Origin of the sequence: Streptomyces sp. NPDC006476, assembly GCF_040612015.1 — a bacterium.
GTDB lineage: Bacteria > Actinomycetota > Actinomycetes > Streptomycetales > Streptomycetaceae > Streptomyces > Streptomyces griseorubiginosus_B.
This window is the reverse complement of sequence record NZ_JBEXPK010000025.1, coordinates 1-52,019: the sequence shown is the minus strand read 5'-3', so window position 1 is coordinate 52,019 and position 52,019 is coordinate 1. Positions and strand designations below refer to the sequence as shown.

52 protein-coding genes, 3 tRNA genes and 3 pseudogenes are annotated in these 52,019 nt (G+C 70.5%); 30 read left to right on the top strand and 28 right to left on the bottom strand.

The genetic code is table 11. The features are described from left to right. A partial coding sequence (locus ABZZ74_RS27130) for a PAS domain-containing protein (RefSeq protein ID WP_356769166.1) occupies positions 1 to 3,064 on the bottom strand: 3,064 nt, incomplete at its 3' end. A 322-nt stretch (positions 3,065 to 3,386) separates the two neighbouring features. Further along, positions 3,387 to 3,875: an SSI family serine proteinase inhibitor gene (locus ABZZ74_RS27125; RefSeq protein WP_356769164.1), complete on the bottom strand. Its 489-nt coding sequence runs from the start codon at positions 3,873 to 3,875 to the stop codon at positions 3,387 to 3,389. Between the two features lie 169 nt (positions 3,876 to 4,044). On the opposite strand from ABZZ74_RS27125, the gene ABZZ74_RS27120 reads away from it, so the two are divergent. The 3 genes from ABZZ74_RS27120 to ABZZ74_RS27110 all read left to right on the top strand — a co-directional run bounded on the left by ABZZ74_RS27120 (position 4,045) and on the right by ABZZ74_RS27110 (position 5,226). Beyond that, positions 4,045 to 4,138: transfer RNA gene (locus tag ABZZ74_RS27120), tRNA-Ser, on the top strand. Positions 4,139 to 4,373: 235 nt separating this feature from the next. Next, complete coding sequence (locus ABZZ74_RS27115) at positions 4,374 to 5,015, top strand: hypothetical protein (RefSeq protein WP_356769162.1); 642 nt, start codon at positions 4,374 to 4,376, stop codon at positions 5,013 to 5,015. A gap of 138 nt (positions 5,016 to 5,153) precedes the next feature. Continuing rightward, positions 5,154 to 5,226: transfer RNA gene (locus ABZZ74_RS27110), tRNA-Arg, on the top strand. Positions 5,227 to 5,308: 82 nt separating this feature from the next. Here the strand turns inward: ABZZ74_RS27110 and ABZZ74_RS27105 are convergent. Further along, a pseudogene (locus ABZZ74_RS27105) lies at positions 5,309 to 5,893 on the bottom strand (site-specific integrase); the annotation flags it as partial. Between the two features lie 152 nt (positions 5,894 to 6,045). Between ABZZ74_RS27105 and ABZZ74_RS27100 the strand changes: the two are divergent. Then, a complete protein-coding gene (locus ABZZ74_RS27100; protein ID WP_356769160.1) occupies positions 6,046 to 6,369 on the top strand; it encodes a hypothetical protein in 324 nt (107 codons plus the stop codon). Further along, the gene (locus tag ABZZ74_RS27095; RefSeq protein WP_356769158.1) at positions 6,366 to 6,857 is read left to right on the top strand and encodes a hypothetical protein; all 492 of its coding nucleotides are present in this window, start codon (positions 6,366 to 6,368) and stop codon (positions 6,855 to 6,857) included. Before ABZZ74_RS27100 ends, ABZZ74_RS27095 begins: the two co-directional genes overlap by 4 nt. Positions 6,858 to 7,705: 848 nt before the next feature. On the opposite strand, the gene ABZZ74_RS27090 is transcribed toward ABZZ74_RS27095, so the two are convergent. After that, the gene (locus tag ABZZ74_RS27090) at positions 7,706 to 8,167 is read right to left on the bottom strand and encodes a MarR family transcriptional regulator (RefSeq protein ID WP_356769156.1); all 462 of its coding nucleotides are present in this window, start codon (positions 8,165 to 8,167) and stop codon (positions 7,706 to 7,708) included. Between the two features lie 63 nt (positions 8,168 to 8,230). Between ABZZ74_RS27090 and ABZZ74_RS27085 the strand changes: the two genes are divergently transcribed. After that, complete coding sequence (locus ABZZ74_RS27085) at positions 8,231 to 8,599, top strand: VOC family protein (RefSeq protein ID WP_356769154.1); 369 nt, start codon at positions 8,231 to 8,233, stop codon at positions 8,597 to 8,599. Between the two features lie 190 nt (positions 8,600 to 8,789). Here the strand turns inward: ABZZ74_RS27085 and ABZZ74_RS27080 are convergent, their stop codons facing one another. After that, positions 8,790 to 9,431 (bottom strand): NAD(P)H-dependent oxidoreductase, encoded by a 642-nt coding sequence (locus ABZZ74_RS27080; protein WP_356769152.1) that lies wholly within the window; start codon positions 9,429 to 9,431, stop codon positions 8,790 to 8,792. Positions 9,432 to 9,461: 30 nt separating this feature from the next. On the opposite strand from ABZZ74_RS27080, the gene ABZZ74_RS27075 reads away from it, so the two are divergent. Then, a complete protein-coding gene (locus ABZZ74_RS27075) occupies positions 9,462 to 9,986 on the top strand; it encodes a MarR family winged helix-turn-helix transcriptional regulator (RefSeq protein ID WP_356769150.1) in 525 nt (174 codons plus the stop codon). Positions 9,987 to 10,076: 90 nt separating this feature from the next. Here ABZZ74_RS27075 and ABZZ74_RS27070 read toward each other — a convergent pair whose 3' ends face one another. Further along, positions 10,077 to 10,907, bottom strand: coding sequence for an alpha/beta hydrolase (locus tag ABZZ74_RS27070; protein ID WP_356769148.1), 831 nt, complete (start codon positions 10,905 to 10,907; stop codon positions 10,077 to 10,079). A gap of 249 nt (positions 10,908 to 11,156) precedes the next feature. Next, positions 11,157 to 11,444 carry a hypothetical protein gene (locus ABZZ74_RS27065; RefSeq protein ID WP_356769314.1) on the bottom strand — a complete coding sequence of 96 codons (288 nt, stop codon included), beginning with the start codon at positions 11,442 to 11,444 and terminating at the stop codon, positions 11,157 to 11,159. A gap of 192 nt (positions 11,445 to 11,636) precedes the next feature. Here ABZZ74_RS27065 and ABZZ74_RS27060 point away from each other — a divergent pair, with 192 nt between their 5' ends. Beyond that, entirely contained in the window at positions 11,637 to 12,377 is a 741-nt protein-coding gene (locus ABZZ74_RS27060) for an aminoglycoside phosphotransferase family protein (protein WP_356769146.1), read from the top strand. An 85-nt stretch (positions 12,378 to 12,462) separates the two neighbouring features. On the opposite strand, the gene ABZZ74_RS27055 is transcribed toward ABZZ74_RS27060, so the two are convergent. Further along, positions 12,463 to 12,939 (bottom strand): MarR family transcriptional regulator, encoded by a 477-nt coding sequence (locus tag ABZZ74_RS27055; RefSeq protein WP_356769144.1) that lies wholly within the window; start codon positions 12,937 to 12,939, stop codon positions 12,463 to 12,465. A 99-nt stretch (positions 12,940 to 13,038) separates the two neighbouring features. Here ABZZ74_RS27055 and ABZZ74_RS27050 point away from each other — a divergent pair, with 99 nt between their 5' ends. The 9 genes from ABZZ74_RS27050 to ABZZ74_RS27010 all read left to right on the top strand — a co-directional run bounded on the left by ABZZ74_RS27050 (position 13,039) and on the right by ABZZ74_RS27010 (position 24,281). Then, entirely contained in the window at positions 13,039 to 13,464 is a 426-nt protein-coding gene (locus tag ABZZ74_RS27050; RefSeq protein ID WP_356769142.1) for an HGxxPAAW family protein, read from the top strand. Positions 13,465 to 13,523: 59 nt separating this feature from the next. Next, the gene (locus ABZZ74_RS27045; RefSeq protein ID WP_356769140.1) at positions 13,524 to 14,408 is read left to right on the top strand and encodes a DUF2797 domain-containing protein; all 885 of its coding nucleotides are present in this window, start codon (positions 13,524 to 13,526) and stop codon (positions 14,406 to 14,408) included. A gap of 304 nt (positions 14,409 to 14,712) precedes the next feature. Continuing rightward, complete coding sequence (locus ABZZ74_RS27040) at positions 14,713 to 15,597, top strand: amidohydrolase family protein (protein WP_356769138.1); 885 nt, start codon at positions 14,713 to 14,715, stop codon at positions 15,595 to 15,597. A gap of 277 nt (positions 15,598 to 15,874) precedes the next feature. Then, entirely contained in the window at positions 15,875 to 16,615 is a 741-nt protein-coding gene (locus tag ABZZ74_RS27035) for a response regulator transcription factor (protein ID WP_234491525.1), read from the top strand. After that, the gene (locus ABZZ74_RS27030; RefSeq protein ID WP_356769136.1) at positions 16,612 to 18,258 is read left to right on the top strand and encodes a HAMP domain-containing sensor histidine kinase; all 1,647 of its coding nucleotides are present in this window, start codon (positions 16,612 to 16,614) and stop codon (positions 18,256 to 18,258) included. The genes ABZZ74_RS27035 and ABZZ74_RS27030 overlap by 4 nt, the downstream gene beginning before the upstream one ends. Positions 18,259 to 18,272: 14 nt before the next feature. After that, the gene (locus ABZZ74_RS27025) at positions 18,273 to 19,757 is read left to right on the top strand and encodes a bifunctional glycosyltransferase family 2/GtrA family protein (protein ID WP_356769134.1); all 1,485 of its coding nucleotides are present in this window, start codon (positions 18,273 to 18,275) and stop codon (positions 19,755 to 19,757) included. Continuing rightward, positions 19,754 to 21,985: a glycosyltransferase family 39 protein gene (locus tag ABZZ74_RS27020; protein WP_356769132.1), complete on the top strand. Its 2,232-nt coding sequence runs from the start codon at positions 19,754 to 19,756 to the stop codon at positions 21,983 to 21,985. The genes ABZZ74_RS27025 and ABZZ74_RS27020 overlap by 4 nt, the downstream gene beginning before the upstream one ends. A gap of 68 nt (positions 21,986 to 22,053) precedes the next feature. Continuing rightward, positions 22,054 to 23,463 (top strand): MFS transporter, encoded by a 1,410-nt coding sequence (locus tag ABZZ74_RS27015; protein ID WP_356769130.1) that lies wholly within the window; start codon positions 22,054 to 22,056, stop codon positions 23,461 to 23,463. Positions 23,464 to 23,519: 56 nt separating this feature from the next. After that, positions 23,520 to 24,281 carry a TetR/AcrR family transcriptional regulator gene (locus ABZZ74_RS27010; protein WP_356769128.1) on the top strand — a complete coding sequence of 254 codons (762 nt, stop codon included), beginning with the start codon at positions 23,520 to 23,522 and terminating at the stop codon, positions 24,279 to 24,281. A gap of 3 nt (positions 24,282 to 24,284) precedes the next feature. Here ABZZ74_RS27010 and ABZZ74_RS27005 read toward each other — a convergent pair. The 5 genes and pseudogenes from ABZZ74_RS27005 to ABZZ74_RS26985 form a co-directional block, all read right to left on the bottom strand. After that, positions 24,285 to 24,395: pseudogene (locus ABZZ74_RS27005) on the bottom strand (PPOX class F420-dependent oxidoreductase); the annotation flags it as partial. A gap of 91 nt (positions 24,396 to 24,486) precedes the next feature. Continuing rightward, on the bottom strand, positions 24,487 to 24,957 hold the full coding sequence (locus ABZZ74_RS27000) for a PPOX class F420-dependent oxidoreductase (RefSeq protein ID WP_356769126.1): 471 nt from the start codon (positions 24,955 to 24,957) through the stop codon (positions 24,487 to 24,489). Positions 24,958 to 25,005: 48 nt separating this feature from the next. Beyond that, on the bottom strand, positions 25,006 to 25,827 hold the full coding sequence (locus ABZZ74_RS26995; protein ID WP_356769124.1) for a YceI family protein: 822 nt from the start codon (positions 25,825 to 25,827) through the stop codon (positions 25,006 to 25,008). 102 nt (positions 25,828 to 25,929) lie between these two features. After that, positions 25,930 to 28,476 (bottom strand): MFS transporter, encoded by a 2,547-nt coding sequence (locus ABZZ74_RS26990; RefSeq protein ID WP_356769122.1) that lies wholly within the window; start codon positions 28,474 to 28,476, stop codon positions 25,930 to 25,932. 13 nt (positions 28,477 to 28,489) lie between these two features. Beyond that, positions 28,490 to 28,996 (bottom strand): MarR family transcriptional regulator, encoded by a 507-nt coding sequence (locus ABZZ74_RS26985; protein WP_356769120.1) that lies wholly within the window; start codon positions 28,994 to 28,996, stop codon positions 28,490 to 28,492. 194 nt (positions 28,997 to 29,190) lie between these two features. Between ABZZ74_RS26985 and ABZZ74_RS26980 the strand changes: the two genes are divergently transcribed. Continuing rightward, the gene (locus ABZZ74_RS26980) at positions 29,191 to 29,388 is read left to right on the top strand and encodes a hypothetical protein (RefSeq protein ID WP_208780814.1); all 198 of its coding nucleotides are present in this window, start codon (positions 29,191 to 29,193) and stop codon (positions 29,386 to 29,388) included. A 10-nt stretch (positions 29,389 to 29,398) separates the two neighbouring features. Here ABZZ74_RS26980 and ABZZ74_RS26975 read toward each other — a convergent pair whose 3' ends face one another. The 9 genes from ABZZ74_RS26975 to ABZZ74_RS26935 all read right to left on the bottom strand — a co-directional run bounded on the left by ABZZ74_RS26975 (position 29,399) and on the right by ABZZ74_RS26935 (position 34,581). Beyond that, complete coding sequence (locus ABZZ74_RS26975) at positions 29,399 to 30,136, bottom strand: hypothetical protein (protein ID WP_356769118.1); 738 nt, start codon at positions 30,134 to 30,136, stop codon at positions 29,399 to 29,401. Positions 30,137 to 30,192: 56 nt separating this feature from the next. After that, a complete protein-coding gene (locus ABZZ74_RS26970) occupies positions 30,193 to 31,083 on the bottom strand; it encodes an RNA polymerase sigma factor SigF (protein ID WP_133049741.1) in 891 nt (296 codons plus the stop codon). 314 nt (positions 31,084 to 31,397) lie between these two features. After that, complete coding sequence (locus ABZZ74_RS26965; protein WP_356769306.1) at positions 31,398 to 32,294, bottom strand: RNA polymerase sigma factor SigF; 897 nt, start codon at positions 32,292 to 32,294, stop codon at positions 31,398 to 31,400. Positions 32,295 to 32,458: 164 nt separating this feature from the next. Continuing rightward, a complete protein-coding gene (locus tag ABZZ74_RS26960; RefSeq protein ID WP_356769116.1) occupies positions 32,459 to 32,752 on the bottom strand; it encodes a Dabb family protein in 294 nt (97 codons plus the stop codon). Between the two features lie 12 nt (positions 32,753 to 32,764). Further along, positions 32,765 to 32,941, bottom strand: a complete 177-nt coding sequence (locus ABZZ74_RS26955) for a hypothetical protein (protein ID WP_165955203.1) — start codon at positions 32,939 to 32,941, stop codon at positions 32,765 to 32,767. An 85-nt stretch (positions 32,942 to 33,026) separates the two neighbouring features. After that, a tRNA-Ser gene (locus ABZZ74_RS26950) sits at positions 33,027 to 33,111 on the bottom strand. Between the two features lie 45 nt (positions 33,112 to 33,156). Next, entirely contained in the window at positions 33,157 to 33,582 is a 426-nt protein-coding gene (tadA, locus tag ABZZ74_RS26945) for a tRNA adenosine(34) deaminase TadA (protein WP_356769114.1), read from the bottom strand. Between the two features lie 38 nt (positions 33,583 to 33,620). Further along, on the bottom strand, positions 33,621 to 34,154 hold the full coding sequence (locus ABZZ74_RS26940; protein WP_356769304.1) for a hypothetical protein: 534 nt from the start codon (positions 34,152 to 34,154) through the stop codon (positions 33,621 to 33,623). Between the two features lie 241 nt (positions 34,155 to 34,395). Beyond that, positions 34,396 to 34,581, bottom strand: coding sequence for a hypothetical protein (locus ABZZ74_RS26935; RefSeq protein ID WP_133049738.1), 186 nt, complete (start codon positions 34,579 to 34,581; stop codon positions 34,396 to 34,398). 96 nt (positions 34,582 to 34,677) lie between these two features. Between ABZZ74_RS26935 and upp the strand changes: the two genes are divergently transcribed. Further along, the gene (gene upp / locus ABZZ74_RS26930) at positions 34,678 to 35,313 is read left to right on the top strand and encodes a uracil phosphoribosyltransferase (RefSeq protein ID WP_356769112.1); all 636 of its coding nucleotides are present in this window, start codon (positions 34,678 to 34,680) and stop codon (positions 35,311 to 35,313) included. Positions 35,314 to 35,444: 131 nt separating this feature from the next. Here the strand turns inward: upp and ABZZ74_RS26925 are convergent, their stop codons facing one another. Together ABZZ74_RS26925 and ABZZ74_RS26920 are read right to left on the bottom strand one after the other, a co-directional pair. After that, positions 35,445 to 36,083, bottom strand: coding sequence for a LytR C-terminal domain-containing protein (locus ABZZ74_RS26925; protein WP_356769110.1), 639 nt, complete (start codon positions 36,081 to 36,083; stop codon positions 35,445 to 35,447). A 112-nt stretch (positions 36,084 to 36,195) separates the two neighbouring features. Continuing rightward, on the bottom strand, positions 36,196 to 36,492 hold the full coding sequence (locus ABZZ74_RS26920; protein ID WP_003999914.1) for a type II toxin-antitoxin system VapB family antitoxin: 297 nt from the start codon (positions 36,490 to 36,492) through the stop codon (positions 36,196 to 36,198). A gap of 104 nt (positions 36,493 to 36,596) precedes the next feature. Here ABZZ74_RS26920 and ABZZ74_RS26915 point away from each other — a divergent pair, with 104 nt between their 5' ends. Continuing rightward, a complete protein-coding gene (locus ABZZ74_RS26915; RefSeq protein ID WP_356769108.1) occupies positions 36,597 to 38,186 on the top strand; it encodes a helicase HerA-like domain-containing protein in 1,590 nt (529 codons plus the stop codon). Positions 38,187 to 38,204: 18 nt separating this feature from the next. On the opposite strand, the gene ABZZ74_RS26910 is transcribed toward ABZZ74_RS26915, so the two are convergent. From ABZZ74_RS26910 to ABZZ74_RS26895, 4 genes and pseudogenes are all read right to left on the bottom strand, one after another. Then, positions 38,205 to 38,327: a hypothetical protein gene (locus ABZZ74_RS26910; RefSeq protein WP_356769106.1), complete on the bottom strand. Its 123-nt coding sequence runs from the start codon at positions 38,325 to 38,327 to the stop codon at positions 38,205 to 38,207. A gap of 47 nt (positions 38,328 to 38,374) precedes the next feature. Continuing rightward, positions 38,375 to 38,677, bottom strand: coding sequence for a hypothetical protein (locus ABZZ74_RS26905; protein WP_356769104.1), 303 nt, complete (start codon positions 38,675 to 38,677; stop codon positions 38,375 to 38,377). A 158-nt stretch (positions 38,678 to 38,835) separates the two neighbouring features. Further along, positions 38,836 to 39,131 (bottom strand): annotated as a pseudogene (locus tag ABZZ74_RS26900) (DUF308 domain-containing protein); the annotation flags it as partial. Between the two features lie 60 nt (positions 39,132 to 39,191). After that, positions 39,192 to 39,794, bottom strand: coding sequence for an HhH-GPD-type base excision DNA repair protein (locus ABZZ74_RS26895; RefSeq protein ID WP_356769102.1), 603 nt, complete (start codon positions 39,792 to 39,794; stop codon positions 39,192 to 39,194). 139 nt (positions 39,795 to 39,933) lie between these two features. Here ABZZ74_RS26895 and ABZZ74_RS26890 point away from each other — a divergent pair, with 139 nt between their 5' ends. The 10 genes from ABZZ74_RS26890 to ABZZ74_RS26845 all read left to right on the top strand — a co-directional run. Beyond that, positions 39,934 to 42,012: a penicillin acylase family protein gene (locus tag ABZZ74_RS26890; RefSeq protein ID WP_356769100.1), complete on the top strand. Its 2,079-nt coding sequence runs from the start codon at positions 39,934 to 39,936 to the stop codon at positions 42,010 to 42,012. Further along, the gene (locus ABZZ74_RS26885; RefSeq protein WP_356769098.1) at positions 42,005 to 42,613 is read left to right on the top strand and encodes a GNAT family N-acetyltransferase; all 609 of its coding nucleotides are present in this window, start codon (positions 42,005 to 42,007) and stop codon (positions 42,611 to 42,613) included. Before ABZZ74_RS26890 ends, ABZZ74_RS26885 begins: the two co-directional genes overlap by 8 nt. After that, a complete protein-coding gene (locus tag ABZZ74_RS26880; RefSeq protein ID WP_356769096.1) occupies positions 42,610 to 43,086 on the top strand; it encodes a cupin domain-containing protein in 477 nt (158 codons plus the stop codon). Before ABZZ74_RS26885 ends, ABZZ74_RS26880 begins: the two co-directional genes overlap by 4 nt. Next, on the top strand, positions 43,083 to 43,841 hold the full coding sequence (locus ABZZ74_RS26875) for an SDR family NAD(P)-dependent oxidoreductase (RefSeq protein ID WP_356769094.1): 759 nt from the start codon (positions 43,083 to 43,085) through the stop codon (positions 43,839 to 43,841). Before ABZZ74_RS26880 ends, ABZZ74_RS26875 begins: the two co-directional genes overlap by 4 nt. Positions 43,842 to 43,970: 129 nt before the next feature. After that, entirely contained in the window at positions 43,971 to 45,938 is a 1,968-nt protein-coding gene (locus ABZZ74_RS26870) for a copper resistance protein CopC (RefSeq protein WP_356769302.1), read from the top strand. 214 nt (positions 45,939 to 46,152) lie between these two features. After that, entirely contained in the window at positions 46,153 to 47,469 is a 1,317-nt protein-coding gene (locus ABZZ74_RS26865; protein ID WP_356769092.1) for an ABC transporter substrate-binding protein, read from the top strand. Between the two features lie 14 nt (positions 47,470 to 47,483). Next, positions 47,484 to 48,461 (top strand): sugar ABC transporter permease, encoded by a 978-nt coding sequence (locus tag ABZZ74_RS26860; RefSeq protein ID WP_356769090.1) that lies wholly within the window; start codon positions 47,484 to 47,486, stop codon positions 48,459 to 48,461. Beyond that, entirely contained in the window at positions 48,458 to 49,342 is an 885-nt protein-coding gene (locus ABZZ74_RS26855; protein ID WP_356769088.1) for a carbohydrate ABC transporter permease, read from the top strand. The genes ABZZ74_RS26860 and ABZZ74_RS26855 overlap by 4 nt, the downstream gene beginning before the upstream one ends. A 39-nt stretch (positions 49,343 to 49,381) precedes the next feature. Next, a complete protein-coding gene (locus ABZZ74_RS26850) occupies positions 49,382 to 50,695 on the top strand; it encodes a glycoside hydrolase family 36 protein (protein ID WP_356769300.1) in 1,314 nt (437 codons plus the stop codon). Positions 50,696 to 50,703: 8 nt separating this feature from the next. Beyond that, positions 50,704 to 52,019 (top strand): beta-galactosidase (locus tag ABZZ74_RS26845; RefSeq protein WP_356769298.1); only part of this gene is annotated, 1,316 nt, incomplete at its 3' end.

Genomic DNA, 52,019 nt, shown 5'->3' with positions numbered 1-52,019 from the left:
GTCCAGGAACCTGCGGTTGCCCGGTGACTGCGGCCTGCCCGCCCACCTGCGCCTGACCGACGACTTGCGGTTGCCCCGGAAGCTGCGGCTGCGTAACACCCGGAACCTGGCCAGGAACCTGCGCCTGCCCGGCGCCCGCACCTTGGACCTGCCCAGGAACCGGCAGTTGGCCGGCACCCGGCACCTGCCCGGGAACCGGCACCTGGCCGGCACCCTGCGCCGCGCCGGGAACCTGCGGCTGCGCACCGACTTGCGTGGGCCCGGGGAGCTGCGGCTGTCCGGCGTTCTGCGGCTGCCCGGGAAGCGGCGGCTGTCCAACACCGGGCGCCTGCCCACCGGCAGGCACCTGCCCGGGAAGCGGCGACTGTCCAACCCCCGGCACCTGTCCGGCACCCGGCATCTGCCCCGGCACCTGCACCAGCCCCGCACCCGGTGTCTGCCCGGGAAGCTGAGGCTGTGCGACCCCCGGAGCCTGCCCGACAACGGGCATCTGCCCCGGCACCTGCACCAGTCCCGCACCCGGCGTCTGCCCCGGAGCCGTCACTTGTCCAGCACCAGGCACCTGCGTCGCACCCGGCACCTGTCCGGTCCCCTGTGGCTGCACCGGCGTGAGCCCCTGCCCACCCGTAGCGCCCACCGAGCCCGCAGTTCCCTCGGCCCCGGTGACGCCGGCGACACCCGGACCTCCGGCACCCGAGCCAGCGGCACTGGCACCCGAAGCACCCCCCGGCGCCCGGTCCGCCTCCGCCGGAGGCAGGGCGAACACCGCGCGAGGTCCCGCCTCCTGCGCCGCCGCACGCTCGTTCGCGGCGGCCAGCGCACGGCGCCGGCGACCGGTCGGCTGGCCCCCCTCGGCTGCCTGGTCCGCCGGGACGGCCTGTCCGTCCCCGGCCCCGGGCTGCCCCGCCGACGACCCGGCCGGCGGAAGCGCGGCGGGCAACGCATGCTGTTCTCCCCCGTCACGCCGGGCGCGCCGTCCCGACGGTACGGGTACGCCCTGGGGCGGTACCGTCCCGCCCAGCCCGCTCCCGACGGCAGCGGTCCCCGCGGCGTGCTCCGCGGCCGTGACCACAGCGCCCTCGGAGACCCCGGCACCCACACCCTCGGCCCCCTCGGCCGATCGCCCGCGCCGGCGCCCGGTACCGCCGGCCACCTCGACCGCACTCCCGGCACCCGTGGCGGCCGCCGCTGCCGCCGACTCCTCCACGGCACGCCTGCGGCGCCGGCCCGTCGGCGTGCCCGGCTCCGCCTCCGCCGCCGTACCGGATTCGGCGTCGACGGAGTCCTCCGAGCCCTCGCCGTCCAGGAACGCGTCGACGGAGGAGCGCCGGGCCCGGCGCCGGGCGCCGGAGGTGTCCTCGGCGGCCGGGAGCTCGGCGGGGGCCGCGGCCGGTACGGCTCCGGCGCCGCCGCCGATGGGTACCTCCAGGACGTACGCGCTGCCGCTCATCCCCGGCACTTCATGGGTCTGCAGCACACCGCCGTGGGCGCGCACGATCCCGCGCACGATCGGCTCGTGCACCGGGTCTCCCCCGGCGTACGGCCCGCGCACCTCGATACGGACGACCTCGCCGCGCTGCGCCGCCGCGACGACGACCGTGTTGTCCATGTAACCGCCCGCCGACACGGGCGCGTTGCCGGTCGCGTCGACGCCGGCGACGTCCGCGACCAGATGCGCGAGCGCACCGGCGAGGCGCTGCGGGTCGACCTCGGCCTCGATGGGTGGCGCGTGCACGGCGAACTGCACCCGACCGGGCCCGATGAGTTCCACGGCCCCGTCCACACCGGCGGCGACCACCGCGTCGAGCATGACCTTGGTGCGGGTGATCTGCTCGGCCCCGGCGTCGAGCCGCTGGTAGCCGAGGACGTTGTCGATGAGGGTGGTGATCCGCGAGTAGCCGGCGGACAGATGGTGCAGCACCTGGTTGGCCTCGGGCCACAGCTGTCCCGCGTCGTCGGCCGCCAGCGCCGCCAGCTCGCGGCGCAGTTCGTCCAGGGGCCCGCGCAGGGACCGCCCCAGCAGCGTCAGCAACTGCTCGTGCCGACCGGCGAGGGCCTCGTACCGGTCCTTCTCGCGCTCGCCCAGCGCCGCGTACCGCTCCTCGCCGGCGGCGAGGTCCTCGTCGTGCCGCTCCTGCAGCTCCTCGAGCTCGGTGATGTGCTTCTGGCGCAGCGCGGTGAGCTCGGAGGCGTGCTCCTCCTCGAGCCGGTCCAGCTCCTCGGCGTGCCGTTTCTCCTGCGCGGCCTTCTCGTCGGCGAGGGCGTCGTAGGGCCGCCGGTCGGTGAAGGTCATCACGGCGCCGACGAGCTGGTCGCCGTCGCGCACCGGCGCGGTCGTCAGGTCGACCGAAACCCGGTCGCCGTTCTTGGCGAAGAGCACCTGCCCGCGCACCCGGTGCTTGCGCCCGGACCGCAGGGTGTCGGCGAGCGCCGACTCGTCGTACGGGAAGGGGGAGCCGTCGGCGCGCGAGTGCAGGACGAGGGTGTGCAGCTCCTTGCCGCCGAGGTCGCTGGCCCGGTAGCCCAGTATCTGGGCGGCGGCCGGGTTGACCAGGACGATCCGTCCGTCGGTGTCGGTGCCGACCACGCCCTCGGCCGCGGCCCGCAGGATCATCTCGGTCTGCCGCTGCGAGCGCGCCAGCTCGGCCTCGGTGTCCACGGTCCCGGTCAGATCGCGCACGACGAGCATCAGCAGCTCGTCGCCGCTGTAGCCGTAACCGTCGTACGCCTGCTGGCCGTTCTCCAGGTTGGCGCTGGTGACTTCGACCGGGAACTCGGTGCCGTCGGTGCGGCGGGCGACCATCCGGGTCGGCTTGGTCCGCCCGCGCGGGTCCATGTGGTCGGGCCGCCGCATGGACCCGGGAATGAGCTTGGAGTCGAACTGGGGCAGCAGGTCGAGCAGCCCGCGCCCGACCAGCGCGGTCCCGGGCGCCTCGAAGGCCTCCAGCGCGATGGTGTTGGCGTTGACGACGGTCCCGTTGGCGTTGACCAGCACCAACGCGTCGGGCAGCGCGTCCAGTATGGCTGCGAGGCGAGCAGCGCCTCGGGATGGCCTGCTGCTCACGAGACGCTTCCTCCCTGTTACCGCACCTTGCCGACCGCTCGGGCCATCTTGCCAACCTGCCCGCGACGTGTCACGCGAGGGAGTCTAAAGGCACGGGTTGCGCCGACGACGCCGGATGAGAGGGAGGTCGCACGACGAAGTGAAGTAGAACGTGTGACCGCCTCTCCTGGCCTGCGCGACTTTACGGACCCCGGGTTTCCGCCATGGAAAGCCTGTGAGCACATTCATCGGTACGACGGTCCTCCCGGACGACGCGACGGTCCTCCCGGACGAGGCAACCATGCTTCCGGACGATATGACCGACCGTCCTTGCTTTCGGAGGCTACGACCGCCCTTGCGGACGCAGATCGGGCAGCAACGGCACCATCCGGTCCCAGCGCGCGATCTCGCACCCGTCGCCACGGCTGTACGAGGCGTCGACGGGCCGCCCGGCCCAGGTCCCCGTGACATGGGCGGTGGCGGGGCCGCCGTACTGCATGGTGCACATGCTGCCGTCGGGGACCGGTGCGAAGGTCTCCCGGCCCCAGTGGGTCCCGCGGTCGAGGGCCGCGCACGCACCGGCCACGTCCGGGTGGTCGCCGCTGCCGGGGTGACAGGACAGGTGGTACGTGCCGTCCCGGCCGACACCCGCGTCCCGAACGGTGACGGTGAGGTGGTCGGGGCGGTCCTCGTCGCGGGCGGGAGGAGGAGCGAGGGCCCGGGACGCGCTCTCGGCGTGCGCGACGGCGGGCAGGGCACAGGACGCGACGGTGGCCGCCGTGGCCGCGCCGGCGGCGAGGAGCCGGGCGAGCCGGAGGCCGCTGCGGTTCATGGGGGACATGACCTGACCAACGCGGGGCGCCCCCGGAGGTTGCGAAAGGGCATTAAGGGCTTTGCTCTGCGGGCGGGCTGCCTAGTACCGTGGAGGCCGATTGGTGACAGCACGCTCGACTGTGTCATCATCTGCACGCACCACTCGCGCTGGCGCGGGAGGTTGTGCTGGAGGCGTCGCCTAGTCCGGTCTATGGCGCCGCACTGCTAATGCGGTTTGGGCCTTAAAGCCCATCGAGGGTTCAAATCCCTCCGCCTCCGCCATCTCACTCAGGGAGTCCATGCCGACGGCACGGACTCCCTGAGTGGTTTCCGCGGCAGTTACGCACCGTTACTCGACGTATGCGCATGCCGGGTGGAGTGTGCCATGCCGAGAGCTCCCTGCTGGGTTCCCTCGAACATCGTTCTTCGACGCGCTGACGGAGCTGGTCTTTGCCCTCTCCAGTGTGCGCCTGATGGCCGTGGTCACCGGCGTCAGCACCCAGTCCCGGGAGCGGCCGTGCAGCGCGACGAGGCGGAGGCACTGCTGACGCGGGCCAAGACGTCGTACCGCCACGCTCCTGAGGCTGCTACTGGAGTGCAGGGCCGCCGGGACCACGCCGATCTGCTGCTCGTCATGGCCGCCGCCCGCCCCCGCCCGGAGAGGCGGGCCCGTGTACGCCGTACTAGACCACCGTGCTGGACACCGCACCGGCAACGCCTGCCCAGTACCGCCGCCGCCTTCACCCCCGACCAGGCCGAGGCCGCTGCTCGCTCTCATGGACGGCGAGGTGCAGTACGCCTCCGACACACCGGACGCGATCTTCTTCGCGGGCCGGATAGCGAACCTCCGCGGTTTCGTCATCGCGATGTCGGCGGCGGGCCGCCGCTGCCTCTGGCCCATCCCCAACTCCCCAACAGGCTCTACAAGAAGCCCGAGAAGCCCTACATCGGCTTCCTCGACCTCCACCACCCGACCTTCGGCGGCACGGGGGACGCCCAGTTGCAGGACGGCCAGGCGACGCTGGGCCACGACGCGGTGTGGACCCTGGACATCGCCGTCCACCAGGCGGCTGGCGGCGACGGCTCCGCCACCGTCAACGCCGAGATCCGACTGACCCCGCAGGGGCGCTACACCTTCGAACAGGTACTCATGCCCTAGCCCCGCCCCGGACACCGTTTCCGCAGGTCACAAGGGGTACAGCTAACGGATTTCACATGTCAGCGGCAGTCATGTAATGTTCTTCCTGTCGCCGCGAAGGGCCCGGAAGGGCAGGAAACGGCGACAAAAACAGAACAAGCACTCGTAGCTTAACGGATAGAGCATCTGACTACGGATCAGAAGGTTGCAGGTTCGAATCCTGCCGAGTGCACACAGCTCAAAGCCCCCTCGGGATCATCCCGGAGGGGGCTTTGTCGTGCCGTACAGCAGCGAAGTACAGCAACGGGTCGAGATCAACCGGTGTTGTCGTCGGTGTCGGTGCCGCCCATCGCGGCGGAAAGCTTGCCGAGGGCGGCCCGTACCTCTTCCTCGCTCGCCTCCGCGTAGACCTCCATCGTCATGGCGATCTGCGAGTGCCGGCGGATGCGCTGTGCGACCTTCGGGTGGACCTTCAGGGCGACGAGCAGCGAGCTGCACGTGTGCCGGGTGTTCCGCAGCGGGATGACCCGGAGGCCGGCGCGGCGGGCACGCAGAGCGTGGCGCATGGGAGCGCCTTGAGGCAGAACTCAGGGAGGGGAAGGAAGTCGTCCGACTCCTCGGTCTTGGTCTGCCGATGGAGGATCTGACTGCCCGCGCGCTGGATCTGGTGATCGACGTACAGCTCACCGCTTTCGAAGTCGATGGACTTCCAGGTGAGTCCGAGGACTTCACCCCGGCGGAGCCCGAGGCAGAGCACCAGGACCCAGGCTGCGACCAGTGGATCTTCGCGCGCCACGGAATCGGCGAGGAAAGCGCCCTGCCTCGACGACGGACCACGGCTTGATCCGACGGCGACGAGGCTTCGGGACCTTGACCAGAGAGGCGACGTTCTTGGTGATCCGAGGGCCCGGGTCCGTCGACAGCCGCGCCGCCCAGTGGAAGCCTCAAGTCCTCCTCAGAACATCAACCTTGTCATTGTCGCGTGCATGATCATCACCTACTGTCCAAGAGCTCGATCGCCACGGGGGCGGTCCACCAGAACAGGTGTCACATGGGCATCAGCTCACGGCGCGCACGGACCAGCGCTGCCACTGCACTGCTTCTTTGCTTCATGACTGCGGGCACTGCCGCCGCAGAGGAAGTGCCCGCTGGCGGAACGGCGTCTGAAACCGCAGCGAGCACGGCGATTTCTGCCGATCAAACGACGGATATCAACGACAGACAGGGTTGGGTAGACGTCGACGAGCAGCCAACCGGCGAGAAGGCGCCGACCATGTGCGACAGGGCCAGCTGCAACACCATCGAAATCGGTCATGGATCAGCGACCTTGCCCACGTCCGAAACCGGTTGGAACTACTGGGAAACCTCCTCATGACCAATGTGAGCCTGCGGGCCTGGTTCACCGGATGCGTTGTGACAGCGTCGGCCTTGCTGCTGACCTCGTGCACCTCCGATAGCGGCAGTGCGAACGCCCATAAGACGTCGTCACCGCCCACGGCGAGCGCGTCTCAGACGACAACCACGACGCAGGAGAAGAAGCTCACCGACCAGGCCCAAGCGGCCCTTGCGGCTGTTCAGGCAGGGTCGATGGTCGAGGCCGGCGCGGAGCGCGTGACTGACGGCATCCACACAGAGCCCACCCTGAGCCAGGGCAAGACGTACAAGCTCAACCTGATGTGCATCGGCAGCGGCAACGCACGCTTGACGTTCACGCCGGCGAGTACCGGGCCGAAGGCCGATGTGCCATGCGATCAGTCAGTGGTGCAGCAACGGATCACCGCGCACAAGATGCCGGTACACATCGATGTCGACGGCGTCAAAGGATCGACAGGTGTGATCGCCTGGCAGATCGACACCATCTGAGCAAAGCACCGAGCGCGTACAGCAGCGATTACAGCAACTCCAGCAGCCCGACCGCGGCCAACAGCCACTCCAAGAGAGCGAACAGCGACCTGTACGACCGTTGTTGACCGATCTCTGTAGAGCTACGGATCAGAAGGTCGCAGGTTCGAATCCTGCCGAGTGCACATAGGTGAGAAGCCCCGGAATCTTCCGGGGCTTCTCACATCTCGGGGGTGTGCAGCAACGGTCCTCGACCCGTCGGCGTGGTTGCCGCCCATCGCTAGGGACAGCCTGGCCGGGTTCTCCCGCCGCCTTACTGGCGAAGCGCGCCTCGGTGCTCTACCTGTCGCCGGCCAACCGTCGATCTCGACCACCCGGGTTGTGTCGCGGAGGGCCGGTCGGGGACTGTCCCGTGCGGCCGGCGCGAAGGACGTCGCCGGGATCGAGTGAATCGTGGGCCACCCGGTGCCCGTACTGCTGCGGCGGGCGTATCTCGAAGTCGGCAACGGCGGCTTCGGTCCGACTGGTTCAGCGACTGCGCGGACATCGCGATGTCGTAGCACGACCTCGCCGAGGCTTCCGATCACCGGCTTCCGTGGGGGACACCGTTCCGCTCACGGACCGCGGCTGTGCGACGTGGGCGATGATCGACCTCCGTACGGCGGAAGGGCGGATGTGGGACGGGCATCCCAACCTCTGCCGTTTCCGGCATGCCCTTGCCCCGCTCGAACAGTCACTGGCCAAGTCGCTCACGGATTGGCTGCACGGCGTGACGCCCGACGGGCCTTATGTACACCGCGAGTTGGCGAGCCGGGATAGCCCGCAAGGGTGACAGCGCATGGCAGAGTCCCAACGTAGTTCCGGAGCGGTTATGTCGCCGATGCGGGCGGTTCGGTGAGTGAAGCGATGCAGGTCCGGAGCAGGCGCCGCATCTGATCCTGTTCGTCGGCATCCAGGTCGGCCAGCATGTTCTGCTCGACGCGGCGAACCGCGGCGCTGGCCACCTCCAGCTGACGGCGCCCGAGATCGGTCAGCTCGGTCGGCAGGGCCCTGCCGACGGGTGCCCGTGCCGGGCGGATGACGAGTCCCTGGCGTTCGAGGGACTGCAGAAGCACGTTCATCGACTGCCGGGTGACGAAGGCGCCGCGGGCCAGCTCGGAATTGGACAGACCCGGTCGCTGGGCAAGCAGCTCCAGGCAGGAGTAGTGGGTGATCGTCATGCCCAGCGGACTCAGTACGGCCTCCAGTGCGGAGTGCAGGGCGCTCGCGGCCGCCTTGAGCATGTACCCCAGCGATGTGTCCAGCTCGATTCCGGGCTCACCTTGACTCATGTCAGTAGTCTGACATACGGTCTCGGATGTCAGAAGACTGACATGTCTTAGGAGGTAAGGATCGTGGCCGTCACCGGACCCGACTTCGTTTCACTGCAGGTGCGCGACCTGGAGCGCTCCGCCGCTTTCTACGAGGAGTACCTGGGGCTGAAGCGCTCCGCCGCAGGACCGCCGCACGCTGTCGTGTTCGACACCAAGCCGATCGCGTTCGCCGTCCGCGACGTCGTCCCGGGCGTCGACCTGGACGCGATCGCCCAACCGGGCCAGGGGATGGCGCTGTGGCTACACGCCCCCGACGCGCAGGACATCCACGACGCCCTCGCCGCCGCCGGCGCGACGATCGTCTCGGCGCCCGTCGACGGGCCGTTCGGCCGCACTTTCACCTTCGCGGATCCCGACGGCTACCAGGTGACCCTGCACGACCGCAGCTGAGCCGGGCGGCCTGGTCTCCGGTGTGGCGGGCGTCCTGAGCAGACTCTTCAGGGTGGCAGGTTGGACGCTGTTGGTGGGCCGCGCGTCGAGGTCCGGGCATGGAGAGAGCCTGGCGCCGTCTTGAGGCGTCGGTACGGAGAGACCCCGGCGCCTCGAATCTTCGGCATGCAGGCGCGTCACCCGAGGTCTGCTAGGTCGTCACCGTCGCCGTCACCCCTCGTACCGTGCGCAGTGCGTTCGACCAGTTGGTCAGCTGGTCGAGCATCGTGGTGACCGAGGCCGCCAGGCCGTCGCCGGGGGTGAAAGTGCCGGAGGCGAAGGCGGGGAGCAGGGGGATGGCCGGCTGGGTGCGGACCGTGGCGATCTGGAGTTCGGCCAGGACGAGCCGCAGTGCCTCGGCGGCCCGGACCCCGGCCGCCCATCCGCCGTAGCTCACGATGCCGGCGGCCTTGTCGTTCCACTCCCGGTAGACGTAGTCCAGGGCGTTCTTGAGGGCCCCGGGGAAGGAGTGGTTGTACTCGGGGACGAGGAAGACGTAACCGTCGAAACCGTCGATCAGCTCGGCCCATGTGCGGGTGTGGGCGTGCTGGTACTGCTGGTGGTTCGGATTGCCGGGCTCGTCCAGGTTGCCGAGGCCGTGGTGGGCGAGGTCGATGAGTTCGTAGTCGGCGCCGCCGTGGGTGCGGGCGGTGTCGAGGAGCCAGGAGGCGATCTGGTCGCCGCGGCGGCCGGGTCTGGTGCTGCCGAGGATGATGCCGATACGGAGGGTCATGGCGCCCTTTCGGGGGAGGGAGAGTTGACGTGACAACTCTAGGAGGGTGTGAGTTGTCACGTCAACTCCTCCCCCGTTAGTCTTGCCGTCATGGTGGAACGCGACGCGCTCGAGCCGGAGGAGTGGGATCTCTGGGACCGGTGGATGCACGCACAGCGCCTGCTCGTTCAGGAGATCGACCGGCGCCTGCAGGCCGAATTCGGTATCTCCAAGGCGGAGTTCAGCGTCCTCGTCACCCTGCTGAGGGCGCCGGGCCGTGAAGTGCGCGTCGTGGACATGGCGGAGTCGCTCGGCTGGGAGAAGAGTCGGGTCTCCCATCAGCTCACGCGCATGGAGAGTCGGGGGTTCGTGGTCCGTACCGAGAGCGGGGCCAGCGGGCGACGGACCGGGATCGGGCTGACACCGGACGGGCGCCGCCTGGCGGAGAGCGCCGTCGTCGCGCATGGCGGCAATGTCCGCCGCTACTTCATCGATCAGCTCGCGCCCGAGCAGGCCGCGGCCATCAGCGCGTGGAGTGACCACATGATCCAGCGGCTCGAGCGGCTCGAGCGGCTCGAGCAGCGGGGCGAACGGGGCGGCGCCGGTGCCGCGGGTGGCAGTGCCTCTCGCGCGTGAGAGGGTCCCCCTCACGCGCGGGTGCCGTCAGGTCCAGAAGCCCCGGAGCGATGATCCGGGGCCTCCGATGGCCTTTCAGGGGACGGGCCGTCAGGACTCGAGGAAGGCGAGGATGTCCGGGTTGAGGACGTCCGGATGGGTCGACAGCATGCCGTGCGGGAAGCCCTCGTAACTCTTGAGGGTGCCGTTCTTCAGGAGCTTCACGGTCAGCGGGGCCGAGTCGTCGTACGGGACGATCTGGTCGTCGGTGCCGTGGCAGACCAGGACCGGTACGTCGATCTGCTTGAGGTCCTCGGTGAAGTCGGTCTCCGAGAACGCCTTGATGCATTCGTAGTGGGCGTTGGCCGCGCCCATCATGCCCTGCCGCCACCAGTTGTCGATCAGCCCCTGCGACACCTGCGCGCCGGGGCGGTTGAAGCCGTAGAACGGGCCCGAGGGCACGTCGATGTAGAACTGTGCGCGGTTGGCGACGAGGGCCGTACGGAAACCGTCGAAGATCTCGATGGGCAGGCCGCCCGGGTTGCTCTCCGACTTGACCATGACGGGCGGTACGGCGCCCACCAGCACCGCCTTCGCGACACGGCCGGGCTTGGCGCGTGCGACGTAGCGGGCGACCTCGCCGCCGCCGGTGGAGTGGCCGACGTGGGTCGCGTCCCGCAGGTCGAGCGCGTCGGTGAGGGCGATCACGTCGGCGGCGTAGGTGTCCATGTCGTGGCCCGTGGCGGTCTGGCTCGAGCGTCCGTGCCCACGGCGGTCGTGGGCGATGACCCGGTAGCCGTGCGCCAGGAAGAACAACATCTGGTTGTCCCAATCGTCGGCGCTCAGTGGCCATCCGTGGTGGAAGACGACCGGTCGGCCGTCTCGTGGCCCCCAGTCCTTGTAGAAGATGGTGGTGCCGTCGTCGGTGGTGACTGTACCCATCGCTGATCCTCCGCTCGCCCGGGCGTGCTCCGGTGGCACAGAGGTGTGGGGGGCACGCCGGGATCGACGAATTCACGCCCTGGGGCGCGGTCTGGACGTACCCGGACCACAGTACGCGCGGGCTGTGAACGCCACATCCTCAAACGGACTTCCGGCCGTCGGGGAAGCCGGCGAGTACGGCGGCCGCGCCGGCCACCGTGTGTTCGGGGAGATGAAGAGGGCGAGGTAGGCGGTGCCCGTCCTGGTGGGTCAGGCCTTCGTGTCTGCCAGGCGTTGGAAGGCGCGCGTGGTGCGGGGGTGGGCGAGTTCGTCCAGGAGGTGCCGCCATTCGGGGTCCGAGAGGTCCGGGTGGGCCAGGTCCCAGGCGGTGAGGAGCGGGGTCAGTGCTCCCTCGTCAGGGGGCTGGGCGGGGGCCGCCGCCTGTTCCGTTGTCTTTCCGGTTGCCCAGGCCGTTGCCTTCGCGGTGGGCTTCGGGGTTGCTTCTGCGCTGGGCCTCGCGGTTGTCTTCCCGGTGGTGATGGGCTCGAGCGGGTTCATCGGATGTCCCTTCGGCGCGTCTTTGGTTTCGGTTCCACGATGCCGCTGTGGTGGCGCCCTCGCCATGAAGCCTCCCACCGGACGGGAGGTGTAGGTGGCCGTACTTCCGGGGGGCTGCCCGCACCCCGAGGATCCGTCGGTGGAAGGAGTGCGAGGCCGCGTGGGCACGAGGCGGTACCGGGCGTTGATGCGGTGAGCGAGGGAGGCCGTACGGAGGCGGAGGTGCCGTTGTCCGGCGGGCGGATCACCCCGGGAGTGGTCCGGGTGGGGGACACGGTACGGCGGCCCGTCGGCGCCTCGTCCGCCTTCGTCGCCGAACTGCTCGGGCATCTCGCCGAGGCGGGTTTCGCCGGCGCACCGCGGCACCTAGGACTCGACGCCGCCGGACGGGACGTCCTCAGCTACCTCCCCGGCTGGGTCCCCGCCCGCTTCCAGCACTGGACCGACGCCCAGGTCACCGCCGCCGGCGCCCTGTTGCGCGCGCTGCACGACGCCACGCGCACGTGCAGCCTCGCAGGTCGGCACCCGGTCGTCTGCCACAACGACCCCGGCCCGAACAACACCGTCTTCACGGACGGCCCGGACGGTGTGCCGGTCGCCTTCATCGACTTCGACATGGCCGCATCCGGCGATCCGCTGGAGGATCTCGGCTACATGGCGTGGACCTGGTGCGTGTCTTCCAGGCGCGAGGCGACGCCGGTCGCTGCGCAGGCCGCACAGGTCCGGGTCCTCGCCGATGCCTACGGACTCGGCGCGGACGCGCGTCCCCGTCTTGTCGACGCCATCCTCGAACGTCAGTCCCGTAACGCCCGCTGGTGGGCGGGCAGCCGGCTCGCCCCGCCCGCGGTCATCGCCGAGCGTGTCAGCTGGTCCGAGAGGGAACACGCCTTCACGGCCGCCCATCACGCGTCCTTCGCCGCAGCCCTGCGCTGAGTCCGGCGAGGCCGGGCCGACCCTGGCGGAGGTGTGGCACGTCCAGTCGGATCCAGTCGGATCCAGTCGGATCCGGTCGGACGGTTCAGTGCGTCCGGCAGTGTTCCTCCATATACCCCGCCGCCAGCGCGCTCGCGCGCGTGAACCAGTCGGTCAGGACCGCGATCTCGTCGGGGGAGTAGTCCGCGAAGAGCTCCGCAAGACGGGCGTAGTACGGCTCGTAGATCTCCCGTACGCGGGCCTCCGCCTCCGGCAGTGCGGCGACCCGGACACGGCGGCGGTCGTTCGGGTCGGGGCGGCGCGTGACGTAGCCGGCGCGTTCGAGACGGTTGAGGATGCCCGTCACCGCGCCCGTCGTGACATGGGCGCGAGCCGCCAGGTCGCCGGCGGTGAGGAGGTTCTCGCCGGCCTCGATGACGTAGGCGAAGCAGGTCAGGTCGGTGACGTTCAGGCCGATCCGCTGGGCCATCTCCTGCTGGCCGATCATGCTCGTCGCGATCAGGTGGTCCATCGCGGACAGCGCCTGGGCCGGGCTGGCGTTCGGACGCGGCTTCGCTTGCATTACGGGTTTCCCGATTCCCTTAGTTTGTGAGATGTTTCTGTTGGAAATCTCTTAGTGCGTGAGAGATGTGGTCCTTCGGTGACGGGGAGAGGCGGGCAAGTGAGCGCACATCAGTATGACGAGGGGCACACGGTGGCGGGCTGGACCGGTTTTGCGGTCGTCACCCTCGGGACGGTGGTGCTGGGACTCGGCGTGTGTACGGCCTCGCTGGCGATCCTGGTCGGTGGGCTCGCCATCGTGGTGGTGAGTGTCCTGGTCACCTGGACCCTGCATCTCACCGGATGGGGCAAGCCACCGGGCCTGCGGCCCAGGGAGCAGTGGGGGTGGCGGACCCGGGATCTGACGGCCCGGGCGGGTCATCCGGGGTGCGTCGGCTGCCGGTTGGCGGGACGGGGGCGGAAGGCGATGCCCGCGGCTGAGGCGTACGGCGCGTCGCCGGAGCCCGTCGCCGTCCCTGAATCTGCCGCTGGACCTGACTTCGCCGAGGTGCCCGAGTCTGCTGCGGTACCCCCATCTGGGCCCTGAACTGCACGGATGCCGCCGCCGGGGCCCGTTGTCAGTGGTGCCCTCTACTCTCGGAGGCGATGGCACAGGCATGGAAGTGCTCGGGGCTGCGGTGGGCGGGCGGCGGTCCCGTGCTGGCGTGGGACGGTGGTCGGCGCAGCGCGCTGACCTGGGGGAAACGGGTGGCCTTCAGGGTCGCGGACGGGGGTGTGCGGACATGTGTGGGAGCGCGGGGGCATACATGCCCGATGCGGGCGGCGGTGCCGGGACGGAGTACGGGAGCGCGGTGCGAGGAGTGCGCGCGGCTGGACCGGGCGCACTCCGTGGCCGCCGACACGATCGCGGACGATCCGCGCCCGTACCACGTGTATCTGGCGTGGTTCGGGCCCGGCATGGTCAAGGTCGGGATCACCGCCGAAGAGCGGGGCTCGGCGCGGCTGCTCGAGCAGGGCGCGGTCTGCTTCAGCTGGCTGGGGCTGGGGCCGTTGATGGCGGCCCGGCGCACGGAGGAGCTGCTGCGCGCCGCGCTCCGGGTGCCGGACCGGATCCCGTACGGCGAGAAGCGGGCCGTCCGTTCCCGGTTGCCGGCGTCGGCGGCTGAGCGGGCGGCCGAGGTGGAGGCGCTGCACGGCCGGGCTTGCGCGCTGACCGCCTGGCCGGAGTCGCTGCGGCGGGAGCCGTGCCAAGTCGTCGACCACGTGGGGGTGTTCGGGCTCACCGACCTTCCGGCCGCCGCCGGGGAGGTGACAGAGCTGGCCGCGGGCAGCGGGGTGAACGGGAAGCTGCTCGCGGCCGCGGGGCCCGATCTGCACCTCGCGACGGGACGCGGGGTCGTCGTGCTCGACACGCGGCTGATGACGGGGTGGGACATCGTGCCGAGTGGGGACGGGGAGGGCGTCACCGTTCCGGTCAGAGAGGTGAGGGGGGTGAGGGAGGCGGCCGGGGTGCAAGACGGACTCTTCTGACGGCTCGCTCCGCTGGGTCTGGTGGGCTTCTTCGGCGGGTCGGACGGGCTGCTTCGTCGGGTTTCTTCGATGGGTCGGACGGGCTGCATCGCCGGACCTGCGGGCCTCGTCGCCGGTGTGGCTACCTGCTTCGCCGGGTCCGACGGCCTGTTTTCGCCAGGTCTGGCCGACTGTTTCGCTGGGGCTGACGGCCTGCTCCGCCGGGCTGAGGAATTGCTTCGTCGGGCTGTTCCGAACATCCGGGTGTGGGTGAGGGTGAGGATGAGAGGCAGGGGAAGACCGGCGAGCGGGTTCGAGAGGGCATATGGCTGAGATGGCGGAGGCCGGGCAGGTCCGGCGGTTCTGGGAGCGGCTGGGGCTGCCGGGGCTGGTCGACGTGCACACGCACTTCATGCCCGAGCGCGTGCTGCGCAAGGTGTGGGGCTACTTCGACTCGCTCGGGCCGCTGACCGGCGGGGTGGAGTGGCCGATCACGTACCGGGCGGAGGAGGAGGAACGGGTCGCGCTGATACGGGAGTTCGGGGTGCGGGCCTTCACCGCCATGCTCTACCCGCACAAGCCCGGCATGGCACGGTGGCTCAACAACTGGGCCGTCGAGTTCGCCGCCCGCACTCCCGACTGTCTGCACACCTCGACGCTCTTCCCGGAGGACGGGGTCGAGGCCTACGTCCAGGAGGCTGTCGACGCCGGGGCGCGGGTCTTCAAGGCGCATGTGCAGGTGGGCGCGTACGACCCGGCGAGTGAACTCCTGGAGCCCGCTTGGGGGTTGCTCGCGGAGGCGGGCGTGCCGGTGGTGATCCACTGCGGTTCAGGACCCGCGCCGGGCAAGCACACCGGGCCCGAGCCGATCGCCCGCGTGCTGGCACGCCATCCCCGGCTGCGGCTGGTCGTCGCGCACATGGGGATGCACGAGTACGAGGACTTCCTCGACCTGGCCGAGCGGTACGGGGAGGTTCGGCTGGACACGACGATGGCGTTCACGGACTTCAGCGAACGGTTCGCGCCGTTCCCCGGGCGGGCCCTGCCGCGGCTCGCGGACCTCGGCGACCGCGTTCTGCTGGGCAGCGACTTCCCCAACATCCCGTATCCCTACCTCCACCAACTCCACGCCCTGGAGCGCCTCGACCTCGGCGACGACTGGCTGCGGGCCGTGTGCCACGACAACGGGGCGCGGCTGTTCGGACTCTGAGGCCCCGGGCTCCCTTCCCCTCCCCGGGCTTCGAGCCCCGGGAACCCCTCTCACCCAGGTCCCCCACAGACAACCTTTACGTTCCGAACACCCCGGCCCACGGATGATGGACCCGCCCCGTACCCGTTGGGCACCCGCCCGGCACCCGCGCCGACCGGCGCGGACACGGCTGGGCAAGAACTTCCCAGGGGTTCCCTGAGAGGCGCCTGTGCGTTTCTCAGGGAAATCACAGGTTGTCGAAAGGGTGCTCTCAGAGGATCCAGACAGTGTGTCCACCATGACCACGACCTCGCCCCAGGGGCGCACCGAACTGCTGAGGCCGGACGGGAGCCCCGTCCGAGTGCTTGTGGTGGACGACGAGCTGTCGATCACCGAACTGCTGTCCATGGCCCTCCGTTACGAGGGCTGGCAGATACGGTCGGCCGGAGACGGCACGGGAGCCATCCAGACCGCGCGGGAGTTCCGTCCCGACGCCGTCGTACTCGACATGATGCTGCCGGACATGGACGGGCTGACCGTCCTGGGGCGGCTGCGCCGGGAGCTGCCGGACGTGCCGGTGCTGTTCCTGACGGCCAAGGACGCGGTCGAGGACCGTATCGCCGGGCTCACCGCCGGCGGCGACGACTACGTCACCAAGCCGTTCTCCCTGGAGGAGGTCGTGGCGCGGCTGCGGGGTCTCATCCGCCGCTCCGGTGCCGCCGACCGGCGCTCGGACTCCGTGCTGGTGGTCGGTGACCTCACCCTGGACGAGGACAGCCACGAGGTGTCGCGGGCCGGGGACTCCATCCACCTCACCGCGACCGAGTTCGAGCTGCTGCGTTTCCTGATGCGGAATCCGCGGCGCGTGCTCAGCAAGGCGCAGATCCTCGACCGGGTGTGGTCGTACGACTTCGGTGGGCAGGCCAACGTGGTCGAGCTGTACATCTCGTATCTGCGGCGCAAGATCGACGCCGGGCGGGAGCCGATGATCCACACGCGGCGTGGGGCCGGTTATCTGATCAAGCCCGCCGCTTCATGAGCGGGCGACGACGAACGCGTCCGCAGCAGCGACGAGCGGGACAGCCGCGCACCCTGCGGGCGCGGCTCGTCGTCGCTTCCGTGGTGCTGATCGCGGTGGTGTGCGCGGTGATCGGCACGGTGACGACAGTGGTGCTCAGGTCGCATCTGTACCAGCAGTTGGACGAGCAGCTGACCCAGGTCTCCGGGCGGGCGGCCGGTTTCGGCGGACCGCCCGGCGCAAACCTGGGCAAGAACAACCCGGCCCCCGGGACGAACAACTCGGCGGGCAGGAACGGCAACGGGCAGAGCTTCACCCTGAGCGACTTCGTCACGCACGGCCCGCAGCCGGAGCGCACGGTCATCGCCAAGGTCCAGAACGGCCGGATCACCGACGCCAAGTACGGTGAGCACTCGGACGACAGCACTGACCTCAGCGGCATGGCCGCCAACACGCTCAGCGAGGCGGCCCGCAAGTCGCTGAACACCGTCCCCCAGGACCACCACATCCACACCGTGGAGATCAGCGGGCTGGGCAAGTACCGCGTCAAGTACGTCAGCAGCGAGAACGGCAACTACTACGTCGCCGTTCCGACCAAGGTCCCCGACAACACGATCAACACCCTCATCCTCGTCGAGGTCAGCGTCACCGCCGCCGGGCTGGGGGCCGCCGTCATCGCCGGCTACGTGCTCGTCGGTGTCGCCACCCGGCCGCTGCGGCGCGTCGCCGCCACCGCCACCCGGGTGTCCGAACTGCCGCTGCACACCGGTGAGGTGAATCTCAGTGAGCGGGTGCCCGAGTCGGAGACCGATCCGCACACCGAGGTCGGCCAGGTCGGCGCCGCGCTCAACCGGATGCTGGACCACGTCCACGGCGCCCTGCACGCGCGTCAGCAGAGCGAGATGCGGGTACGGCAGTTCGTCGCGGACGCCAGTCATGAGCTCAGGACGCCCCTCGCCTCCATCCGCGGGTACGCCGAGCTGACCCGGCGCGGAAGGGAGCAGGTCGGGCCCGACACCCGGCACGCCCTGGGCCGGATCGAGTCCGAGGCCGGACGGATGACCCTCCTGGTCGAGGATCTGCTGCTGCTCGCCCGGCTCGACGCGGGGCGCCCGTTGCAGGTCGAGCAGACCGATCTGATCCCGCTGGTCGTGGACACCGTCAGCGACTCCCGCGCGGCCGGCATGGACCACAACTGGCGGCTGGACCTGCCCGACGAACCGGCGCTGGTGTCGGCGGACGCGGCCCGCATCCAGCAGGTGCTGGTCAATCTGCTGGGCAACGCCCGCAAGCACACTCCGCCCGGCACCACCGTCACCGCACGGATCCAGCGGCGCGGCCCATGGATGTGCGTGGACGTCGAGGACAACGGCCAGGGCATCCCGCCCGACCTGCTGCCGCACGTCTTCGAGCGGTTCGCCCGCGGCGACTCGGCGCGTTCGCGTGCCACCGGGTCCACCGGGCTCGGGCTCGCCATCGTGCAGGCCGTGGCGACCGCGCACGGCGGTGCCGTGACCGTGGACAGCGTCCCGGGTCGTACGGTCTTCACCGTCCATCTGCCGGCGCTCGCCCCGGCGTTCCCCCACCCGGCTCCCGAGACGAACTGGCAGTCGCACTCACAGGTGCAGCACAGTGCCAGCACATGGGTGCAACAGGGCACTTGACCAGAGTCGTTTCCATGCGAACCGACTCTTCTCCCGGCACCCTGCCGGCGCGGGAGCACCTCCCGGCCGGCGACGCCGGTACGCCTGTCCTGGACGTAGTGATCCCCGTCTACAACGAGGAGAAGGACCTCCAGCCGTGTGTGCTGAGACTGCACGAGCACCTCAAGCGCACGTTCCCGTACGCGTTCCGCATCACCATCGCGGACAACGCGTCGACCGACACCACCCCGACGGTGGCGTCCCGGCTGGAGTCGGAGATCGCCGAGGTCAGGAACTTCCGCCTGGAGCAGAAGGGCCGCGGACGCGCCCTGCGCACCGTGTGGTCCGCCTCGGACGCCCCGATCCTCGCCTACATGGACGTGGACCTGTCCACCGACCTCAACGCCCTGCTCCCGCTGGTGGCCCCGCTGATCTCGGGCCACTCGGACCTCGCCATCGGCTCGCGGCTCTCCCGCAGTTCCCGGGTGGTGCGCGGTCCCAAGCGGGAGTTCATCTCACGGACGTACAACCTGATCCTGCGCGGCTCGCTGCAGGCCCGCTTCTCGGACGCGCAGTGCGGATTCAAGGCGATCCGGCGTGATGTCGCCCAGGTGCTGCTGCCGCTGGTGGAGGACACCGGCTGGTTCTTCGACACCGAGATGCTGGTCATCGCCGAACGCGCGGGCCTTCGTATCCACGAGGTGCCCGTCGACTGGGTCGACGACCCCGACTCCACCGTCCACATCGTGAAGACGGCGACCGAGGACCTCAAGGGCGTGTGGCGGGTGGGCAAGGCGCTCGCGAGCGGTTCGCTGCCGCTGGACCGGATCACCCGCCCATTCGGCGACGACCCGCGTGACCGCGAGATCCAGGACGTGCCGAAGGGACTGGCCCGCCAGCTCGTCGGGTTCTGTGTCGTGGGCGGTCTGTCGACCCTCTTCTACCTCGTCCTCTACAGCCTCTTCCGGCAGTTCGGCGGCTCGCAGCTCGCCAACGCGCTCGCGCTGCTGGTCTCCGCGGTCGCCAACACGGCCGCCAACCGGCGTCTGACCTTCGGGGTGCGCGGCCGCGGGGGCGCCGTCCGCCACCAGGCGCAGGGTCTCGTCGTCTTCGGCATCGGCCTCGCCCTGACCAGCGGCTCGCTCGCCGCCCTGAACGCGGCGACGTCCGACCCGGCGCACTCCACCGAGCTGGCGGTGCTGATCGCCGCCAACCTCGCGGCGACCGTGCTGCGCTTCCTGCTCTTCCGCGCCTGGGTCTTCCCCGACCGGGACGACAGCCGGCCGTCCACGGTGGTGGCCGCGCACACCCCGTCCTCGCCGACGTACGTGACGACCCCGACGACCCCGTTCCCGCAGTACCAGCCGCAGTACCCGCTGCCACAGCGCCCGGCCGCGTACCGCGGCCACGACACCACCCAGTTCCGCGCCGGTGAAGTCGCGGACCGCACCTGGGAGGACGCCACCCTGCATCTGCAGCCGGTGCGTCCGACCGACACCGATCCGAGGGACGCCCGATGACCACCCACTACGACCGGACGACGTACGAGGGGGGACCCGGTCCCTCCTCCTGGGGACCGCCCCCCGGCCCCACGGTCACCACGGCCGTGCAGGAGCCGGTGGCCCCCACCGAGCCCCGGGCCGGCAAGCCGCGACAGCCCTTCGTACGGAGACTGTGGCGCGGCCGCCCCGAGGACCCCCGCTGGGCGCGCCCGGCCTTCCTCGGACTGCTGGCCGCCACCCTGCTCCTCTACCTCTACAACCTGAGCGCCTCCGGCTACGCCAACTCCTTCTACTCGGCGGCCGTGCAGGCCGGCAGCACGTCCTGGAAGGCGTTCTTCTTCGGCTCGCTGGACGCGGGCAACGCGATCACCGTCGACAAGCCCCCGGCGTCCCTGTGGCCGATGGAGCTGTCGGTCCGGATCCTCGGCCTCAACTCCTGGGCGATCCTTCTCCCCGAGGTCCTGATGGGCGTCGGCGCGGTGGCCGTGGTCTACGCGGGCGTCCGGCGCCGCTTCAGTCCCGGGGCCGGTCTGGTCGCGGGTGCGGTGCTCGCGCTCACTCCCGTCGCGGCGCTGATGTTCCGGTTCAACAACCCGGACGCCATGCTGGCCCTGCTGATGGCGCTGGCCTGCTACTTCGTGGTGCGTGCCGTCGAGGACGGCAGGACGAGGTGGCTGGTGTGGGCCGGGGGCGCGATCGGCTTCGCGTTCCTCGCCAAGACGCTGCAGGCCTTCCTGATCCTGCCGCCGCTGGCGATCGTGTACGCGGTCTGCGCGCCGGTGTCGGTGCGGAAGCGGTTCGGACAGCTGGCCGCGGCGACGCTCGCGCTGGTCATCTCCGGCGGCTGGTGGGTCGCGATCGTCGAGCTGTGGCCCGCGTCCTCCCGCCCCTACATCGGCGGTTCGCAGAACAACAGCTTCCTCGAGCTGACCTTCGGCTACAACGGCTTCGGCCGCCTCAGCGGCGACGAGACCGGCAGCGTCGGCGGCGGTGGCGGAGGCGGCGGCACCGGTATGTGGGGGGCCACCGGCTGGAACCGGATGTTCAACTCCGAGGTCGGCGGCCAGATCTCCTGGCTGCTCCCGGCCGCGCTGGTCCTCTTCGTCGCCGGCCTGGTCGCCACCCGCAAGCTGAAGCGGACCTCGGTCACTCGTGCCTCGTTCCTGGTCTGGGGCGGCTCGCTGCTGATGACCATGGTCGTCTTCAGCTACATGGCGGGCATCTTCCACCAGTACTACACGGTCGCCCTCGCCCCCTACATGGCCGCGGTCATCGGCATGGGCTCGGCGATCCTGTGGGAGAAGCGCAGGGAGACCTGGGCCTCGATCACCCTCGCGGGCGCGGTCGTGGCGAGCGCGGTGTGGAGTTACGTCCTGCTCAACCGCACCTCCAGCTATCTGCCCTGGCTGAAGTACCTCGTCCTGATCGGCGGTCTGACCGCCGCGCTCGGCCTGATCTTCGCGGGCCGGATCAACCGGCAGCTGGCCCTCGGGGCGGCGGCCGTGGGTCTGGTCGCCTCCCTGGCCGGCCCGACCGCGTACACCCTCAGCACCCTGCAGACGGGCCACACGGGATCCATCGTCACGGCTGGTCCGGCGGGCGCGAGCATGATGGGCGGTCCCGGTGGCGGCGGTATGCGGGGCGGCTTCGGCGGCGGCATGCGGGGCGGGCAGAACGGCAACGGCAACACCCAGGGCCAGAACCAGCAGGGCAACGGCTTCCCGGGCGGCGGCACGACGGGCAACGGCAACGGCGGCTTCGGCGGAACGCCCGGCCAGAACGGCAACGGCAATGGCAGCACGCAAGGCCAGAACGGCTTCGCCGGCCGGGGCGGCGGTGGCATGGGCGGCGGCGGTGGCGTCGGCGGTCTGCTGAACGGCGCCAGCGTCTCCTCCGCGGCCAAGAAGCTGCTGGAGACCGACTCGTCCAAGTACACCTGGGTCGCCGCGGCCATCGGCGCCCAGAACGCGGCGAGCTACCAGCTCTCCACCGGCGACCCGGTCATGGCGATCGGCGGCTTCAACGGCACCGATCCGGCGCCGACGCTGGCCCAGTTCCAGAAGTACGTGGCGGACGGCAAGATCCACTACTTCATCTCCTCCGGCACCGGAGGCGGCATGGGAGGCATGGGCGGCAGCAGCAGCGGTACGTCCTCGCAGATCACCTCCTGGGTCGAGAAGAACTTCAAGAAGGTGACCGTGGGTTCGTCGACCTTCTACGACCTGACGCAGAAGGCGAGCAGCTGACCCTCAGCCCGACGATCCGACGAAAACGCGTTGTACACCGTATAGCAGCCAGCTATACGGTGTATGGCATGTCTCCGTCCCCCCACGTCCCGGCTCAGGGCCAGGGCCACGCCCGCCGCTGGCTGATCCTCGGTGTCATCTGCCTCGCCCAGCTCACCGTGCTGCTCGACAACACCGTCCTGAACGTGGCGATCCCGTCCCTCACCCGGGAGCTGCACGCCGAGACCTCCGACATCCAGTGGATGATCAACGCGTATTCGCTGGTGCAGTCCGGCCTGTTGCTGAGCGCCGGCAGCGCAGCCGACCGCTACGGCCGCAAGAAGATGCTGATCTCGGGGCTCGCCCTGTTCGGCATCGGTTCGCTGGCGGCCGGACTCGCGGGCTCCACGGGACAGTTGATCGCCGCGCGGGCCGGTATGGGGGTCGGCGGTGCGCTCCTGCTGACCACCACCCTGGCGGTGGCGATGCAGATCTTCACCCCCGAGGAGCAGCCGAAGGCGATCGGCGTCTGGGCCGCGGTCAACGCGCTGGGCTTCGCGGCCGGCCCGCTGATCGGCGGGTTCCTGCTGAATCACTTCTGGTGGGGCGCGATCTTCCTGATCAACCTGCCGGTCGCGGCGCTGGGCCTGGTGGCCGTGGTGGCGCTCGTACCGGAGTCGAAGAGCCCGAGCGGCGACCGCCCCGACCTGCCGGGCGCTGTGCTGTCCACCGTCGGAATGGCCTCGCTGGTGTTCGCGATCATCTCCGGGCCGGAGCACGGATGGCTCTCGGGCCGGGTGCTGGCCCCGGCGGGCGTGGCCGTCGCCGTACTGGCCCTGTTCGCGTACTGGGAGAGCCGCATCCCGCATCCCATGCTGGACCTGCACTTCTTCCGGGACCGCCGGTTCACGGGGGCGGTCACCGGGACGGTGCTGATCACCTTCGGCATGGGCGGCGCGCTGTTCCTGCTCACCCAGCATCTGCAGTTCGTGCTCGGTTACGGACCGCTCGAGGCCGGTCTCCGCACGGCGCCGCTCGCTCTCACGGTCGTCGCCCTGAACTTCTCAGGACTGTCGGCGACATGGGCGGCGCGGCTGGGGACACCGGTGTCCATCGCGCTCGGGATGGTGCTGATGGCGGGCGGGCTGGTGTCGATCGCCCTGCTGGACGTCCGGGGCTATGCCGGGACGCTGGTGGGGTTGCTGCTGATCGGGGGTGGGTGCGCGATCGCCAACCCTGCGATGGCGCATGCGATCATGAGCGCGATTCCCCCGGAGAAGGCGGGGGTCGGGGCCGGTGTCAACGGCACCCTGGCCGAGTTCGGCAACGGCCTGGGCGTCGCCGTGCTCGGGGCCGTGCTCAGTTCCTCCGGAGGGCTGGCCGAGGGGCTGAAGGCCGGTCAGCTGGTGGGTGCCGTGGCCGTGTTGCTGGGCGGGTTCGTGGCGGCGGCGTTGCTGCGACGTGCGCAGCGGGCAGACTCGGAGATGGTGGCGGCCTGAGGGCCGGCCGCCGACCGGCACCTCGATGTGTGAACGGAAGTCTAGGAAGGTACGCCATGGTGAGGGCAGCCGAGCGGGCCGTGCGGACCAGTGTGTGGCTGGAGGGCAAGGTCCGTCGGGGCGGGCGCGGCGGCGGGCAGCCGTCGGGTCTCGACCGGGACCGGATCACCGAGGTGACCGTACGGCTCCTGGACGCCGAGGGGCTGGCGAAGTTCTCCATGCGCAGGCTGGCCGCCGAGCTGAACGTCACCGCGATGTCCGTCTACTGGTACGTCGACACCAAGGACGACCTGCTCGAACTCGCCCTGGACGCGGCCTACGGCGAACTCTCCCTGCCCGACCCGGACGCCGACGAGGACTGGCGCGAGCAGCTGCGCACGCTGGCGACGGAGTACCGCGCCCTGCTGGTCCGCCATCCCTGGCTGTCCCCGCTGGCGGGCACGTTCCTGAACATCGGCCCGAACTCGCTGGCCTTCTCCCGCGTCGTTCAGCGGGTCATCCGCAAGACCGGCCTGCCGGTGCACGGCCTGACCGGCGCCATCTCGCTCGTCTTCCAGTTCGTGTACGGCTACGGCACCATCGAGGGCCACTTCATCGCCCGCTGCGCCGAGGCGGGGATGACCCAGGACGAGTACTTCCAGCACGCGATGACGGCGGTGACCCGGTCACCGGAGGCCGCCGAGATCGTCAAGGAGAACGAGGAGATCATGGCGGCCCGGGGCGGTGACACGGTGGAGGAGATGAGGGCGAGGGACTTCACCTTCGCCCTGGACCTCCTGATCGCGGGCATCGAGGCGATGACCGACAAGCCCCACTAGCCCTCAGGCATCCGGCGAGGTCAGCCGTGCCGGGAAGCCGCCGGTGGCGACCGGGCCCCAGCGCTCGGGGGTGAGGCGGATGATGGTCTTGCCCTGCTTGACCATTGCCTCCCGGGCCCCTTCCTTCTGCGCCGCTCGCGCTGCTTCGCAGGCTTCGGAGCGCTGTGCCGGACTCCGTCCGTCGGGTGGTGGTGGTCGGCGTCGACTAGTCCTGGGAGGTCAGCCGTGCCGGGAAGCCGCCGGTGGCGACCGGGCCCCAGCGCTCGGGGGTGACCCGGATGATGGACTTGCCCTGCTTGACCATTGCCTCCCGGTACTCGTCCCAGTCGGGGTGTTCGCCGGCGATGTTGCGGTAGTACTCCACCAGCGGCTCCACGGAGTCGGGCGAGTCGATGACCTCCGCGGTGCCGTCGATTTGGACCCAGGGCCCGTTCCAGTCGTCGCTCAGGATCACCAGGCTGACCCGGTCGTCCCGCTTCGCGTTCCGCGTCTTCGCCCGCTCGGGGTACGTGGAGACCACGATCCGCCCCGAGTCGTCGACCCCGCAGGTCAGCGGCGAGGCCTGCGGGCTTCCGTCGGCCCGTCGCGTGAGCAGGATCGCGCGGTGCCGCGGCCGTACGAAGTCCAGCAACTCGTCCAGCGAGACGGTCGTGTTCGTAGCGATGTTCGGTGCCATGCCGTCAGCCTAGGCGCACCGCCCCCGCTCAGCCTGCTCCTGCCAGGCCTACGCCTGCGGCAGGGACTCCCCCTGCACCGCCTGGATGTCCAGCTCCACCCGCAGGGTCGTGCCGATGGCGGCGATCCCGGCCTGGATCACCTGGTTGTAGTTCATGGCGAACTCCTCGCGCCGCAGCTCGGTCGTCGCGCGGAAGGCGGCCCGGGTGCCGCCCCAGGGGTCGGCGCCCGTACCCAGGTAGGCGAGGTCCAGGTCCACCGGCCGGACGACCCCGCGCAGGGTCAGCTCCCCGTGCACGGTCCAGCGGTCGGAGCCCGCCGCCGTGAGCCCGGAGGACCGGTAGGTGATCTCCGGGTACTTCTCGGCGTCCAGGAAGTCCGGCGAGCGCAGATGGTCGTCGCGCATGCCGTTGCCCGTGTCGATCGAGGCCGCCCGGATCACTGCCTCCACCCGCGACTTCTCCACCTCGTCCGGCGCGATCTCGATCCGCCCGGCGAAGTCGGTGAAGCGGCCGTGGACGCTGGAGATGCCCAGGTGCTGGGCGACCGCGCCCACCGAGGAGTGCGCGGGGTCGATGGTCCACGGCCCCGGCGGCGGCAGCTCGGTGCCACCCTGCCGGGCCAGCGTCACGTTCCCGAGCTCGGCCCGCCCGCTCGCGGTGACGATCGCCGTGGAGGCGGCGGGCGCGTACCCGACGGCGGTGACGATGACGACGTACGGCCCCGGGGTCAGCGCGGTCGTGTCCCGTACGACCCCCTCGGCGTCCGCCTCGGCCCGCAGCACCTGCGCGCCCGTCAGGTCGGTCACCGTGACGACCGCGTGCGACACGGCCCATCCGTCCCGCGTACGGATCCTCGCGGTCAGTCCCATCCCGTTTCTCCCTGCGAAAGCTGTCGGTCTCAAGCGAACCGGCCCGTGGCGGGGACGCGTCCGAGCGATCGGAGCGCGTGACCGCCACGGGCCGGGTTCGAACTACTCGGCCGGGTGGGCCAGTTCGATGTCGTGGTCGTCGACCCCGCGGCCGTTCACCGTCAGGGCCGTCGCCACCGGCGGGTAGCCGGTCGCGATGACCGTGTAGTCGCCGCTGTTCAGGTCGGTGAAGGCGTACGCCCCGTCCGCCCCGGTGGTCGCGGTCCCCACGACGTTGCCGGCCACGTCGACCAGCGTGACCCGCGCGTCGGCCAGCGGCCCGTGCGGCGCCCGTACGACACCCTGCAGCTGCGCCCCCGAGTCCAGGTCGACCTCGATCCGGGTCACCCCGGCCCCGCCGACCTCGACGGGCAGCGCCCGCGGCCGGAACCCGGCGGCGTTCACGGCGACGGTGACCTGCCCCGGCACCAGCTCGGCGAAGGAGAACTCGCCCTGCTCACCGGTGTTTCCGGTGGCCAGCAGATCCCCGCGCACATCGGTCACGATGACCATCGCGTCCTTGACCGGCAGCCCGTTCTCCGCGGCCCGCACCAGCCCGTTCAGCCCGCTGGTGCCGCTGAGCAGGATGTCGTACGACACCGGCTCACCGTTCACCACGACCGTGGACGCCTGCGGCTGGAACCCGTCCGCGGAGGCGATCAGGACGTACGACCCGACGCTCGGCGCGTCCACCGCGTACGAACCGTCCCCCTGCGTCACCGAGCGGCCCAGCTGCCGTCCGGCCAGCGAGATCAGCGTGACGGCCGCCTGCGGCACCGGCGCGCTCTCGGCGCCGCGCACGAAGCCGCGCACCGGGATCCCGCCGGAGCCCTCGGTCGCCTCGGGCCGGGCGATGGTGGCCACGGCGGCGAGCTTCTGCGTGCCGTCGGCGGCGGCCTCCGTGGCCTCCGTGTCGGACACGGCCCAGCTCGGGACGTGCTCGGCGGCGGGAGCCTGCACGGCGACCGGAGCCGCCGAAGGGGTCTCCACCTCGGCCGGCGTCCGCTCCGCGTCCGCGGCCTGCGCAAGGGCGCCCTTGGTCCTCAGCGGGACCTCCTTGATGAACAGGGTGATCAGGAACGCGAGGGCCGCGAGGCAGCCGGCGATCAGGAAGACGTCGGCGATGCCGTGGCCGTACGCGCTCTCCATGAGCGTGCGGATCGGGGCCGGCAGCTTGTTCAGGTCCGGGATGCCGTCCGCGGAGGAGCTGGAACCGGACAGGGCAGCCCGGTACTTGGGGTCGAGGGCGGCGACGCCGTCCGTGACGTAGTGGGTGATCCGGCGGGCCATCACCGCGCCCAGCGCCGAGACGCCCACCGCACCGCCGAGCGAGCGGAAGAAGGTGACCGTGGAGCTCGCCGAGCCGAGGTCGGACGGGGCGACCTGGTTCTGTGTGCACAGCACCAGGTTCTGCATCATCATGCCGATGCCGAGCCCCATCAGGGCCATGAAGATCGCCATCTTCCAGTACGCCGTGTCGTACCGGATCGTGCCGAGCAGGCCGAGGCCGGCCGTGACCAGGACGCCACCGCTGACCAGCCAGGCCTTCCAGCGGCCGGTGCGGGTGATGAACTGCCCGGAGACGGTGGAGGAGACGAACAGTCCGCCGATCATCGGGATGGTCATCACACCCGACATCGTCGGGGACTTGTCGCGGGCCAGCTGGAAGTACTGGCTGAAGAACACCGTGCCGGTGAACATCGCGACACCGACGAACAGCGAGGCCAGCGAGGCCAGCGTGATGGTGCGGTTGCGGAACAGCCGCAGCGGGATGATCGGCTCCCGGGCCTTCGACTCGACGAGCACGAAGACCAGACCGAGGACGATCGAACCGCCGACCATGGCGAAGGTCTGCCAGGAGATCCAGTCGTACTTGTCACCGGCGAATGTGACCCAGACCAGGAGCAGCGAGACGGCCGCGGCGACGAAGAACGCGCCGGCCCAGTCGACCTTCACGTCCCGCTTCATGACGGGCAGGTGCAGGGTCTTCTGCAGCACGATCAGCGCGATGACGGCGAAGGGGACGCCGACGTAGAAGCACCAGCGCCAGCCCAGCCACGAGGTGTCGGTGATGACACCGCCGAGCAGCGGGCCGCCGACGGTGGCGACGGCGAAGGTCGCGCCGAGGTAGCCGGAGTAACGGCCGCGCTCACGCGGGGAGATCATCGCGGCCATGACGATCTGCGCGAGCGCGCTCAGACCACCGACGCCGATGCCCTGTACGACACGGCAGGCGATCAGCATGCCCGGGTTCTGCGAGAGGCCGGCGGCCATCGACCCCAGTACGTAGATGACCAGGGCTATCTGGACGAGCGCCTTCTTGCTGTACAGGTCGGCGAGCTTGCCCCACAGGGGCGTGGTCGCGGTCATCGCCAGCAGCGAGGCGGTGACGACCCAGGTGTAGGCGGACTGGCCGCCGCCGAGGTCGCCGATGATGTGCGGGAGGGCGTTGGTGACGATCGTGGAGGACAGGATCGCCACGAACATGCCGAGCAGCAGCCCGGAGAGCGCCTCCATGATCTGCCGGTGCGTCATCGGGGCGCTGCCGGCGGAGGCACCTCCCCCGTGCTTGGCATGAGCCCGCACACCGGCTGGTGTGGTCGTTGCCATGGGTTTCCTTTTCTTAGGTGCTCGCGGGTGTACGGGTGGTCGGGTCGAGTGCGGGGGCGGGCGGCGGGAGCCGGGGCGGCAGCGCGGCGACGCGGCTGTCGTCGAAGCTGGCGCGCAGCCGGGCCATGAGGCCGGTGAGCTGGGCGAGCTCCTCGTCGCTCCAGTCGGCGAGCCGTTCGGCGAGCAGCTGTGTGGTCCGCTCGGACAGCGCCTCCAGACGGGCGAGGCCCGCGGGGGTGAGGTGCAGGATCCGGGACCGCTTGTCCGCCGGGTCGGGGGAGCGGTCGATCCAGCCGCGCTCCGCGAGGTGCGCGACATGGCGGCTGGTGACCGACATGTCCACGGCGAGGAGGTCGGCCAGCTTGCTCATGCGCATGTCGCCGAAGCGGCCCAGCAGGGTCAGCACGGCGGCGCTGCCGCTCGGGCAGTCGGACGGCATGATCCGCCCGATCTCCCGCTTCACGGCACCGAAGGCGCTGAACTGGCGCAACAACTCCTCGTACTGCACCCGCTCGGCCATCACACCTCCCGCATTCGTTGCTTGGGGCAACCATAGAAGTTGTTGGTTGCTGCAGGCAAACAAATAAGGTGTGATCGGCATAAAAACTTGGCAAAGACAAGTATTGCGAAAGTAAACACGCAGGTGGGGCGGGACGCGGGGGCCGGAGGGCCCCCACTTGGGTCCCCCTCGGCTATTCGCTAGGGTCTCGGGCTATGGCTAACCCCCAGAACCCCCAGGGCAACTACGACCCCGCCGGCAGCACGCAGATGTTCCGTGCGTTCGTGGACGAGGGACCGCAGGGCCGGCAGCAGCAGGCCCCCGCCCCCGCGGGCCCCCGCATCGGCCTGATCGTCGGCGTCGTCGTGGCCGTCGCGGTCGTCGCCGCCGTGGCCTGGCTCGCCCTGATGTAACTCGGGCGCGCTACTTCCACTGGACGGTGACGTCCCGCGTCTCGACGTGCATGCCCAGCGGCACGCGCCAGGCGTCGACGCACACCGTCCAGGTCTTCTCCTTGCGCGCCCCGGCCCCGATCGGCACCGGAAGCGGCTCGGCCGACTCGACCGTGCCCCAGTCGATGCCGAGCAGCCCGATGATGTGCGTCCCGAACGTCACCGTGCCCGAACGCACCGCGGTCCCGCCCGAGTTGGCGAAGGTCAGCTCGACGTCCTCGCACCACCGCTGGTCGGTGGCCGTGCGGACCGGCTCGCCCCAGCTCAGCGCGGCGGGCCCGACGGGGGCCGTCGGACCGGGAGTTGTCGTCGAGGGCGGTGAAGCGGGCGTCGTACGACCGGGCTTGGTGCCGCCGGTCGAGGAGCCCCCTTGCGCGCCGGGCGTCCCCGCGGCCGCAGTGCCGCCCGGCGCGTCCACACTCCCCGCGCCCGCGTCCCGTTCACCCGTCGCCGTCGCCGTCGTCGGCGCCCCGCTCCCGCCCGGTGTGGCCCGGGGCCGCTCCAGCGGCACCAGCGTCACCCCGCCCGTCGGGGCCGCCGCACCGGAGACCTGCGGACCGCCGACCGCGCCCGTGGCGACATAGCCCTCGCGCCCGCCGCCCCCGCACGCCGCCAGTGCGGCGCCCAGACAGACGACGGCCGCCGACGCGCCGATCAGGGCGCCTCGACGGCCACGTGTCCATGTCGTCCCGGGAGTCGCTCGCAGCATCGCGCCATGGTGGCTGACGCTCTGTCAAAAAGGAACCCCCGGGTTCCGTTCCGCTCTCAGTCCGAGATCAGGCCTTCGCGCAGCTGGGCCAGCGTGCGGGTCAGCAGGCGGGAGACGTGCATCTGCGAGATGCCGACCTCCTCGCCGATCTGCGACTGGGTCATGTTCGCGAAGAAGCGGAGCATGATGATCTGCCGCTCCCGGGGCGGGAGTTTGGCCAGCAGGGGCTTCAGGGACTCGCGGTACTCGACGCCCTCCAGGGCCGTGTCCTCGTAGCCCAGCCGGTCCGCCAGCGAGCCCTCGCCGCCGTCGTCCTCCGGGGCCGGCGAGTCCAGCGAGGACGCGGTGTACGCGTTGCCGACCGCGAGGCCGTCGACCACGTCCTCCTCGGACACGCCGAGCACGGCGGCGAGTTCGGGGACGGTCGGGGAGCGGTCCAGCTTCTGCGAGAGCTCGTCGCTGGCCTTGGTGAGGGCCAGGCGCAGCTCCTGCAGTCGGCGCGGCACCCGCACCGACCACGAGGTGTCGCGGAAGAACCGCTTGATCTCCCCGACGACCGTCGGCATCGCGAAGGTGGGGAACTCCACGCCCCGCTCGCAGTCGAACCGGTCGATCGCCTTGATCAGCCCGATCGTGCCGACCTGGACGATGTCCTCCATCGGCTCGTTGCGCGAGCGGAACCGGGCCGCCGCGTACCGCACGAGCGGCAGGTTGAGCTCGATCAGGGTGTCCCGGACGTACATGCGCTCGGGGCTGTTCTCGTCCAGCGTGGCAAGCCGCAGGAAGAGGGAGCGGGACAGGGTGCGGGTGTCGATGGCCTCCGAGGAGGCCGGAAGGGCCGGGGCCGGCACGGCCTCCAGGACCGTGACGTCGTCGAGAACGGCGTCGGGCGCGGTCTCGCTCTTCGTGAGCGTGAGCACCTTCGAGCTGCCCTGATCTGCGGACATGCCACCCCCTTTGGGTCGCGGGACGGTCGCGGCCGAGCCTCCCCTGGTGAGGAGTTCAGCCTTCACCTGAATACCGGAGCCGAAGCCGCGGCAAACGCACTGGCGGAAGAATGTCACATGTCGGCAACACGCTGTAGTGACATGTCGACATGCGAGATACGAAACGGCCCTGGAAAGAGGGGGTCTGAGCGTTTTTCGGCAGAGAACGGTCGGGAACATCCCTGGTGAGCGATTCGCTCGTACCGGTTACGACTCGATCCTGCTTGCGAACTGGGGCGTTCCGGTGTGTTCCGGAGCGTGCGCCCGTGCGCCTCTTATGCCTCGATCCGATTCGCGGATCGCAGCCGCTGGAAGCTACGCGCGAGTAGGCGGGATACGTGCATCTGCGAGACCCCGAGTTCCGCGCTGATTTGCGACTGGGTGAGATTGCTGTAGTAGCGCAGCAGAAGGATTCGCTGTTCGCGCTCCGGGAGTTGGACGAGCAGATGCCGGACCAGATCGCGGTGCTCGACGCCGTCCAGGGCCGGGTCCTCGTAGCCGAGCCGGTCCAGCAGTCCCGGCAGCCCGTCGCCCTCCTGCGCGGCCTCCAGCGAGGTGGCGTGGTAGGAGCGGCCGGCCTCGATGCAGGACAGCACCTCCTCCTCGGTGATGCGCAGCCGCTCGGCGATCTCTGCGGTGGTGGGGGAGCGCCCGAACGCCGTGGTCAGGTCCTCCGTCGCGCTGTTGACCTGTACCCACAGCTCGTGCAGCCGACGCGGTACGTGGACCGTGCGGACGTTGTCCCGGAAGTACCGCTTGATCTCCCCGACGACGGTCGGCATGGCGAAGGTCGGGAACTGCACGCCCCGGTCCGGGTCGAAGCGGTCGATGGCGTTGATGAGCCCGATGGTGCCGACCTGGATGACGTCCTCCATCGGCTCGTTGCGGGAGCGGAAGCGGGCGGCGGCGTAGCGCACCAGCGGGAGGTTGGCCTCGATGAGCGCGCAGCGCACCCGGTCGTGCTCCGGGGTGCCGGGCCGCAGCTCCTTGAGCTCGGCGAAGAGCACCTGGGTGAGGGCCCTGGTGTCGGCGCCGCGGCTGCGCGGCGCGGCGGCGGGGGCCACCGGGGGCTCCGTGACGGCTTCCACGACGGTTTCCACGACGGCTTCGGCGACGGCTTCCTGGGGAGGCGCAGTACTGGCCGACACGGTCAACGCCACCTCTTCATCGATCAACTCATCCGTCAAAAGCGGTCATAGCATCACAAGACATGTGCACTGTGTGCAAGCACCGCATAACGATGTGTTACGCCGTGTTGAGGGGCAAGTTGGTGCAAAAGATCCACGAAAGCCTCCCGCCGTCGCGGCGGGAGGCTCGGTTCATGGAGCATCCGGGCTCAGTACTCGTAGTCGGCGATCACCCAGGTGGAGAACTCCTTCCACAGGGTCACACCGGCCTGGTGCTCCGGGTGCTCCACGTAGGCGCGCAGCGCGGCCGTGTCCTCGAACCCGGAGTTGATGGCGAAGTCGTAGGCGATGGGGCGGTCGCTGAGGTTCCAGCCCAGCTCCCAGAAGCGGATCTCGGGGATCTTGCCGTCCAGTGAGCGGAAGGCCTCGACGCCCTCCACGACCCGCGGGTCGTCGCGCTCGACGCCCTCGTTGAGCTTGAACAGGACGAGGTGGCGGATCATCTGCGCTCCTGGCTAGTGGGCCCCGTCGGCGATCCAGGTGAAGAAGTCACCGATGGCCTTCGCGGCGTCCGAGATGCCCTCGAACCCTATCTGGACGTAGTCGGCCGCCTTGGCCGGGTCCGTGATGATCACGTACAGGGCGAAGACCACGAGCACATAGACGGCGATCTTCTTCGCGTTCACCGCCATCGCGGCCTCCCCAGGTCACTTCCTTGCCCAACGACCGCACATGATCGCACGAAGGGCCCCGTCTTTCGACGGGGCCCTTCAGGAGCGGTAGCGGAGGGATTTGAACCCTCGGTGACTTGCGCCACACTCGCTTTCGAGGCGAGCTCCTTCGGCCGCTCGGACACGCTACCGAGGGAGACCTTACAGCACCGCGAGGCGTGCTCAGAAATCGGTATTCAGCGGCCGCGGAAGAACTCGGTGAGAAGCCGGGCGCAGTCGTCGGCGAGCACGCCCTCGATCACCTCGGGACGGTGGTTGAGCCGCCGGTCGCGTATGACGTCCCAGAGGGATCCGGCCGCGCCGGCCTTCTCGTCGCGGGCGCCGTAGACCACCCGGTCGAGCCGGGACTGCACGATCGCGCCCGCGCACATGGTGCAGGGTTCGAGGGTGACCACGAGCGTGCAGCCCGCGAGCCGCCACTCGCCGAGGTCGGCGGCGGCCCGGCGGATCGCGAGGACCTCGGCGTGCGCCGTCGGATCGCCGCTCGCCTCACGCTCGTTGTGCCCGGCGCCCAGCACGGTCGTACCGTCCGAGGCCAGGACGACGGCGCCCACGGGCACATCGGTGCCCGCCCGTCCGGCCTCGGTCAGGGCGAGCCGCATCGCGGCCCGCCAGCGGTCACGTACGGGGTCCGTCGCCGTCAGCGGACGGTCTCCAGGACCTCCGAGGCGCCGAGGGACTCGGCGATCGCGGTCAGCGCGTCCTCGTCCAGGGAGCGCAGCTCCTTGGCGCTGACGCCGAGGTCGTCGAGGATCTCGGCGTCGCCGACGGGGCTGTGCGGCACCGTCTCGGCGGACGGGGCGTCGTCGTCCTCGCCGTCGTCCTCGTCCTCCCCGTCCTCGGTGCCGTCGAGGTCGAGGGCGTCCAGGTCGGGGCCGTCGTCGCCGGGCTCCCTTCCGAGCAGTTCGTCGGTGAGCAGGATCTCGCCGTAACTGCTGCGGGCAGCGGCGGCGGCGTCCGAGACGTAGATACGAGGGTCGTCCTCGCCGTCGATGCGGACGACGCCGAACCAGGCGTCCTCCTGCTCGATCAGAACGAGCACCGTGTCGTCCTCGGCCGCGGCCTCCCGTGCGAGGTCGGCCAGATCCGACAGCGTCTCCACATTGTCGAGGAGCTCTGTGTCGCTCGCTTCCCACCCGTCTTCGGTGCGCGCGAGCAGTGCGGCGAAGTACACCGTGACTCTCCCACTGGTCATAGGTGTGCCGGTTGGGGGTCCCCCCGGCGGAGGCTTGGGCGGGGAAAGCCAGGGCCGAGCCCCACCCACTCGGAATCGTGGCAGAAACAAGGCGTTCAGGGGACGTCTTCGGCTCCCTGTGTCCGCCCGTTTTGATCGACCACCAGCGGGATCGTACGCGGCGAATCCCGTGCGCACGCACCCGGTGGCCCCTTACCGCGGGTTGCCGGGGCCGCCGCGGCTACCAGCGGAAGGTGCGCATGCGCATGGCGTGGCGCAGCCGGGCGACCTTGGCCCGCCGCGGCTGCACGCGGTCCCGCAACTCACGTGCCTCGGCGCGTTCCCGCAGGAACTGGGCCCTGCGGCGCCTGCGCTCGGCGTCGGTCTGCTGCTGTGACGCGTCCTGTTGGGACTCAGGCTCAGGCATAGGCTCACCACCCCGACGTGCGTCTCTCCCACTTTCCCCCTGATGGGCGGTTTGATGCCAGCGCGAGGGCGCCCCGAGCGCGGTTACTGTTAGGTCATGCGTCTCCACGTCGTCGACCACCCCCTGGTCGCCCACAAGCTCACCACGCTGCGCGACCAGCGCACGGACTCCGCGACCTTCCGCCGTCTCGCCGACGAGCTGGTCACCCTGCTCGCCTACGAGGCCACGCGCGACGTGCGCACGGAGGCCATCGACATCGAGACCCCGGTCGCCCGGACCACCGGTGTGAAGCTGTCCCGGCCGCGCCCGCTGGTCGTGCCGATCCTGCGGGCCGGCCTCGGCATGCTGGACGGCATGGTCCGGCTGCTGCCGACCGCCGAGGTGGGCTTCCTGGGCATGATCCGCAACGAGGAGACGCTGCAGGCGTCCACGTACGCCTCCCGCATGCCCGAGGATCTCTCCGGCCGCCAGGTCTACGTCCTGGACCCCATGCTGGCCACGGGCGGCACCCTGGTGGCCGCGATCCAGGAGCTGATCAAGCGCGGCGCGGACGACGTGACGGCCGTGGTCCTGCTGGCCGCCCCCGAGGGCGTCGAACTCATGGAACGCGAACTGGCCGGCACGCCGGTCACGGTCGTCACCGCGGCGGTGGACGAGCGCCTGAACGAGCACGGCTACATCGTGCCGGGCCTGGGAGATGCCGGGGATCGTCTGTACGGAGCGGCTGAATAGGCGGCACCTGTCGCGCCCCTGCAGGGGCGCGGGGCTGTGTCGAATGTGCGGCTACCGCCGCGTGGGCGCGATCAGCCACAACGGACCAGCACCCGCCGAACGGCCGCACCCCTACGGCGCGAAGGCGAAGCTCAGCAGCCCTTCTTCGAGGACGCCGGCACAGGTGAGGCACCGGACAGCGCGGCCAGCGCCTTGTCGGCGTCCGCCTTGGCCGTGAGGTTCTTGAACGCGTCCCCGATGATCAGGTCGACGTCGGTGCCCTTGCGGGTGTCGGTGCGCTTCTCGGCGGAGACCAGCTGCGTGCCGAGCACGGGCAGCGAGGTGTTCACCGCGGACGCGGGGCCGAGCAGTATCCCGGCGCCCTTGACCTTCTTGTCGTAGTCCTTGCTCGCGTTGCCCACGTCGCCGATCTTGAAGCCGCGCTTCCGCAGCTCGTCGGCCGTGCTCTTGGCCAGCCCGCTGCGGGTGGTGGCGTTGTAGACGTTCACGGTGATCTGCGCGGGCTTCGGCAGAGAGCCGGAAGCCTTCGCCGACGCGCTCACCCGCGTGGAGCAGTCCGACTTGGGTCCCGCGGCGGACGCCTTCTTGCCGCCGCCGGTGAAGACGTCGATGAGCTGCAGCGTGCCCCAGCCGATCACCCCGAGCGCGACGACGGAGGCCACCACGGCGAGCACCAGCCGACCGCGCCTGCGGCGCTGTCGCATCCGTGGGTACTTGTCCCCCGTGATCCGGTACTTCCCGCCCATGCCCGGGGGAGTCAGCATGCTCATGAGCGCAGCGTAGTGCGCCTGAGCGACGATGCCTACTAGATGATCATTCGACGCCGCACAGGTGAACCCGAAAGGGCCAAGCCTTTACCGAACCGCCTCACCGCGGTGCGCGTCAGTCCAGCTCGAGCACGCGCGCGTGCAGTACCTGGCGCTGCTGGAGCGCCGCCCGCACCGCGCGGTGGAGGCCGTCCTCCAGGTACAGATCGCCCTGCCACTTGACGACATGGGCGAACAGATCGCCGTAGAAGGTCGAGTCCTCGGCCAGGAGGGTTTCCAGGTCGAGCTGCCCCTTGGTCGTCACGAGCTGATCGAGGCGGACCGGGCGCGGCGCGACGTCCGCCCACTGCCGGGTGCTTTCCCGGCCGTGGTCGGGGTACGGCCGGCCGTTTCCGATGCGCTTGAAGATCACACGGAAAGCCTACCGGTCCAGACGTTCCGGGCGCAGCCATGGAGCCGGAGTGCGACGCTGGAAAAGACGTCGCAAAGCCGGGCATAAGGGAACTGGGGTCCGAGATGAGTGACAGCGAGACCATGCCTGAGGCCACCGCTCCCGAGGCACCCGGAAGCGCGCCCGCCCTGCCCCGCGAGGCCCTGGAGATCGCCTCCGGCTACGCCTTCTCGGGACCGGCCCTCGACCTGGGCGCCCTGCTCTGGGACGGCACCTGTCTGCCGGACGCGCAGGTCCGCATCCCGCTGCCGATGCTCAACCGCCACGGCCTGGTCGCGGGCGCCACCGGCACCGGCAAGACCAAGACCCTCCAGCTGATCGCCGAGCAGCTCTCGGCGCAGGGCGTGCCGGTGTTCCTGGCCGACGTCAAGGGCGACCTGTCCGGGATCTCCGCGCCGGGGCAGCCGAACGACCGGGTGACGGGACGCGCCGCCGAGGTCCATCAGCACTGGACGCCGGCCGGTTTCCCGGCCGAGTTCTACGCCCTCGGCGGACTCGGTCACGGCATCCCCGTACGGGCCACGATCACCAGCTTCGGCCCGGTGCTGCTGTCGAAGGTGCTCCAGCTCAACCAGACCCAGGAGCAGTCCCTCGGGCTGATCTTCCACTACGCCGACCAGAAAGGGCTGGAACTGATCGATCTGAAGGACCTGAGGGCGGTCGTCGCCTTCCTCACCTCCGACGAGGGCAAGGCGGAGCTGAAGACCATCGGCGGGCTGTCCACCGCCACGGCCGGCGTCATCCTCCGCTCCCTGACCGCCTTCGAGGCGCAGGGCATGGCGGACTTCTTCGGGGAACCGGAGTTCGACACGGCCGACCTGCTGCGGAGGGCGCCGGACGGGCGGGGCGTGGTCTCGGTCCTGGAACTGCCCGCCGTGCAGGACAGGCCGCAGCTGTTCTCCACCTTCCTGATGTGGCTGCTGGCCGATCTCTTCCACGACCTGCCCGAGGTCGGCGATGCCGACAAACCGAAGCTGGTCTTCTTCTTCGACGAGGCGCATCTGCTCTTCGACGACGCCTCGAAGGCCTTCCTGGACTCGATCACCCAGACCGTCCGGCTGATTCGCTCGAAAGGGGTCGGCGTCTTCTTCGTCACCCAGACTCCGAAGGATGTACCGTCCGACGTCCTCGGCCAGCTCGGCAACCGCGTCCAGCACGCGCTCAGGGCCTTCACGCCCGACGACCAGAAGGCCCTGAAGGCCACGGTGAAGACCTTCCCCAACTCCGCCTACGACCTGGAGGAGCTGCTCACCGGGCTCGGCACGGGCGAGGCCGTCGTGACCGTCCTCAGCGAGAAGGGCGCCCCGACCCCGGTCGCGGCGACACGGCTGCGCGCCCCCGGGTCCCTGATGGGCCCCGTCGACGCGGGCGCCCTCGACCAGGCGGTGAGGTCCTCGCAGCTGTACGGACGTTACGCACAGGCTGTGGACAGGGAGTCGGCGTACGAGAAGCTGACGTCCGGCAAGCCCGCTGGTGCCAAGGGGCCGGACGAGATGAGGGAGGCGGCCCGGGCGCCGAAGTCCCAACCCCAGCCGTCCGTTGTCGAACAGGTCGTCGACAGCGGCATGTTCAAGTCGCTGGCCCGTTCCGTCGGCACGCAGATCGGGCGCGAGATCACCCGCTCCCTGTTCGGGACGGCCCGGCGGAGGCGCTGACCCCGCCGGGCCGTCGGGTCAGCGGTCCCGTTCCTGCGGGGACCGCTCGGGCTCCGGTCGCTTCACTTCCGGTTTCGGTGCGCTGCGCGCGGCCTCGGCGCGCAGCAGGGCGCGCAGGACCGCGTACGGGTCGGTGGGCATGGCTGTGTTCCTCGCGTAGCTGCTGACTCTTCCCGGAGCGGGGTCTGTCAGCAGCGCAGGACCACGGTGCGCAGGGCGTGCGGTGCCCGGGGCAGGACGGTCGTCGCGGGCACCCCGGGCTCGTCGGGAGCCGGGTCCGGCAGCGGCGCGGGCCGCAGGGGTACGACCGCCCGGGCTGCGGCGCGGACCACGGGAGGCAGGGCCGCCTCGGCCGCGTCGCACTGGACGCACTCGGCCGACACCGGGACCGCAGCGGCCGTGTGCGTCTCGCCGGGCACCAGGAGGGCGAGCAGCAGCACGAGGACCCGCAGCCAGGTGCGGCTGCGGCGGAGGTGTCGTGCGGCGCTCACGCCAGGTGTCTGCCCCGACACGCCCAGTGATCGACCTGTCGGGCACCGGATCCGCCCGTACGGGCTACACCGCGCGCAGGACCCGTTCCGCCAGGCGCGGGGTGCGGAACGCGGTGACGATGTCGGCCACACCGCCCGCGACCGGTCGGATGGGGGCGGGTGCCGAAGGCCGCGACGAGCTGGAAAACGCCGCCGGATCAGGAGGTAGAGGCCGAACAGAGCGCCGGTCTTGAGGAGGGAGCGCCCGGGCGGACGAGGACCAGGACACCGAGGGGCAGGGAGGCGGCGCCGATGACCAGGACGACCTGCCAGGCGGCCTGGGAGAGGGCGTGCAGGGGGTCCTCGAAGAGCGGTTCCGGTGCGTGCGTGCCCGGGGCGGGGCAGGGCGCGGTGGCGTGGGCTTGCGGTCGTCGTGCTGCGCCCCTCAAGGGGCAGTGGTCGGCGGGTCGGTCATGTTTCACGCATGGACCGCCGCGGGATGCCGCGCCACCTCTGGGGGCCGGTCGACCGGCCCCTATGTCCCGGCCGACTTCGCCGACTTCGCGGCCTTGGCGGCCGCCTTCATCTCCTGTTTGTGTGCCCGCACCCTCCCCAGCGACTCGGGTCCGGTGATGTCGGCGACGGACCGGAAGGACTCCGCCTCGCCGTAGGCCCCGGCGGCCTCCCGCCACCCCTCGGGCGTCACGCCCAGCTGCTTGCCGAGCAGGGCGAGGAAGATCTGCGCCTTCTGCCTGCCGAAGCCGGGCAGCTCCTCCAGGCGCCGCAGCAGCTCACGCCCGTCGGCCACGCCCTTCCACACCAGCTCGGCGTTGCCGTCGTAGTGCTCCACCAGGTACTGGCACAGCTGCTGGATCCGCTTGGCCATCGAACCGGGGTAGCGGTGCACGGCCGGCTTCTCGGAGAGGACCGCGGCGAAGGCCTCCGGGTCCTGCGCGGCGATCTCGTGCGCGTCCAGGTCGTCGGCGCCGAGCCGGTCCGCGATGGTGCGGGGTCCCTTGAACGCCCACTCCATCGGGACCTGCTGGTCCAGCAGCATCCCGACCAGCGCGGCGAGCGGGGACCGCCCGAGGAGCGCGTCGGCCGCGGGGTCCTGGGCGAGGTGAAGGGTGACGTCCATGCCACCGATCATGCCTCGGTACGGGGCGGAGCTCCACGTGAGCGCGGGGCCCGGCCCCCTGCCTCATCGACCCCGCACGGCTCCCGTACGATTCGGGCACAGAATATTAGGCAAGCCTTACCTAAGAGTTGGGGGCAGGGTGGCGACCGAGATCCACCGGGACGCATGGGGCATTCCGCATCTGCGGGCCGGCGGCGTCCGTGAACTCGCCCGCGCGCAGGGGGTGGTGACCGCCCGGGACCGGGCCTGGCAGCTGGAGGTCGAACGGCACCGTGCCCAGGGCACCTCGGCCTCCTTCTTGGGGCCTGAGGCGCTGTCCTGGGACGTGTTCGCCCGTCGCGCCCGCCTCGACGACACCGCCCGGCGCTGCTGGACGGCCCTGGAGGAACGGGACCCGGAGACCGCGGAGTGGGTGGCCGCGTACGTCGACGGCGTCAACCGGGAACTGACCGCCACCACCGCCCCCGAGTTCGCCCGGACCGGCCTCGCCCCCGGCCGCTGGGAGCCCTGGACCCCGCTCGGCGTCTGGCTCGCGACGCACATCCTGTTCGCTGGGTTCCCGGCGAAACTCTGGCGCGAGCAGGCGGTACGGCACCTGGGGCCGGCGTCGGTGGCCCTGTTCGCCACGGACGGGCCCGCCACCGCCGGCAGCAACGGCTGGCTGGTCGGCGGGGCGCGGACCACTACCGGGCACGCGGTGATCGCCGGCGACCCGCACCGCTTCATCGAGGACCCCGGCGTCTACCAGCAGATCCATCTCTCCTGTCCCGACTTCGACGTCGTCGGCCTCGCCGTCCCCGGCGTCCCGGGCATCGCCCACTTCGGCCACACCGGCACGGTCGCCTGGGCCATCACCAACGCCATGGCCGACTACCAGGACCTCTACCGGGAGCGGCTCCGGCGGACGGGCGCGGGTGTGGAGGCCCTGGGCCCGGACGGGGAGTGGCGGCGGGCGTCGAGGCAGGTGGAGACCGTGGCGGTGGCGGGGGAGGCGCCCGTCGAGGTCGAGGTGCTCGAGACGGAACGGGGGCCGGTGATCGCCGGGGGCCCGGAGGGGCTCGAGGGCGGGGTGCCGGACGACGAACCCCTGGCGCTCGCCCTGCGCTATCCGCCCCGGGTGACCCAGGACCTCGGTTTCGGCGCCCTCCTCCCCCTCCTCAGGGCCCGCCGGGTCGCCGATGTCGACCAGGCCCTGGACCTGTGGGCCGAGCCCGTCAACGTCGTCCTGGCCGCCGACACCGAGGGCGGAGTCCTGCACCGGGTCGCCGGCCACGTCCCCCTGCGCTCCGAGGCCAACCGCACCCGCCTCGTCCCCGCCTGGGAGCCCGGCCACGAGTGGCGCGGCCGGCACGGGACACCCTGCGCCGAACTCACCGGCGCTATCGCGGTGATGGCCAACCAGCGCGGTCTCGCCACCCCCCTCGGTGTCGAGTTCGCCCCGCCCCACCGCGCCGACCGCATCGCCGCCCTGCTCGCGGGGAAGGACCGCTGGTCGGCCGCCGACATGCCCGCCATCCACCGGGACACCCATCTCGCCTCCGCCGCACCCCTGTTGGACCACCTCGCGGCCCTGACGGACCTGTCCCCCGCGGCCGCCGCCCTCCGCGACCGTCTCCTGGCCTGGAACCGCCGGATGGACGCGGACAGCACCGACGCGGCCCGCTACGCGGCCGTGCGCGGAGCGGTCGTACGGCATCTCGCCGCACACCCCGCCTTCGCCGCACTGGCGGTCCCGCCCGCCTACCCGGAGGTCCTCCTCCCCTGGCTCGCCCTGCTCCCCCGCATCGCCTTCGCCCTCGAACACCTGCTGCGCGCCGAGGAGTTGTACGGCGTCGACCGGCCCGCTGCGGTGGCGGCGGCCCTGGAGGAGGTGGCCGCCCGGCCGCCCGCCGCTCCCTGGGGCGCGAGCCATCGGCTCGCCCCGTGGCGGGCGCTCACCACCTCCTCGTACGACGAACCCGGTCTCTCCGGCGACCACGACTGTGTGCTGTGCACCTCGGCCGTTCCCGGGCTGACCGACCTGAGCGCGCGAGGCCCCGCCGCCCGCTACGTGTGGGACCTGGCGCGGCGGGAGGACAGCCGGTGGGTGGTGCCCTTCGGGGCCTCCGGGGTGCCCGGCTCGCCCCACCACCGCGATCAACTCCCCCGGTGGGTCGAGGGGGATCTCCTCCCGGTCGTCACCGACTTCGAGCAGCTCACCAAGGAGAGCGATGTCTGATCCGTACGAGGCCCGAGCCGCCGTCCACGAGCAGCGGCTGGACGGTTTCGGCACCGTCCGGGTCCTGCCGCTGGACCCGCAGGCGGACGCGGAGGTCGTCCATCGCTGGGTCAGCGAGGAGCGGGCCGTGTTCTGGGGGATGAACGGGCTCGGCCGGGAGCAGGTCGCCGAGATCTACGCGCACATGGCCCCTCTCGCCACCCATCACGCCTTCCTGGTCGTCAGGGACGGCGACCCGGTGGCGCTGCTGCAGACCTACGAGCCGGAGGCCGACCGTGTCAGCGAGTGCTACGAGGTGCGGGACGGGGACATCGGGGTCCATCTGCTGCTCGCGCCGGCGGGGGAGGGCGGTGCCCGGTCCGGGTGGTCGGGTTCGCTGCTCACGGCCGTGACGGCGTACGTCCTGCCGGGGCTCGGCCGGCGCCGGATCGTCGTCGACCCCGATGTGCGCAACGAGAAGGCGATCGCCCGTTTCCTGCGGCAGGGCTTCGAGGCGGGCCCGGTGGTCGTGCTGCCGGAGATCGACCTCCCCGACGTGCACCTGCCCGAGAAGACGGCTCAACTGGCATTTCTCGACCGGACGGTAGCCTTCCCCGGGTGACTCCCGAAGAGCTCATCACCCATTACGGCCTGGAGCCGATCCCGCGCGAGGGCGGCCTGTTCCGCCAGACCTGGGCGGGACCCGAGCGACCCGACGGACGGCCCGAGGGGACGGCGATCGTCGCGCTGCTCACGGCGGACGACTTCTCCGCCCTCCACCGCCTGCCGACCGACGAGATCTGGCACTTCTACCTCGGCGACCCGCTCGAACTCCTCCTCCTCGCCCCCGACGGCACCTCCCGGACGACGGTCCTCGGACCGGACGTACTGGGGGGCCAGCAGATCCAGTTCACCGTGCCGGCCGGCACCTGGATGGGCGGGCGGGTCCTCGCGGGTGGGGCGTCGTGGACCCTGTTCGGGTGCACGATGGCGCCCGGATTCACCTTCGAGGGCTACGAGCACGGGGACGCGGCCGCTCTCACGGCGCGTTATCCCGACCGGGCGGCCCAGATCGCGGGACTGTGCCGTCCATGAGCTTGCTCGAAGGACAGGTCGCCCTGGTCACCGGCGCGGGCGGCGGCATCGGACGAGGTATCGCGCTGCGGTTCGCCGAGGAGGGGGCGGCGGTCGCCGTCCACTGTCGTACGGCGGTGGAGGCGGCCGGTGAACTGGCCGCGCGGATCGAGGACTCGGGCGGCCGGGCCGTCGTCCTGCGAGGTGATCTCAGCGACGAGGACGTGTGCCGGCGGGTGGTGGGCGAGGCGGCCGAGTGGGGCGGCGGGCTGCACGCGCTGGTCAACAACGCGGCCGTACAGCCGACCCAGGAACTGCCCGGGATGACGGCCGGTGACTGGCGGGCGGTCGTGGACACCAACCTGTCGAGCGTGTTCGCCTGCACGCAGGCCGCCGCGGAGGTCATGCGGGAGCGGGACGGCGGGTCCGTGACCCACATCGCCTCCATCGAGGCGCGCCAACCGGCCGCGCTGCACGCGCACTACAGCGCCTCCAAGGCGGCCGTCGTGATGCACGCCCGGTCGGCGGCGCTGGAGTACGGGCGGTTCGGCATCCGCGTCAACACCGTCTCGCCCGGTCTGATCGGACGTGAAGGGCTGGAGGAGGCCTGGCCGGAGGGCGTGGAGCGGTGGCAACGGGCCGTGCCGCTCGGGCGGTTGGGGCGGGCGGAGGACGTGGGGGACGCCTGCGTGTTCCTGGCCTCGCGGCTTGCCTCCTGGGTGACCGGGCACGATCTGCTCGTCGACGGCGGGGTGTGCGCACGGCCCACGTGGTGAGCACACGGCGGCTCGCGTCCGTACCTGTCGGGAAGGCGGCAAGTCCGACGACGGAGAGACGACGTGGAGTGTGAGGGTGTGGACGGCCGGGGGCTCCGGCGACTCGACCGGCGCGGGCTCAGGGGGTTGGTGCTGCTGGGCGCCCTCCTCCTGCTGGTCCTCGGCGGCGCGGGAGCCGCGTCGGCCCACGCGGCCCTCAAGTCCACCGACCCCGAGGACGGAACGGTCCTGAAGTCGGCCCCGCAGCGCATCACCCTCACCTTCACCGAGTCCGTCGGCCTGCTCGACGACTCCTTCCGGGTCCTCGACCCCGACAACCGCCGGGTCCGCATCGGCGAGGCCGGGCACGCGCAGGGCCGCTCCGACACGGCGAGCGTGACCCTGCCGGCGAAGCTGGCGCAGGGGACGTACGTGGTGGCCTGGAGGGTGGTGTCGGCGGACAGCCACCCCGTGGGCGGCGCGTTCACCTTCTCCGTCGGCAAACCTTCCGCGACGACGGCGAGCGCCGACACGGGTCCCGTCGAGAACCCGGCGACCCAGAGCCTGTACAACATCGGCCGCTATCTGGCCTACCTCGCCGTGGCCCTGGTGATCGGCACGGCCGCCTTCGTCCTGCTGTGCCGCCCGACGGACATGCGCCCGCTGCGGAAACCGCTGGTGGTGGGCTGGTGGATCCTGCTGGGCACCACCGTGGGCCTGCTGGTGCTGCGCGCCCCGTACGAGAACGGCACGGGCCCGGCGACGGCCTTCGACACGGCCGCCTTCACCCGGACCCTCACCGGCCGTCCGGGCCTGGCCCTGCTGGCCCGGCTCACCCTGCTGCTGCTCGCGGCCGTTGCGTACGTACTGCTTCGCAAACACCCCGCGCGGGCGCGCCTGTTGCCGACGGCAGGGGCGGAGGAGGCCGGGCGCGGCGGGAGCGAGGAGCCGCCGGCCGGCAGGCAGGACGCAGGCGAGTCCGGCACCCGGTCCGAGGGCGCAGAACGTGAGGACCCCTCACAGGCTTCCACCGAGCCTCCGGGCGCCCAGGGGACGCCGGCCCCCCGCCAGGCCCTCCAGGAGCCCGACAGCCCCGTTCCCGGTGCCCTCCGGGGCACTCCGCGCCTCCCGCTCCTCGCCGCCACCGCCTTCACCGTGGCCCTCGCCCTCACCTGGGCCGCCGCCGAACACGCCTCGGCGGGCATCCAGGTGCCCGCGGCGATGGTGTCCACGGTGCTGCACCTGCTGGCCATGGCGGTCTGGCTGGGCGGCCTCACGGCGCTGCTGATCCAGCTGCACCGCACCGAGGTCCCCGCTTTCGTCGTGGCCCGCTTCTCCCGCGTGGCCTTCGTCTGCGTGACCGTCCTGGTCGCCACCGGCGTCTACCAGTCCTGGCGCGGCCTCGGCTCCTGGAGCGCGCTCACCGGGACGACGTACGGCCGTCTGCTGCTCGTCAAGCTGGCCGCCGTGGTGCTGCTGCTGGCGGCCGCGCAGGTCTCGCGCCGCTGGACGGCCCGGCTGGTCACCGCGGGCGCCGAGACGGTCGTACGGGAACGGGTGCCGGAGCCCGTGGGCGGCCCGCCGCTGCCCGACGCGCCGGACGCGCCCGCGATCGCCGCCGACGGCTCCGCCCCGCGCCGCAACCTCCGCCGGTCGGTGCTCGCCGAGGTCGCCGTCGGCGTCGTCGTGCTGGTGATCACCACCGTGCTCGGCGGCACCTTGCCGGGACGCGCGGCGGCCGAGGCGGAGGCCGCCCCCGCGACCGCGGGCGGGCTGCCCGCGGCCTCCGTCACGACGGTGCCCTTCGACGTCGGCACGCCCGGGGCGCACGGCAAGGTGCAGATCACCCTCGACCCGGGCCGAGTCGGCGACAACTCCGTGCAGGCCGTGGTCTTCGGCCCCGACGACGGCATCGTCAGCATCCCCGAGCTGCGGCTCTCGTTCACCCTGCCCGCCCAGAAGGTCGGCCCGCTCGACGCGAAACTCACCGATCAGGGCGGCTACTGGGGGACCAACTCGGTCACCCTGCCCCTCGCCGGGACCTGGACGATGAACGTCACGGTCAGGACATCCGACATTGATCAGGTGACGGTCTCGAAGACTGTGCGTATCCAGTAAGTCACCCTGCGTCCCGATCTGTTCGAATGCCCGAACGGGATGATCACAAGTGTGTCGGTTACGTTTCCACAAAGCTCTAGGGCAGCTCTTGACCCATGACCGGATATGGGGCTGTTATTACCGCCACGATGTTCGGTCGAGTTGATTTCTGGTCGGTTTCGACTTGTTTCGACGTGGCGCAGTGGCGGCCGAACCCTGCCTTCAGGAGCCGTACATGGACCTCTCCCCCTCGGGCCTCTCTCTTCCTTCGCCCAGCCGGCGCAGTGTGCTGCGTGGTGTGGGTGGTGCCGCGCTGCTTGCCGGTGCGGGTATCCCGTTGCTGAGTGCCTGTGGCAGCAGCGGGAGCAGTTCGTCGGATGCCAAGACCGTCAGCCTCGGCTCCAACTCCTCCGACGCGGTGCCCAAGAAGGCGTTCGCGGAGATCTACGCCGCCTTCACGAAGAAGACGGGCGTCAAGGTCGACGTGAACACGAAGGACCACAACACCTTCCAGGAGCAGATCAACTCGTATCTGCAGGGCACGCCGGACGACGTGTTCACCTGGTTCGCGGGCTACCGCATGCAGTTCTTCGCGGCCAAGAACCTCGCCTCGCCGATCGACGACGTGTGGCAGACCATCGGGGGCAACTTCCCCGACGCGATGAAGCAGCTGTCCAAGGGCGAGGACGGCAAGTACTACTTCGTGCCGCTGTACACGTACCCGTGGGCGCTGTTCTACCGCAAGAGCGTCTTCCAGCAGCACGGCTACCAGATCCCGACCACGTGGGACCAGCTGGTCGCGCTGTGCAAGCAGATGAAGAAGGACGGGCTGGTCCCGATCGCGTTCGGTGACAAGGACGCCTGGCCGGCGATGGGCACCTTCGACCAGATCAACTTCCGTCTCAACGGCTACGACTTCCACAAGTCGCTGATGGCGGGCAAGGAGTCGTGGACCGACCCGAAGGTCAAGGCGGTCTTCGACCACTGGTCGGAGCTGCTGCCCTACCACCAGGACGGCTTCATGGGCCGCACCTGGCAGGACGCGGCGCAGACGCTGGTGTCGAAGAAGGCGGGCATGTACCTGCTGGGCACGTTCGTGGCGCAGCAGTTCACCAACAAGGCCGACGCGGACGACCTGGACTTCTTCGCCTTCCCCGAGATGAACTCGGCGTTCGGGCAGGACACGGTGGAGGCGCCCACCGACGGTTTCATGGTCTCCAAGGCCCCCAAGAACAAGGCCGGCGCCACCAAGCTGATGGAGTACCTGGGCACGCCGGAGGCCGAGCAGATCTACCTCAAGGCCGACTCCAGCGTGGTGGCCGCCTCCAGCAAGGCCGACACCTCCTCGTACACGCCGCTGCAGAAGAAGGCGTACACGATGATCAGCGGCGCCAAGTCGCTGACGCAGTTCATGGACCGTGACTCGCGGCCGGACTTCACCTCCACGGTGATGCAGCCGGGTCTGCAGAAGTTCCTGCAGAACCCCAAGGGCATCGACAACCTGCTGTCGTCCATCGAACGCCAGAAGAAGCAGATCTTCGCGTCTTCGTGAGCTGAGCGGCCATCTTGAGCATCGACACCAACACGAAGTCCCCGGAGGCGGCCGTGCCGCCTCCGGGGCACGCGCCTGTCACCCAGCGGGTCCGGCGGGGCCATCAGCGCCTGCTGACCCGCCGGGACCGTCTCACGCTCGCCTTCATGGCGGGCGTGCCCACCATCCTGCACGTGGCCCTGGTCTGGGTCACCGCCCTCGCCTCCATCGTCCTGGCCTTCACCAGCTGGGACGGCATCGGCTTCGACTCCATCAAATGGGTCGGCCTGCAGAACTTCCACCAGCTGTTCACCAGCAACCCGCAGTTCTGGCCCGCGGTCCAGCACAACATCATCTGGTTCGTGGTGCTGATCTGCATCCCGACCCCGATGGGGCTCTTCCTCGCCGTCCAGCTGGACAAGAAGATCCGCTTCTCCCGCGTCTACCAGACCGCCTACTTCCTGCCCGTGGTGGTCTCCCTCGCGGTCACCGGGTTCGTGTGGCAGCTGGTCTACAACCCCGACACCGGCCTGATCAACAGCATCATCGGCGCCAACAAGCCCGGCCACTACATCGACTGGATCGGCGACCCCCACCTCAACCTGTGGGCCGTGCTGGTCGCCGCGTCCTGGCGGCACACCGGCTACATGATGATCCTCTACCTGGCCGGCCTGAAGGGCGTCGACCCCTCCCTGCGCGAGGCCTCCGCCCTGGACGGCGCCAACGAGTGGCAGACGTTCAAGAACGTCATCTTCCCCACCCTGCGCCCCACCAACACCGTCGTCCTCGTCGTGACGATCATCGAGGCGCTGCGCGCCTTCGACCTGGTGTTCGTCTTCAACAAGGGCGCCCAGGGCACCGAACTGCTGTCCATCCTGATCACCAACAACATCATCGGCGAGTCCAGCCGGATCGGCTACGGCTCCGCGATCGCCGTGGTCCTGCTGGTGATCTCCCTCGCGGTCATCATCCCCTACCTGATCGCGACCTTCCGCAAGGAGCGCCAGGCATGAGCACCGCTGTCATCACCAAACAGCGCACGCCCGTGCGCCCCGCCCGGATCCTGCTGCACGCGTTTTTGATCACCACGTCGCTGGCCTGGCTGGCGCCGCTGCTGTGGGCGATCTACGCCGCCCTGCGCCCCTATGCGGAGACCAGCGACAAGGGCTATGTGTCCTGGCCCAGCAAGCTGACCCTGGACAACTTCAAGAACGCCTTCACCCAGTCGGACATGCTGCACTACTTCGGCAACACGCTGATCATCGCGGTGCCCGCCGTGCTGCTGACCCTGCTGCTGTCCTCCATGGTGGCCTTCTACGTCTCCCGCTTCGACTTCCGCCTCAACCTCTTCCTGCTGCTGGTCTTCACCGCCGGCAACCTCCTGCCCCAGCAGGTCATCATCACCCCGCTGTACCGCATGTACCTGCTCATCGACCTGCCCGGCATCACGATGAGCGGCAAGCTCTACGACTCCGCCCTCGGCCTGGTCCTCATCCACGTCGCCTTCCAGTCCGGCTTCTGCGCCTTCGTCCTGTCCAACTACATGCGGATGCTGCCGCACGAACTGACCGAGGCCGCCCTCGTCGACGGCGCCTCCGTGTGGCGGATGTACTGGCAGATCGTGCTGCCGCTGTGCAAGCCCGCCATGGCCGCGCTGGCCACCCTGCTGTCGATCTGGATCTACAACGACTTCTTCTGGGCCATCGTGCTGATCTCCACCGGCGAGAACATGCCCATCACCAGCGCCCTGAACAACCTCTCCGGGCAGTACTTCACCGACCCCAACCTCGTCGCCGCCGGCGCCCTCCTCACCGCGATCCCCACCCTGATCGTCTACTTCGTCCTGCAACGCCAGTTCGTCAGCGGCCTCACCCTCGGCGCCAACAAGGGCTGACCCCCTCGACGCCGAGCCCTTCACATGGAAGAGACCCCCGTGCACCACCCCTTCACCCCCGTCGCCTCCGTCCCCGTGGATCCGGCCAACGCCCGTGTCCACGAGGAGGGCTGGCAGTCCTGGAGCCCCAGCGGCGCCTACACCCTCGGTGAGAAGCCGTACCGCCCGACCAACGACAACTGGGCGACGGTCTGTTACCGCCCGGGCGTCACCGTTCCCGAGGGCGTCTTCCAGGGCGAGGGCCTGCTGGCGCTCGATCCCGGTGACGGTTCGCCGACCCGGCTCTGGGCGGCCGTGAACCCCACGGGCGAGGTTCCGTCGATCCGTCTGACGGTGACGGACGGCCTCGCGGAGGTCAGCGCGGACGGCGCGGTGAAGGAGTGGAGGGGCACGGACGTCCAGGAGGCGCTGGGCAGTTGGGCCGAGAGCCTCGGCGTCGAGCCGCCGCGCCCCTCACCGACGGTCTGGTGCTCCTGGTACGAGTACTTCACCGAGGTCACCGAGGACGACATCCACGAGAACCTCCGTGCGATGGACACCCTCGACCTGCCCGTCGACGTGGTGCAGATCGACGACGGCTACCAGAGCGCCCTCGGCGACTGGCTCACCCTCTCCGGCCGCTTCCGCTCCCGTGCGGGCATCGCCGACGCCATCCGGGCGCGCGGCCGACGGGCCGGTATCTGGACGGCCCCCTTCCTGGTCGACCCGGCGAGCGAACTGGCCACCGAGCACCCCGACTGGCTGGTCCACGACACCGACGGCGGCTTCACGCACGCCGGCCGCAACTGGGGCCACGACCTGCGGGTGCTGGACACCACCCACCCCGAGGCGGCGGCCTACCTGACCGAGGTCTTCCGCACCCTGCGCGCCGAGGGCTACGACTACTTCAAGGTCGACTTCCTCTACGCGGGCGCGCTGGAGGGCGTACGGCACGCCTCCGTCGACGCGCTGACGGCGTACCGTTCGGGGATCGAGCTCATCCGTGAGGCGATCGGCCCGGACGCGTACCTGCTCGGCTGCGGGGCGCCCATCCTGCCCTCCATCGGCCTGTTCGACGCGATGCGGGTGAGCCCCGACACGGCCCCGCACCGCCGCCCCGAGGCGGACGACTACAGCCAGCCCGGCCAGGACCCCGCCGAGTTCACCGGCGCCGGCCGCCAGTGGCAGCACGGCCGGTTCTGGATCAACGACCCGGACTGCCTGATGGCCCGCCCGGCTGTGGAGACGCGCGAGCGCTGGGCGGCGCACGTGGCGGCGACCGGCGGCCTGATGGCCTCCAGCGACCGACTGCTGTCCCTGGACGAGTGGGGCGTGGCCACCACGCGCCGTCTGCTGTCGGGAGCCGGGAGGTGAGCCGCGAAGTGAGCCGCGCCCTGAACGTGCCGGGCATCGCTTACGGCGGTGACTACAACCCGGAGCAGTGGCCCGAGGAGGTCTGGGCCGAGGACATGCGCCTGATGGCCGAGGCCGGGGTCACCATGGTCAGCGTCAACATCTTCTCCTGGGCGCTGCTGGAGCCCTCCGAGGGCACCTACGACTTCTCGCGCCTCGACCGCATCCTCGACCTGCTGCACGCCCACGGCATCGCCGCCGACCTCGCGACCCCGACGGCGGCCCCGCCGGCCTGGTTCTTCGTCGCGCATCCGGACGCCCTGCCGGTCGACAAGGACGGCCGCAGGCTGTCGTACGGCAGCCGCCAGACGTTCTGCCCGTCCAGCCCCGCCTACCGCGAGGCGGCCCTGCGGATCACCGGCGAACTGGCCCGGCGCTACGCCGACCACCCGGCCGTGGTGATGTGGCACGTCCACAACGAGTACGGCTGCCACAACGCCGAGTGCTGCTGCGACACCAGCGCCGCGGCCTTCCGCGACTGGCTGCAGGACAGGTACGCGAGCCTGGACGCCCTCAACCACGCCTGGGGCACCACCTTCTGGAGCCAGTGGTACTACGACTGGGACCAGATCCTGCCGCCGCGGGCCACCGGCGCGGTCCCCAACCCCACCCACCAGCTCGACTGGCGCCGCTTCTGCAGCGACGCCCTGCTCTCGCTGTACGAGGCGGAGCGCGACGTCCTGCGGGAGGCGGCCCCGGACACCCCGGCCACCACCAACTTCATGGTGATGTACAACTTCGACGCCCTCGACTACTGGCGCTGGGCCCCGCAGTTGGACATCGTCTCCAACGACCACTACCTCCAATCCGCCGACCCCGAGTCGCAGATCGACATCGCGCTCAGCGGCGACCTGGTCCGCTCGCTGGCGGGCGGCCCCTGGCTGCTGATGGAGCACTCCACCGGCGCGGTCAACTGGCAGCCGGTCAACCGGGCCAAGACGGCGGGGGAGTTGCGCCGCAACGCCCTGTCCCACGTGGCCCGGGGCGCCGACGGCATCGCCTACTTCCAGTGGCGGGCGGCCAAGGCGGGCGCCGAGCAGTGGCACTCCGCGATGCTCCCGCACGCGGGCACGGACAGCCAGATCTGGCGGGACGTCGTCCAACTGGGTTCGGATCTGCGGGCGCTGGCGGAGGTCCGCGGCGCGGTCGGCACCGCCGAAGTCGCCATCGTCTGGGACTGGAACGCCCGTTGGGCGCTGGAACTCCCCTCCCAGCCGAGCGCCGAACTCCACTTCCAGGACCTGGTGCGGGCCTGGTACGAGCCGCTGTGGCGGGCGGGCGTGGC

Bases quoted from the DNA above. Each gene is read 5' to 3' on its own strand.
- ABZZ74_RS26935 (WP_133049738.1), bottom strand. From the start codon at position 34,581: ATGCCTGAGCCTGAGTCCCAACAGGACGCGTCACAGCAGCAGACCGAC.
- ABZZ74_RS26990 (WP_356769122.1), bottom strand. From the start codon at position 28,476: ATGGCAACGACCACACCAGCCGGTGTGCGGGCTCATGCCAAGCACGGG.
- ABZZ74_RS26895 (WP_356769102.1), bottom strand. From the start codon at position 39,794: ATGGACGTCACCCTTCACCTCGCCCAGGACCCCGCGGCCGACGCGCTC.
- ABZZ74_RS27100 (WP_356769160.1), top strand. From the start codon at position 6,046: ATGGGCATCAGCTCACGGCGCGCACGGACCAGCGCTGCCACTGCACTG.
- ABZZ74_RS26985 (WP_356769120.1), bottom strand. From the start codon at position 28,996: ATGGCCGAGCGGGTGCAGTACGAGGAGTTGTTGCGCCAGTTCAGCGCC.
- ABZZ74_RS26910 (WP_356769106.1), bottom strand. From the start codon at position 38,327: ATGCCCACCGACCCGTACGCGGTCCTGCGCGCCCTGCTGCGCGCCGAG.
- upp (WP_356769112.1), top strand. From the start codon at position 34,678: ATGCGTCTCCACGTCGTCGACCACCCCCTGGTCGCCCACAAGCTCACC.
- tadA (WP_356769114.1), bottom strand. From the start codon at position 33,582: ATGCGGCTCGCCCTGACCGAGGCCGGACGGGCGGGCACCGATGTGCCC.
- ABZZ74_RS27125 (WP_356769164.1), bottom strand. From the start codon at position 3,875: ATGAACCGCAGCGGCCTCCGGCTCGCCCGGCTCCTCGCCGCCGGCGCG.
- ABZZ74_RS26875 (WP_356769094.1), top strand. From the start codon at position 43,083: ATGAGCTTGCTCGAAGGACAGGTCGCCCTGGTCACCGGCGCGGGCGGC.
- ABZZ74_RS27030 (WP_356769136.1), top strand. From the start codon at position 16,612: ATGAGCGGGCGACGACGAACGCGTCCGCAGCAGCGACGAGCGGGACAG.
- ABZZ74_RS26885 (WP_356769098.1), top strand. From the start codon at position 42,005: ATGTCTGATCCGTACGAGGCCCGAGCCGCCGTCCACGAGCAGCGGCTG.
- ABZZ74_RS27095 (WP_356769158.1), top strand. From the start codon at position 6,366: ATGACCAATGTGAGCCTGCGGGCCTGGTTCACCGGATGCGTTGTGACA.
- ABZZ74_RS27000 (WP_356769126.1), bottom strand. From the start codon at position 24,957: ATGGCACCGAACATCGCTACGAACACGACCGTCTCGCTGGACGAGTTG.
- ABZZ74_RS27055 (WP_356769144.1), bottom strand. From the start codon at position 12,939: ATGCAAGCGAAGCCGCGTCCGAACGCCAGCCCGGCCCAGGCGCTGTCC.
- ABZZ74_RS26855 (WP_356769088.1), top strand. From the start codon at position 48,458: ATGAGCACCGCTGTCATCACCAAACAGCGCACGCCCGTGCGCCCCGCC.
- ABZZ74_RS27075 (WP_356769150.1), top strand. From the start codon at position 9,462: ATGGTGGAACGCGACGCGCTCGAGCCGGAGGAGTGGGATCTCTGGGAC.
- ABZZ74_RS26970 (WP_133049741.1), bottom strand. From the start codon at position 31,083: ATGTCCGCAGATCAGGGCAGCTCGAAGGTGCTCACGCTCACGAAGAGC.
- ABZZ74_RS26925 (WP_356769110.1), bottom strand. From the start codon at position 36,083: ATGAGCATGCTGACTCCCCCGGGCATGGGCGGGAAGTACCGGATCACG.
- ABZZ74_RS27090 (WP_356769156.1), bottom strand. From the start codon at position 8,167: ATGAGTCAAGGTGAGCCCGGAATCGAGCTGGACACATCGCTGGGGTAC.
- ABZZ74_RS26995 (WP_356769124.1), bottom strand. From the start codon at position 25,827: ATGGGACTGACCGCGAGGATCCGTACGCGGGACGGATGGGCCGTGTCG.
- ABZZ74_RS27020 (WP_356769132.1), top strand. From the start codon at position 19,754: ATGACCACCCACTACGACCGGACGACGTACGAGGGGGGACCCGGTCCC.
- ABZZ74_RS26915 (WP_356769108.1), top strand. From the start codon at position 36,597: ATGAGTGACAGCGAGACCATGCCTGAGGCCACCGCTCCCGAGGCACCC.
- ABZZ74_RS27065 (WP_356769314.1), bottom strand. From the start codon at position 11,444: ATGAACCCGCTCGAGCCCATCACCACCGGGAAGACAACCGCGAGGCCC.
- ABZZ74_RS27035 (WP_234491525.1), top strand. From the start codon at position 15,875: ATGACCACGACCTCGCCCCAGGGGCGCACCGAACTGCTGAGGCCGGAC.
- ABZZ74_RS26865 (WP_356769092.1), top strand. From the start codon at position 46,153: ATGGACCTCTCCCCCTCGGGCCTCTCTCTTCCTTCGCCCAGCCGGCGC.
- ABZZ74_RS27015 (WP_356769130.1), top strand. From the start codon at position 22,054: ATGTCTCCGTCCCCCCACGTCCCGGCTCAGGGCCAGGGCCACGCCCGC.
- ABZZ74_RS26975 (WP_356769118.1), bottom strand. From the start codon at position 30,136: ATGCTGCGAGCGACTCCCGGGACGACATGGACACGTGGCCGTCGAGGC.
- ABZZ74_RS27070 (WP_356769148.1), bottom strand. From the start codon at position 10,907: ATGGGTACAGTCACCACCGACGACGGCACCACCATCTTCTACAAGGAC.
- ABZZ74_RS27025 (WP_356769134.1), top strand. From the start codon at position 18,273: ATGCGAACCGACTCTTCTCCCGGCACCCTGCCGGCGCGGGAGCACCTC.
- ABZZ74_RS27010 (WP_356769128.1), top strand. From the start codon at position 23,520: ATGGTGAGGGCAGCCGAGCGGGCCGTGCGGACCAGTGTGTGGCTGGAG.
- ABZZ74_RS27040 (WP_356769138.1), top strand. From the start codon at position 14,713: ATGGCTGAGATGGCGGAGGCCGGGCAGGTCCGGCGGTTCTGGGAGCGG.
- ABZZ74_RS26955 (WP_165955203.1), bottom strand. From the start codon at position 32,941: ATGGCGGTGAACGCGAAGAAGATCGCCGTCTATGTGCTCGTGGTCTTC.
- ABZZ74_RS26960 (WP_356769116.1), bottom strand. From the start codon at position 32,752: ATGATCCGCCACCTCGTCCTGTTCAAGCTCAACGAGGGCGTCGAGCGC.
- ABZZ74_RS26980 (WP_208780814.1), top strand. From the start codon at position 29,191: ATGGCTAACCCCCAGAACCCCCAGGGCAACTACGACCCCGCCGGCAGC.
- ABZZ74_RS27045 (WP_356769140.1), top strand. From the start codon at position 13,524: ATGGCACAGGCATGGAAGTGCTCGGGGCTGCGGTGGGCGGGCGGCGGT.